This is a genomic window from bacterium (genome assembly GCA_035691305.1).
GTDB lineage: Bacteria > Sysuimicrobiota > Sysuimicrobiia > Sysuimicrobiales > Segetimicrobiaceae > DASSJF01.
In genome coordinates this window covers 1-57,405 of sequence record DASSJF010000027.1, presented here as the reverse complement: position 1 = coordinate 57,405, position 57,405 = coordinate 1, and the positions used below count along the sequence as shown (strand labels likewise).

Genomic DNA, 57,405 nt, shown 5'->3' with positions numbered 1-57,405 from the left:
GGGATGCCGCGCCGCTGGCGGACGGCGCCGTTGGCGTGCCGGTCGCAGGCGGGCATCCGGTGCAGCAGCCGCCGTCCGCCGCGGCGTGACGGAGTGGAGGATCAGATCTCGGCCTTGTTGCCGAAATACTCGTGGTCTTCGTTGTAGCCGCCTTCGCCCGCCCCGATCGTACGGTAGTCGGCGACGAACTCGATCGCCTGGACCCACTTCACCATTTTGAACCCCAGCTGCCGCTCGTTGCGAAGGCGCAGCGGCGCCCCGTGGACGACGGGCAGCGGCGCCCCATTCATTTCGTACGCCAGGATGGCATTCGGATGGTGGAGTTCGTGGATCTCGTGCACGTCGTAGTACGGACCCCCGCCACCGCCTTCCCCGAAGGAGTAGAAGACCGCATATCGCGCGGCGGATCGAGGTTTGACGATATCCATCAACGCCGACAGCTGGAGCCCGCCCCAGGCGGCGATCCCCGACCATCCCTGAACGCAGTGCAGCAGCGTGATCTGTTCGTGCTTCGGCAGCGCCCGGATCTCCGCGAGGGACAGTTCGACCGGCCGCTCGACCTCGCCGGACACTCGCAGCCGATAGTCCCGGAAGCCGCCGTCGCGCAGCCGCGCGTACTCCGCCGACGCGGGCAGCCGGCCGTTCGGCCACAGGTACGGCGAAATGTCGCCCGGCCCGTACTCGGCGCCGGGGTTGAAGCGGTCGAGCGCGGCGCCCATCACGGGTAGAACCGTGCGCTGGTAGAGGTGCTGGAGGGCGCGGGGCGCGCGCCACGAGACGCGGTTCGCGAAGACGTTGAACGCGATCACGGCCAGAATGCCGAGGGTTCCGATGGCCACGCCCGTCCAGGCGGCACCGCTGTCGATCCCGGCGAACATCCGGTTCATGTTCCCGCGGAGGTTGGTGATCGCCACCATCGTGATGTGCACGACGAAGAACATCAGATAGTAGGTGCCGAGGAGGAAATGGATCGACCGCGCCGCCTGCCGGTTGCCGAAGATCCGCTGGAAGAACGGATGGGTGTTGACCAGCGCCGGCGACATGGCGAGACCGGTGAGGATCGAGAGAGGGGCCGCGACGAAGACCGTGGCACTGTACGCGAGCTGCTGCAGAGCGTTGTCGAACACCCCGCCGTCGCCCGGCGGCACGTGCAGGCTCGCGTACGCGACGAGGGTCGTCAGGGCCCGGGGAAAGACGGTCCACGAATCCGGGACCAGCCGCCGCCACTGATCCGTCGTCAACAGCGCCGCGTAGAAGACGACTCCCACGAGAACCCAGGAGAGCACGCCGAAGAAGTGCCAGATACGGGCGAGTCCGATGACGTGGCGTCCGCCCGGTAGACCGATCGCTCCCGGCAGGTAGACGGAATCGTCCTTGGCGGTCCAAATTCGGTTCTGCGGCACCGGCCCCCGAAAGCGGATCCACTCACGATTCGGGGTCGAGTGAATCGTCCAGTAGAGCCTCGGATGATCGGCGAGAATCTGCACGCCGCTCCGCGCGAGGATCGTCATCACGAGAAAGCTAAGGTAGTGCAGCCACCTCACCCAGGCCGTATAGCCGGTGGGGATGCCCGGCTCGGGCGTTACGGCGGGATATGCCGCGGCAAACGCCGCCCACCACGGCGTGGTGACGGCCCACCGGGCGGTGAGGACGGCGGCCGCGCCCGCGAGCAGGAGGGGTACCGCGAAGACCCGGACGGGGTAGAAGCGGCTCCCGATCCGAAGAGATCCGAAGCCCATCCGTACGGTCGGGCTGGCGCCCTCCGCGAACCCACGTACGTGTCCGGCGACGGGGCGCTCCTCGACGGTTAGGGCCATGGCGGGTACCTCATGCGAGTGCTGTTGTTTTGCTCCTGTTCCATGGTGGTACGGCTCCCGCGGACAGTCAAATACGCCGCGGCGGCAAAATAGTGCAAAGACCCTATCCAAGATAGGGCACTGCTCCGATGCGCCCGCCCCCGGCGTCTGGTATTCAGATATCGGACTGTAAAGGTCCATTTGGCCCGCTAAACAGGAGCGCGCGATGAAGCTCAGTCGCGAGAGCGAGTACGGACTGGTCGGCCTAGTCTATCTCGCCCGGCAGCGCGCCGGCACCGTGATGGCCGTCAAGGCCATCGCCGCCGCGGAGGCGCTGCCCGCGATGTTTCTCGCGAAGACGTTCAGCAGGCTGGCGCGGCACGGTATCCTCCGCTCGTATCGGGGACGCCGACGGGGATACCAACTCGCCAGGAGCGCGCGGGAGATTAGCGTGCGAGAGATTTTGGAGGGCATCGAAGGGCCCGATCTGTTCACGCACTGCGTATTTTGGAGCAAATCGTGCTCCGAAGAGCGGCCCTGCGCGCTGCACGAAACGTGGAAGGCGATCCGGCCGCAGGCGAGGGATCTAGCGTCGAAGATGACCTTGGCCGACTGCGCAGAGGACCGGGCTTCGCACGCCGAGGTTTCGCCGGTCGCGGTCCCGTCAGCATGAACGACTTCGCAAAGGGAGGGAGATCGATGCAGAGTCCTGTGCTCAACCGGGTGATCCGTTCGGTTGCTCCGTTCGCGGCAGTGGTGGCGCTCGTCGCGCTGCTCGCGGCGCCGGGCGCCCAAACGGCCTCGGCGCAGAACGGCGAAAGCGGCTCCTACAATGCCGCGCTGCCGCCGGTCGGGGCCGCGCACGTCAAGGAGGTCAAGATCGTTGCGCAGGACAGCGTCCAGGAGATCGCCCCGGGCGTGAAGGTGCCGCTGTGGACCTTCAACGGGTCGGTGCCCGCGCCGCTGATCCACGTCCGGCAGGGCGACGAGGTGCACGTGGCGTTCGTGAACAAGACGCCGCTCGCGCACTCGATCGACTTCCACGCGGCGACGACTCCGTGGAACGTCTGGTATCAGCCGGTGGCCCCGGGCAAGACGCTCAACTTCACCTTCATGGCCAAGGACCCGGGCGTGTTCATGTTCCACTGCGGCACGCCCCCGGCGTTCATGCACATCAGCAGCGGCATGTACGGCGCCATCATCGTGGACCCGAAGACGCCGCTGCCCCCGGCCAAAGAATTCGGGCTCGTCGAAAGCGAGTTCTACGTCAGGCAGGGGCCCAATAACACGTATCTGCCGGACGCGCAGAAGGTCCTCGACGTCAAGCCCGACTACGTGGTGTGGAACGGTGTGGCGGACCAGTATCAGGCGCACCCGCTGACCGTGAAGGCGGGCCAGCGCATCCGCCTCTACGTCCTGAACGCGGGCCCGACCCTGTTCTCCGCGTTCCACGTGATCGGCTGGATCTTCGACAAGGTCTACGCCGACGGCAATCCGGAGAACGTCCTACACGGCGTGCAGACGTACGCGATTCCGCCGGGTGGCGGGGCGATGTTCGAGTTGACGATCGACCAGCCGGGGCTGTACCCGTTCGTCACACACTCGTTCGCGTACACGGGCAAGGGCGCGGTGGGAGTCATCAAGGTCGTGAAGTAGCGGGCACGACAACAACACGCACCGGGGGGACACGCTCATGAAACGCAGGGTGAGGCAGATGTTGACGGCAGCAATCGTTGTCGGGGCGCTCGCCGCCGTCGGAGCGGCCTCCGCCGCTCAAGTGACGACGATCAAGATCGCCCAGAAGGAGTTTGCGTTCACGCCGAAGACCGTCACCGTGGCGGCGGGTCCGGCGCGGTTCGTCCTGACGAACTCCGGCACGATCGAGCACGACTTCATGATCGACGCCCTCGGCGTGAACAGCGGGTTGATCAAGCCCGGCGCGACGGTCACGATCCCGCCGGCCGGTAAGTCCCCGCTCGTGCTGAAGAAAGGTACCTATCAGGGCTACTGCATGGTTCCCGGCCACAAAGAGCTGGGGATGGTCATCACGATCGATGTCAAGTGAATCCGAATGATGCGGCGACGCCGGATCCCGTGGTAGCGTAGGGCCGTGCACCCCACCGTCCGCCGTCCGGCGATCGACGTCGCGCAGCGTCCGTTCATGGTGATCTGGGAGACGACCCGGGCGTGCGACCTGGCCTGCCAGCACTGCCGTGCGGAGGCGGCGCCGCTGCCGCACCGGGACCAGCTCACCACCGTCGAAGCGAGGGCCCTCATCGACCAGGTGGCGGCCTTCGGCGCGCCGCCGCCGCTGTTCATCCTGACAGGCGGCGATCCGATCAAACGCCCGGATCTGCTGAGCCTCATCGAATACGCGACCGCGCGACGGCTGCCGGTCGGCTTCTCGCCCTCGGCGACGCCGCTGCTCACAAGCCAGGTGATCGCGGACGTGCGGGCGGCCGGGGCGGTGGCCATGTCGCTCAGCCTGGACGGCGACACGCGCGCGACCCACGACGCCTTTCGCGGCGTGTCGGGCGTCTTCGAGCGCACACTCGACGCCTGGGATGGCGCGCTTCGGTACGGACTCAAGGTGCAGATCAACACGACGGTGACCGGTACGAACGTCATGGCGCTGCCGGGCCTCGCGCGGCTCGTGCGCGAGCGCGGCGCGATGTCGTGGAGCGTTTTCTTCCTGGTGCAGGTCGGACGGGGGCAGTGGCACCCGCAGATTACGTCGGCGGAGTGCGAGGACGTGCTGGAGTTCCTCTACGACGTGGGCGAAGCGATGCCGGTGAAGACGACGGAAGGACACCATTTCAAGCGCGTCGTCGTCCAGCGGGCGATCCTCGAGCGGCGCGGCCTCCTCCCAGAGTCGGCGCTGACGTTTGGGCCGCTGTACCATGCGCTGCGGACCACCCTCGGGCCGTGGCCGGCCGGCTCCGGGCGGCGGCGCACGCCGATGGACGTGAACGCGGGCCGCGGCTTCGTCTTTGTGTCGCATACCGGCAGCGTGCACGCGAGCGGGTTTCTGCCGCTGCCCGCGGGCAACATTCGCCGGCGGCCGTTGGGAGAGATCTACCGCGAGAGTCCGCTGCTGCGGGCGCTCCGCGACCCCGCCTCGTGGCACGGCCGGTGCGCGCATTGCGAGTTCCGCGAGCTCTGCGGCGGATCGCGATCGCGCGCCTTCGCCGCGACCGGCGATCCGACCGGCGACGATCCCCTGTGCGCCTACGAGCCGGGCAGCTTTCCGTTCACGGACGACCTGGCGTCGCTCCAGTAGGCGCCCCGCGCCGGTAGGGTCCGCGCCTCAGTAGGTCGCCCGGCCCCCGGAGATATCGAAGACCGCGCCCGTCGAAAACGAGCAGTCCTCGGAGGCCAGCCACGCGACGAGCGCGGCCACCTCATCGACCGTGCCGAAACGGCCCATCGGAATCTTGGACCGCATGAACTCGATGTGCTCGCGCGTCATCTGCGCGAAGATGTCGGTCTCCACCGCGGCCGGCGTTACGCAGTTGACGAGGACGCCGGTGCCGGCGAGCTCCTTGCCGAGCGACTTGGTGAGCGCGATCACGCCGGCCTTCGCGCTGCTGTACGCGGACGCGTTCGGGTTGCCTTCCTTGCCGGCGATCGAGGCGATGTTGACGACGCGCCCGTACTTACGCTCCACCATCGAAGGGACGAGCGCCCGGCAGCACAGGAAGACGCCGGTGAGGTCGATGGCGAGAACGCGCTGCCACGCATCGGGCGGATACTCCCAGGTCTTCGCGTTCGGTCCCGCGATACCGGCGTTGTTGACGAGTACGTCTACCCCGCCGCGGCGGCGGAGCGTTGCGCGCGCCGCCGCCGCGACCGACGACGCGTCCGCGACGTCGACCGCCAGCGCATCGACGCGGTCGGCTTCCCGCAGCTGCGCGACGGCGCGCTCGGCCTGCGCTCCGTCGACGTCCCAGATCGAGACCGTCGCCCCCGCCCCGGCGAGGCGTTTCGCAATCGCCAATCCGATGCCGCGCGCCGCACCGGTGACGACGGCGTGCCGGCCGTTCAAGGTGCTCATGTCGGCCTCCCCGCAGCCGCGGTAAGCGCCACCGCCCCTTCGGCCTCGGGCGAGCGCGCCGCGGCCTCGATAAATTCCACCGCGTGGAGCAGCGTGTCGCGGTGCACACACTGAAGGAACCGTTGTTCGACACAGTCAATGAAACATCGGAGAGCTTCACGCTGTCAAATGCACCGTGTTGTCCTCGCCGTGCCTGAGCGTCGCGCCGTCGACGGCGGCGGACTGTAAGAGGGGAGGAGATGAGGGCCGGATGAGCCGCGGGCGCACGGGGTGGGAAGCGGTCGACGCCGCGATTTCGGCCGGCGAGATCGTCGAGCTGACGCGCCGTATGGTCGCGGTGCCGAGCTACCGCGGCGACGAGGGCTGGGAATCCGGCGTGGCGCGGGTGCTCGAGGACTTTCTACGCCTGGAAGGCATCTCCGCGACACGCCGGCCGGTGATGGACGGCCGCGAGAACCTGATCGCGACGCTTCCCGGCCGGGCCGCGGGCCGGCCGCTGCTCATGCTGAACGGCCACATGGACACGGTTCCGCCGTCGGGGTCGATGCGGTATCCGCCGTTTGCCGCGGAGATCCACGACGGGAAACTGTGGGGACGCGGCGCGGTCGATATGAAGGGCGCGGTTGCGGCGATGACGGTTGCGTTCGCGGCGCTGCGGCGGGCGGGCGTCCGGCCGCCGCGGGCGGTGACGCTCGCCGCGGTAGTCGCCGAAGAGAACGGCAACCTCGGCACGGCCGCGCTCGGACGCGACGGCCCGCCCGCGGACCTGGCGATCGTCGGCGAGCCGAGCGGTCTTGCCGTCATTCCCGCGCACCGCGGTGTGTACCGGTGCGACGTGGTGGTGCGCGGCCGCGCGGCGCACGGCAGCACTCCCGAACTCGGCCTCAACGCGATCGTGCGGGCGGCGCGGCTGATCACGGCCCTCGACGAACGGCTGCCGGAGTTGTGGAAAGGGCAGCGGCACGCCGTGCTCGGCGGGCCGAGCGTCAACATCGGCACGATCCGCGGCGGGATTGCGACGAACGTCGTGCCCGACGAGTGCCGGTTCAACTTTGCGAAGCGTTACGTGCCGGGAGATTCGCCGGAGCGAATTCGGGCCGATTTGGACGCCGTCATCGGCGCGAGCATCGGCGCAGGGCAGGCGGAGGTCGTGCCCGACCCGGCCTTCGACGCCGTACCGCGTCCGCCGCTCGATTTGCCCGCGGATCACCCGCTCAACCGCACGCTCCGCGAGTCAATCGAAGCGATCACGGGACGCTCCGCGGCGGTCGGGCGGTTCCAGGCGTTCACGGACGCGGCGGTGCTCCAGGCCGCGGGCACGCCGTCGGTGGTCTTCGGGCCCGGCGACCTCGCGCTCGCGCACGCCGACGAGGAGCACGTCCCGCTCGACGCGCTCCACGCCGCGGCGCGCATCTACGCGCACACGGCGCTTGGTCTCTGCGAGGCCGCGGAGGGAGGCTGAGGCCCGGCGCGGGCTAGCGTTTGATCCGGCTGATCTTGGCGCCCTGGAGCGAGACGTCGAACATCAGGCCCTTTTGACCGACGACGAATGCGACGATTGGCTGGTTGATCTGCATCGTGCTGAGGTCGGCGCCCACGCCGACGTTGATGAGCGTCACCGCGCCGTCCACGCCGACTTGCCAGCCCGAAGAGCTCTCGAAGTGCCGGAGGGCCGCACCGTCGCGGAACACGAGGATCAGGTCCTTCTTCTGAATGCCGATGGAGGCCCCCCACGAGCCGCCGGTGATGCTGTAGTAGCCGAACGTCCGGGGTCCTTCGCGTAGCGCTCCCTCGCCGTACTGCCCGCCGATCACGAAGGCAACCTTGACCACGTTGGGAATCACCAGCACGGCCTTGGACCGCGCCACGAATTCGCGGCTGCCCTTCACCTCCGAATAGAACCGGCCGAGCGCCGAGTCGACGCTGGCGTTGATTTCGGCCGCCGTCCTTGCCGACGAGACCGGGGGCATGACGAGCGTGCCGAGCAGCAGCAGCGAAAGGACGACCAGGACGATCCCGCGTGAACGCATACTCTCAGCCTCCTCCAAGCCGGAGGGCGCTCCGGCCGCGGATCACGTACCTGCCGTTAGCTGACCCGCGCTGGTTATTTGTACCCGGAAAGGACGATTAGACTGCATTTCGCAGCCGGGCCACCCCGGCACCTGCCCCGTCTGTGCGGGACCTCCGCCGCATTCGCGGCTCCTGCCCCGTCTGTGCGGGACCTCCGCCGCATTCGCGGCTCCTGCAGGAATTGGCGGCGGCGGTGGCAACCTATCTTCACGACGTAGGCGCCTGCCGCGCCGGAGCACGCGAAGGGGGGCCTCAGATGAAACGCTGGCTGCTCGCGCTCTTCGTGACCGGAGTGACCGCCGCGCTCGCCGGCGGCGGTGTCACGCTCGCCGCGCCGGGACCGATCAAGGTCGGGCTCGTGACCGCCGAATCCGGCGTCTTCGCGCCCAACGGCCGCGACATGATCAACGGCTTCGAACTGGCCCTCAAGGAGGCGGGGAACAAGGCTGCCGGCCGGTCGATCGAGCTGATCGTCGAGGACGACCAGGGGCTGCCCGGTCCGTCACTCACGAAGGCGCGCAAACTCGTTGAGCTCGACAACGTGGATGTGATCACGGGACCGCTCGCCGCGAGCTCCGGCTACGTGCTGCGCGACTACGTCGACGAGCAGAAAATTCCGGCGTTGTTCCCGGTCGTGTCGTCCGACGACCTGACGCAGCGGAAGACTTCGCCTTGGGTCGTCCGCACCGGGTGGACGAGCAGCCAGCCGAACCACCCGTTCGGCGAGTACGCCGCCAAGACGCTGCACTACAAGCGCATCGCGACGATCGCCTACGATTTCGCGTTTGGCTGGGAGACGGTGGAAGGCTTCCAGGACACGTTCGAACAGAACGGCGGCCGCGTCGTCACGCACCTGTGGCCGCCCATCGGCGCGCCCGACTACAGCCCGTACCTCGGCCGGATCCAGAATGTGGACGCGGTGTACGCGACCTTCAGCGGTAACGACGCGCTGCGGTTCCTGCAGCAGTACCGCGCGTTCGGCCTGATGGGCCGCATCCCGCTGATCGGCAACGGCACGCTGACCGACGAGCACATTCTCTTCCAGGAGAACGATCTGGCGAAGGGGATCATCACGCCGCTGCACTACAGCGCGGCGCTCAACACGGAGCAGAACCGCGCGTTCGTGCGCGCCTACGTCCGCGCCTACAACCGCGTGCCGTCGTACTACTCGGAAGCCTGCTACACCGGGATGCAGGTGATTCTGAAGGCGCTCGCCGCGATCGGGGGCAGGATCGAAGATCGCGCGGCGTTCGTGGCCGCGATGCGGAAGGTGGCGCTGCCAGACGCGCCGCGCGGACCGCTGCGTTTCGACGCGTACGGCGCGCCGATCCAGAACGTGTATATCCGCCGGGTGGACATCAACAACGGCGAGCCGCAGAACACCGTGATCTTCACGTATCCCAACGTCTCGCAGTTCTGGACGTACAATCCGACGGAATACTTGAAGAAGCCGGTGTACACGCGGGACTTCCCGCCCGCCCATCCGTAGCGATGGCGTACCCGTAGGGCCGGCGCCGTCGATGGGCCGGGAGGAGGCCGCGCGGGACCCGGCGTTCATGTACTTCCCGGGCCACTACCGGTGGTCGCACGGGATGCTGCACGCACTCGGCTCGGCGCCGTGGGGCGGGGCCGAACTCGACGAGGTGCACCGGACCGGCCTGCGCCTCTGCGGCCGTGCCGGCGACGACGGCGCCTGGTTCGAGGAGTGGACCCGCACCGCGGAGGCGGTGGAACGGGCCGGTCGGGAACGCGTAAGGCGCGGTCACGAGGCCGGCGCCGCGGCCGATCTCTTTCGGGCCGCGCACTACTACCATATCGGCGAACGTTTTCTCCAGCCCAAGACCGCCGCGGGACTCGCAGTCTATCGCCGGGGCGTGGACTGCTTTCGCGATGCCGCCGCGATGGCGCGGCGGCCGCGGATCGAGCCGGTCGAGGTGCCGTACGAGGGGACGACGCTGCCCGCGCTTTTCGTCCACGCGGCCCCACGCGGTGCGGGTGTGATGCGGTCGCCCGCGATGGTGTTCTTCGACGGGTTCGACATCACCAAGGAAATTCAGTACTTCAAAGGCATCTCCGATCTCGCCGGGCGCGGCATCGCCTGCTTGATCGTCGACGGCCCCGGCAACGGCGAGACGATCCGGTTCCGCCATCTTCCGCTGCACCACGAAACCGAACGCTACGCGACTCCGGCCTACGAGTACCTCGCGGGCCGCGAGGAAATCGACCCGGCGCGCGTCGGGGTCATGGCGATCAGTCTCGGCGGCTACTATGCGCCGCGCGCGGCGGCCTTCGAGCCGCGCTTCGCGGCGTGTATCGCCTGGGGCGCGCAGTGGGACTACCACGCCGTGTGGAAGGAGCGCCTCGAGCGGCTGGAGCGGGGCGACGCCCCGCCGCTGTCCGTTCCGTGGGAGCATCTGTTGTGGATCTTCGGCGTGCGGACGCCGGAACAGGCGCTCGCGCGCCTCGAGCCGTTCCGCCTCGAGGGCGTGGCGCAGAAGATCGCGTGCCCTTTTCTACTGCTGCACGGCGAGGGCGATTCGCAGATCCCGCTCGCCACGGCCCGGCGGTGCTTCGACGCGATCGGCTCCCGGCGGAAAACGTTCAGGGTGTTCACGCGGGAGGAGGGCGGCTACCACCACTGCCAGGTCGACAACACGAGCATCGCCGTCGCCTGCATGTGGGACTGGCTCGAGGACGTGTTCGGCGTGCCGCCGAACCGTCGCGCAGAGACCGTTTTCCCGGCGGGAGGAGGCCGTTTCAATGAGTAAGCGGGGCTATGCGCGTCCCCTGGCGCGGCTGGAATATCCGCTCGTCCGCGGGTCCCGCGGGCTGGAGCGGGTGAGCTGGGACGAGGCGCTGGCGCTCATCGCGCGGCGCTTCGGGGAGATCCGCGGCGCCGCGGGACCCGACGCCTTCTGCTGCTTCAGCTGCTCCAAGGCGTCGAACGAACTGAACTTCGCCGCGCAGAAATTCATGCGCACGGTGATCGGCACCAACAACATCGACAGCTGCAACCGCACCTGACACGCTCCCAGCGTCTCCGGTCTGGAGACGGTCTACGGCGCGGGCGGCGGGACGACGTCCTACGAAGAGATGGAGCATACGGACCTTCTGTTCCTGTGGGGCGCCAATCCGCGGGAGACGCATCCCATCATGTTCCACCACATGCTGCGGGGCTTACGCAACGGGGCACGGCTCGTCGTCGTCGATCCGCGGCGCACACCGACGGCGCAGCTCGCGCACCTTCATCTGCAGCTGCGGGTGGGCGCCGACATCGCGCTCGCCAACGCCATGGGGCACGTGATCCTCGACGCGGGGCTGGAGCACCGGGAATTCACCGAACAGGCGACGAGCGGGCTCGACGCGTACCGCCGGCACGCGGCGGCCTATACGCCGGAGTTCGCCGAGCGGGTGAGCGGCGTACCGGCGACGGCGATCCGCGACGCGGCGCGGATGTACGCGGCGGCCCGGCGGGCGATCATCTGCTGGACGCTGGGGATCACCGAGCACCACAACGCGACGGACGGAGTCTATGCGCTCTGCAATCTGGCCAACCTCACCGGCCACGTCGGCCGGTACGGTTCCGGCCTCGATCCCCTGCGCGGCCAGAACAACGTGCAGGGCGGGGGCGACATGGGCGCGATCCCCAACCGTCTGCCGGGCGGCGCGGACGTCGAGGATCCGGCGCAGCGAGCGCCCTACGAAACCGCCTGGGGTGTGGCGCTGCCGTCGAAGCGCGGACGGCATCAGAGCCTGATGTTCGAGGGCATGGAGCGGGGTGAGATCCGCGCGGCGTACATCATCGGCGAGAACCCGCTCATGTCCGAGGCGAACCAAGCCCGCTGCCGCGCACTGATGGAAGGGCTGGAGTTCGTCGTCTTACAAGATATCGCCCTCAACCAGACGGCCGAGATCGCCGACGTCGTCCTGCCGTCGGCCCTGTCGTGGTGCGAGTGCGACGGGACGGTGACGAGTTCCGAGCGGCGGGTGCAGCTCATGCGCAAGGCGCTAGACCCGCCCGGCGAGGCGCGTGACGACATCTTCATTCTTCAAGACTTGGCTCGCCGCATGGGCCACGAGTGGGGCTACACTTGCGCCGAGGACGTGTGGAACGAAGTGCGGCGTCTGTCCCCGCGGCACCGCGGGATGTCGTATCGGAGGCTCGCCGAGTGCGGGGGCCTGCAGTGGCCGTGTCCCGACGAGGCGCATCCCGGCAGCGCGTTCCTGCACGACCGCCTCTGGCGGCGGCCGGTCGAGGGCCCGCGGGCGCCGTTCATGCCGGTTGAGTGGGCGCCGCCGGTGGAGCCGCCCGACGAAACCTATCCGTTCACGCTGACGACGGGACGGCGGCTCGAGTTCTTCAACACGGGCACGCAGTCGCGCGGCTACGCGGCGCCCCGGCCGCAGATGGAATTTGTGCACATGTGGCCTGCGGACGCGCGGCGGCTCGCCATCGAAGAAGGCGACCTCGTCCGCGTGCGGTCCCGGCGCGCGGCGCTGTTGGCGCCGGCGACGCTCGACGCGACGCTGGCGCCGGGACTCTGCTTCATGACGCTGCACCACCCGGAGCTCGTGCCGACAAATCTGCTGACGATCGACGCCTGGGACCCGAAGTCGGGTACGGCCGAGTTCAAGGCGACGGCGGTCGCCGTTGAGCGCGTGGCGCCGCGCGGCACGTGGAGCCAGGAACAGGTGGGACAGGAGGCGGCCGCTCATGCCGATCGAGCCCAACCCGGCGTTCTCGGCCTCTGACCGCGAGGCGGCGGCGGTCGAGCGCGCGCTCGCCGCGCTCGGCGCAGAACCGCGGCGTTCGGATATGCTGCCGCTGCTCCAGGCGCTTCAGGAAGATCTGGGATGGCTCCCGACGGGCGCGCTCCGCCACCTCGCGGAGCGGATGCATCTTCCGTTCCCGGACGTGTGGGGGGTCGCCACGTTCTATGCCCTGTTCCGCTTCGAGCCGCCCCGCGGCGTTGTCGTCCACGTCTGCGACGACGTGCCGTGCCGCCTCCGCGGAGCGGGGTCGCTCGTTCAGGCTCTGGAGGCGCGCTACGGTGCGCCTCGGCGCTTCACCGGCGGGGCCCACGGGAGCGCGGGGCAGAACGCGGCGGCCGGCGGGCGGGCTACGCCGGTCGACTGGGAAACCGTGCCGTGCCTCGGTCAGTGCGATCACGCGCCGGTTGCCGCCGTCGCCGGCCGTCTGCAGAGAAAGGCCACCCCGGAGCGCGTCATCGCCTCCGCGGCGGAGTCCGCGGGCCGTGCCTGAGACCAGGCGGCTTCTCGCACGGGTCGGTCGCGCCGACCCGCTGAGCCTGGACGACTATCGTCGGGCCGACGGCTGCAGGGCTCTACGTCTGGCCGTCGAGCGCGGCGCGGAGTGGGTGCTCTCCGAATTGGACGCCTCGCGTCTTGTGGGCCGCGGCGGCGCCGCCTTCCCGGCCGGGCGGAAGTGGCGCGCCGTGGCGGGCGCGTCCGGACGGCGGCGCGTCGTGTGCAACGCGGACGAGAGCGAGCCCGGTACGTTCAAGGACCGGGTGCTGCTGGAGGAGGACCCCTTCGCGGTCATCGAGGCGATGGCGATTGCCGGGCTGACCGTCGGGTCGGAGGACGGCCTGGTCTACGTTCGCGGAGAGTACCGCCTGGCGGCGGACCGGCTGGGGCAGGCGATCAAGACCGCCGAGGACGCGGGGCTGCTCGGCGAGGACGCGGCCGGCTCAGGCCGGGCCTTTCGCATTCGCGTCTTCCGCGGAGCCGGCGCCTACGTTTGCGGTGAGGAGACGGCGCTTTTCAACTCGGTCGAAGGGCGGCGCGGCGAGCCCCGCAACAAGCCGCCCTTCCCTACGGAGGCCGGACTCTTCGGCGACCCGACACTGGTCAACAACGTGGAGACGCTCTGCAACGTGCCTCTGTTGCTGCGGGAGGGCGCGGCGGGCTTTCGTCGGTACGGGACCGACAGGTCGAGCGGGACGAAGCTTTTCTGCCTCAGCGGGCACGTCGAACGCCCCGGACTGTACGAAGTCCCGTTCGGCACGACGCTTCGCGAGCTGCTGGCCCTCGCCGGCGGCGTATGGCGCGGGCGGCGCCTCCAGGCCGTCCTGTGCGGCGGGGCGGCCGGCACGTTCTTCGGGCCGGACCGGCTCGACGTGCCGCTCACCTTCGAGGACCTGCGCGCGGCCGGCGGCACCGTCGGCTCCGGCGCCGTGATCGTGCTCGACGAAACGGCCTCGCTCTGGGACAGCGTGCTGCGCGTGGCGCGCTTTTTTCAGGAAGAGTCGTGCGGCCAGTGCGTTCCCTGCCGCGTGGGCACGCAGCGTCAGCTCGAGATCGTGCAGCGCCTGGCCTCCGGGCAGGGCAGACCGGGGGACGCCGCGCTGCTTCGCGACATCAGCGCGGCCATGACGGACGCTTCCATCTGCGGGCTGGGACAGACGGCGTCGGGCGCGGTGCTGAGCGCGCTCGCGCTTGTCCCGGGGCCCCCGGCATGAGCGTGCTCCTCGAGATCGACGGCCGTCCGGTCGAATCTGAGGAGGGGATGACCGTTCTCGACGCGCTGCGGCGGGCCGGCCTCGATGCCCCCACCCTGTGCCACCATCCGAACCTGACCCCGGTCAACGTCTGCCGGGTGTGCGTCGTGGAGCTCGAGGGCAGCCGCGTTCTCATCCCGTCCTGTTCCCGCCGCGTCGAGCCGGGCATGAAAGTGCGCACCGCAACCGAGCGGGTGCGGCGGGCGCGGCGTGTCGTGCTGGAACTGCTGGCCTCATCGGTGGACGTATCGACGGCGTCCGGCCTGCGGGCCTATCTCGCGGAGTACGGCGCAGACCCCGGACGGTTCGGAGAGGGTGTGCGCCGGGTCCGGGAGCCGCTGCGCGACGACAACGACCTGTACGTGCGGGAGTACGAGAAGTGCATCCTCTGCTACAAGTGCGTGGAAGCCTGCGGCGAGGACGCGCAGTTCACGTTCGCGCTCTCGGTCGCCGGTCGAGGGTTCGAGGCGCGCATCGATACCGGCGCGGACACCGCGCTCCTCGACTCCCGCTGCGTCTTCTGCGGCAACTGCGTCGCCGTCTGCCCGACCGGCGCATTGATGCCGCTCATCGAGCACCGCATGCGGCGAAGGGGCGAGTGGGACGAGTCGCGGCAGCACGCGGCGCAGACGATCTGCCCGTACTGCGGCGTTGGGTGCGCGGTCACGCTCCAAGTGCAGGACAATCGCATCGTCGGGGTCACTTCGCCGGCGGACCACGGCGTGACGCGGGGCAACCTCTGCGTCAAGGGTCGATTTGGCTTCACTTACGTCCGGCCGGACCTCCCGGAGCGACGCTGAGCGGTCCGGGCTACGGCAGCCCGCTATATCGAACACGCGATCGCGGCGGCGGCCGGACGGTCCGCTGGATGATACAGTGGTGGCGAATGTGTCGAGCACAAGGGGGATCCCGATGCCGGCCGTGCCCGAGCCGTTTCCCGCCACGCTGGACGTCGACTACCCGGACCGAGAACTGAACCGGCTCACCACCGCGTTCCGGCTGTTCACCGTCATCCCGATCGCCATTGTCTTGGCTCTCATCAGCGGGCCCGAGCAGGATAAATCACATCACATCGTACCGTTCGTCGCCGGCGGGATCGTGTTCGCCCCCACGGCGCTGCTGCTCGTGTTCGCCCGTCGGTATCCGCGGTGGTGGTTCGAGTGGAATATTGCGTTGACGAGATTCAGCGCCCGTGTCGGTGCCTACATGGCGCTTCTGCGGGACGAGTATCCGTCGGTCGAGGAGGAGCAGGCCGTCCACATCGCGATCCCGTACCCGGACGCGGCGGGCGGCCTCAACCGGTGGCTGCCGCTCGTGAAATGGTTCCTCGCCATCCCGCACTACATCGTGCTGGTCTTCGTCGGGATCGCGGCCGTGATTTGCGTCGTGATCGCCTGGTTTGCCGTCTTGTTCACGGGGCGATATCCGCGGTCGCTCTTCAACTTCGTCGTGGGCGTGTTCCGCTGGATCCTGCGGGTGGGGGCGTACGCGTTCTTGCTGACGACCGACCGCTATCCGCCGTTCGGCCTGTCGTGAGCGGTGGTCGGGACCGCCTTCGCCTGCACGGTGGACCGGCTCGAAGACGCAATCAAGGTCGCCACGGAAGCCCCCGATTGTGAAGGTACGACGCCAGGAACCGGTGGTGGACCAACCCACTACCCAGGAACCAGGTCGGGTCTTGACCCGATCCGCGACACATACTCCGCCCGATTGAGGTGACAGTCCGGGTACGAGATGTTTAAGGCGGAAAGACGTCATGCGCGGGAGGTTGGTCTGGGGAGTTAGACGGTCCCTCGCCGACAGAGCAAACTCAGGGCGACCTGGGGACGCAAAGTCAACGGCACCCATGTGGTGGGCCGGGCTGCCGAAACGAGGCAGGCTAAGGTGGAGGGGGACCCATGAGGTGGGTAATCACCGGTGCAGTCATTGTGGCGCTTGCGGCATGGGGCGGATTCGCAGGCGTTGCGCAGGCTGAGATCGCCGGGCCTGCCATTCAGACGCAAGGCTCGCTCACCGGAGTCAACGTCGACTCGAGCACCTTCGCAGTTCTCGGACCCGCTGGTACGCAAGAATTCCACGCGACCACTCAGACAGTTTTCTACGCCGGCACCGAGCGGATTGATTTCGGCCGTCTGCCGGAGTTCATCGGCGTCGGAGCGCTTGTGTGGTCTGCGCCGGTTGAATCCGAGCAGATTGCCGGCATCGTGACGCTGCTGGTGTATCCGGTAAGAGGAACCGTAGCTCCGGGCTTCAGCGTCGGGGGCGTTGACAAGGGCGACTACACCATTGGTGGCGGCGGCGGTGGTGGTGGGGCTGGCGGCGATGACGCCGGCGGCGGTGGTGGTGGCGGCGGTGGCGGTGGCGGTGGTGGCGGCGGTGGCGGTGGTGGCGGCGGTGGCGGTGGCGGTGGCTACGATCACGGCAACGGCCAGGGCGCCGGCAAGGGCCACGGTAGCGGTGAGCAGGGCGACAAGGGCTGGGGCCACGGCGAAGGCGGTAACGGTGGCAACGGCAACGGTGGCGACAACGGCAACGGTGGCGAGCACGGTCACGGTCGTTGAGGCCGCGGCGGCGTAACAGCGCCGCCGGTTGCGAACATGCGGGCACCCGGGATCACTCCGGGTGCCTTTATCATTCTCTCGAATCACGGCCCCGCGGATGTCGGTCCGGCCATGCTTCAATCCGTAAAATCTTCCGTAGCGATCAGCAACCGTCCGGCCGTCGCAACTCCGACGCCTACTCGTCGAAAGGCGGGATCCAGGATGTTCTTCAGGTGTCCTTCGCTGTGGATAAACGCGGCGTGAATGCGCACGGGGTCCACGGCCGTCGCGACATTTTCGCCTGTCAGGGTGCCGCGCGACACCACGCGGGACATCCGGGTGAAAAACGACTCCCCGTCCGTCGAGCCGTGGCCGATGTATCCCTTGAGGGCCATGTCGCGCGAATGCCCTCGCGCCACGCCGCGGAGAACCCCGTTCATGGAGAGCGGCGCGAGACCGTGCTCGCTTCGGACCGCGTTCAACATCGCGAGTAGATCCTCCTCGGCCGCGGGAACGAATGCGCTGTCCTGAGCTCCCGTGCCGAGCGGCGTCACAGCGGTTCCGTCCTGCGGGCGAGTTTGCGGGTATGCCGGCACCGGTCGTGCCGGCCCGAAGCCCACCGCCGCGAAAGCGGCCGCGACGATGACTACGCGCGAGACCGATACAGAGCCCCGAAACACGGCACGGCATATTCCGCACGAGCCGCGACTTCCCCTCGCGGCCCAGAGCGTAGCATTCCGTAACGTGATCCCATCGTCCGTCCTCTAACCGGCTCCCGTCGGCGAGGACTCGGGACTACGGACGGTCAGACGAGATCCACCGCTCACTCCGCCGGTCCTGGTTTGATTTGGCCTCGCTCGCGCGTGGGCAAGAGAACCGATTGGGACACAGGGTACTCCTTGCCGATCGTAACTCGCGATGTGTGCGCAGTTGGTTTCGCGCGCCCGCGGCGCGACCCCGGAGGTCCCTTCGCTGCGCGCGGCGTAGTCGGATGGTGTACCGCACGTGCGCGCCGGGAGAAGCGGATGCCGTTTGATGTGATCGTCGGAAACGGAACGATCGTCAGCCCCCGGGAGGAGTTCCCCGCGGATATCGGGATCACGGCTGGCCGGATCTCGGCCGTCGCCGCCCCGGGAGTGCTTGCCCGGCAGGACGCCGCGGAATGGGTCGACGCGGCCGGCCTTAAGGTGCTGCCGGGGCTCATCGACGCGCATGTCCATTTCTACGATCCCGGGTGGCCGGAGTGGGAGGACTTCACCAGCGGCACGCGCGGCGCGGCGGCCAGCGGCCTCACCACGATCGTCGAGATGCCGAACTCGTACCCGTCCGTGGATCGGGCCGAAATCATGCGCTCGAGGCTTCAGATCGTCGAGCCTAAGGCGGTGATCGACTTCGCGATGTACGGCGGGCTCGGGGAGACGAACGGCGGAGCGGCGGCCGGACTCGCCGAGGCCGGTGTCATCGGATTCAAGAGCTTCCGCTCCAAGCTGCCCGAGACCAACGAGCGCGCCAAACTCGAAGGCGGCATCCGCGTTGCGGATCCGGGCCTGATGCTCGAGCGCCTGCGCGAGTCGGCGGCCACGGGCCTCGTCCACTCGGTGCACGTCGAGCACGACGCGCTCGCGAAGTACTTTGAGGCCAAGGCGCGCGCCGCCGGGCAGGTCAAGCCTCAGGACCACAGCCGCGGGCGTCCCGAGCTGTGCGAGGTCGTGGCGACAGGGGAGACGCTCGCGCTCGCCCGCGCCGCCGGCGCCAGGCTGCATCTCGTCCACGTCGCCTCACCCGACGCGATCATGCTCGCCCGGCGCGCGCGCGAAGATGGCCAGGCCGTCACGATCGAGTCGCGGCCGGAGTATCTACACTTCACGGACACGGATATGACCTCGTTCGGGGCATACGGGAAGGTGCACCCGCCGCTCCGCTCGGCGGAGAGCCAGGCGCGGCTGTGGGAATTCGTGCGTAACGGTACTGTGGATATTCTCGCAAGCGACCACACGCCGAGCCCGTCCCGCGAGGCGGACCGCCGTTCGGACAACATCTTCGATGCGGCCGGCGGGCAGCCGGGCATGGAACCCATGGTGCCGATGATGCTGACCCACGTGAACGCCGGACGTTTGACGCTCGGCCGCCTCGTCGCGCTGCTGAGCGAGAATCCCGCACGGATCTTTGGGCTCTACCCGCGCAAGGGCCGCGTTGCCATCGGCTCGGACGCCGATCTCACGATCGTTGACATGGCGCGGACGCACGTCCTGCGGTCCAACGACTTCTACACTAAGTCGCGCGTCTTGACCCGTCCCTACGACGGCCGCACGGTTACCGGGATAGCGGTCGTGACGATGGTGCGCGGCCGCGTCGTCGCCTCAGGGGGCGAGGTGACGACGCGGCCGGGGTACGGACGGTTCCTGCGGCCGTAGACTAAATCCGCAGCCGGGGATCGAGCGCGTCGCGCAGGCCGTCCCCGAACAGATTGAATCCGAGGATCACGGCCATCAGCGCGAGCCCCGGCGCGATCATGACGTGCGGCGCCATCCCGGCCCATTCCAGGCTGTTCTGCAGCATGGACCCCCACTCGGCCGTGGGGGGCGAGATGCCGAGCCCGAGGAAGCTAAGGCTCGCGCCGATCGTGATCGCGCTCGGGACGAAGAGACTGATCTGCACGATGACAGGGGGGAGCATATTGGGGACGATGTAGCGGCCGATGATCCGGCCGTCCCGCGCGCCGGCCGCGCGCGCCGATTCCACGTAGGCCTGCTCCCGCAGGCTGAGCACGACGCCGTTCACCAGTCGCGTGAACTGCGGGACCTGGTAGATCGCCAGCGCGATGATGACGTTTCGGAGGCTCGAGCCCACGACGGCGATGATGCCGAGTGCCACGACGAGGCTCGGGAATGCCAACAGCACGTCCATGAAGCGCATGATCGGGGTGCGCACCCGAGGATAGTAGCCGGCGACCAGCCCGCACGCGATGCCGGTGACTCCGCCGAGCGCGACGGCACTGACCGACATCACGAGGTCCGTGCGGGCGCCGACCACAACCCGGCTCAGCAGGTCGCGGCCTTCGGTGTCCGTGCCAAACGGGTGCCGTCCGGTGGGGGGCGCGAGGTTCTGCGTCAGGTCGATGGCGTTGGGGTTGTCCCGCAGCAGGTGGGGGCCGACGGTCCCGGTCGCGAGGAACAGGGCGATCAGGATCCCGCCGTAGTGGAGCCGGAGGTTGCGGCGCGCGGCGGAGGGCCGTCGTCTCATTCGAGGCGGATGCGCGGATCGATCCACGCGTACAGCAGGTCTACTGCCAGGTTCACCAGCATGAAGAGCGCCGCGAACAGCAGCAGGTCGCCCTGAATCAACGGAAAGTCACGCTGTGCCACCGCGGTCACGAGGAGGCGCCCCAGGCCGGGCCACGCGAAGATCGTCTCGGTTACGATCGCGCCGCCGAGCATGTAGCCGAAGAGCAGCCCGATCACGGTGACGACCGGCAGCAGCGCGTTGCGCACGGCGTGCCAGCCGATGACCACGACCTCGCGCAGACCTTTCGCCCGGGCCGTCCGTACGTAGTCTTCCTTGATCACGTCCAGCAGCGACGAGCGGGTCATGCGCACGATAAAGGTCAGGGGAAACATCGCAAGCGAGACCGCGGGCAGGATGTAACTGCGCCACGTCTCGTTCCCGCCGCTCGGGACGACGTGGAGGCGCACGCTGAACGTGTAGATGAGGAGAAGGCCGAGCCAGAAGAGCGGGATCGAGATGCCGGCGAGCGCCACGCCGCTCGCCGCCGCATCCCACATCGTGTCGCGCTTCCAGCCGGCGAGGATCCCGAGCGGAATGCCGACGGCGGCGGCGACCGCCATCGCGGCGCACGAGAGCGCGAGCGTCGATGGGAAATGGCCGCCCAGTTCGTGCAGGACCGTCTGCCCGCTCTGAATCGAGACGCCGAGGTCGCCGCGCAGCAGGCGCGAGAGGTAGCGGGCGTATTGCACGGCGACCGGTTGATCGAGCCCCCACGCCCGCCGGTACTGCTCCACCGTTTCCTGGGAGGCATCGGTGCCGACGTAGAGCCGAGCGGGATCGCCCGGGATCGCCCGGAAGGCGAAGAACACTACCGTCACGATCAGGAGGAGCAGCGGGATGCTGACGAGCGCGCGCCTGGCGATGTAGCCGCCCATCGTCGCGTCCTCGACCAGCGGTCCCCGATCAGGCGGGCGCTAGCGCTTTTCCTTCCACGCGTACTTGGCCGGCCAATTGTTCGCGGGGCCGTTGAAGAACACGCCCTGCACGGTGTCCTGCACGGCCGCGATCGTCGGCACGTCGCACAGCAGTATGGTCGGCGTGTCGGCGTACACTTGCTTGATGATCCGCGCAAAGATCTGGTCACGCTGCGCCTTCGTCGGCGCGCGCAGTGCGGCGTCGACGTCCTTGTCCACCGTTGGGTTGGAGTAGTGCGCATAGTTGTAGTACGCGGGCGGCCAAGCGCTCGTGAGGTAAAAGGTTCGCATCACGTACTCCGCATCGCCCGAAAAGACGTTGACGGCGAGGTTCAGCAGATCGTAGGGGAGCTGCTGGGGAATCGGCAGATTGACGCGTGCCAGAAAGGTCGCCGAATCCACGACGTTGACGTTGGCGCCGACGCCGACGTTCTTGAGCATGCCCTGCACCAGCTCGGCGATCTGCACGTCGCCGGAGCGGGCGCCGCTGGTCGTCGCGATGTCGAGCGAGAGCGACTTGCCGTCCTTCGCGCGCATCCCGCCCGGGCCCGGCTTCCACCCCGCTTCGTCCAGGAGCCGCGCCGCTGCCGCCCGGTCGTACGGGTAGACGCCAGCCCGTGCGTAGCCGTCCACCTTGCGCGTCAGGAAGTTAGCGGTCGAGAACTCCGCGCTGCCGAGCAGCACGGTCCGCATGATGCCGTCCTTGTCGACCGCGTGGTTGAGCGCACGCCGCACGCGACCGTCCTTGAGCGGATCGTGTGCTGCGTTGATCGCCAGGTAGTACTGCTGGGAGCCCAGCTGTTGCAGAACCCGGAAGCCCTTGAGGTGCCGCAGCCGCGCGATGTCTGGGATCGAGAGCGCGAGCGCCATGTCCACGTCGCCGGCCTGCAGCATCGCGGCGCGCGCACTGATCGACGGCACCATGCGGAACACAATTTCGTCGAGGTACGGCAGCCCTTTGCGCCAGTACTGCGGCGCGCGCCGGAGCCGGAGGATCTCGTTGGCGCGGAACTCCTGGACGGTGAACGGGCCCGTGCCTGAGGCCTGTCGCTTGAGGCCGTCGTCACCGACTTTTTGGACGAACGACGGGCTGTACATCGAAAACGTGGGCAGGCTGAGCCACGCCGCGAGGCCCGGCTGGGGCTGGGTCATCGTTACCCGCACCGTGAGGTCGTCGACCGCGTCGATGCGCCTGACGAAGAGCGCGTCGTAGAGCGGCTGTTTCTTCTCGCCTTTGCGCTCCAGGTTCCACTTCACGGCCGCGGCATTGAAGGACGTCCCGTCGTGGAACTTCACGCCGGGCTGCAGCTTCCAGGTGACCGTCAGGCCGTCCCGGGATATCTGCTCGCTCTGGACCAGGGAGGGGACCAGCTTGCCGTCCGCGTCCCAGTCGAATAGCGTCTCATAGAAGTACTTCGCGACCTCGTTCAACGTGCTGATGTTGGCGGAGTTCGCGTCGATGTGCGTCGCGAACGGGACGAATGCGATCGTGAGCGTGCCGCCGTATATCGGTTCCGCAGCCTGCGCCGGGACGGCGCCGAGCAACGGCCGCAACGCGGACAGAGCGGCGCCCCCGGTCAGCGTGGCGCCTGCGGCGGACAACAGGTCGCGGCGGCTGATCCCCTTGCCCATGCGGCTGCCGTGCTTCATCCCGTGCACCCCCGTTGTCATGAGTCGCCACAGTGTTTGGCCCGTGGCGTGGGCGTTCCCTTGTCTATCCGACATCGGAGCAGTTCCGCGGTTTCAGGCGAGCGGCCCGCGATACATGAAGGGTGTACTGCGTCTCGCAGCCGATCTCGTGCCGGGCCGGCTGATTGTCGTGCTGGACGGTACACGCTTACTGCGGCGCACCTGCCCTTCTGTGGAATGATCGTGCGATCCTAGGGTGTTGATCGGTAACTCTCGGAACGCCGTTTCGAATGCGGCAGGACTTCAACAGCCACCACATGAACCCTTTTGACACCGACTCCAACACCGGCGCAACACCTCACATCTAACTCACACCTAAGGAGAAGGAGGTCCTGACAATGCGCAGTGAGCCCAAGTTGTTGGCCGGTGCTCTTGCCGCCGTCCTGGCCGTGGTGTCTCTTCCGGCTGTTGGATTGCCGCAGTCTGGCCCGGCGCGCGAGCAGGTGATAGTGGCCGCGTACCCGAGGGATTTCCGCAACCTGGACCCCGCCCGCATTCCGGGCTCGCCGGACTACCAGATCGCGATGAACGTGTTCAATGGCCTCGTGCGCTACAAAAGCAGCTCGCTCGACGTCGAGCCCGATCTCGCCGAGCGCTGGACCGTCTCGCCGGACGGCAAGACGTATACGTTCGTTCTGCGCAGAGGGGTGCAGTTCCACCACGACTACGGCGAGATGACGTCCGCCGACGTGAAGTTCAGCTTCGACCGGATTCTCAATCCCGAGACGAAGTCGCCCTACCGGGACTCGATGCAGATCATCCAGTCGGTTGATACCCCTGACAAGTACACCGTTCGCGTCGTCCTCAACGCGCCGTCGTCGAGCTTCCTCGCAGCCGTGCTGGCGTTCCGGCCCGGGTACATCGTCAGCCAGCGGGCCGTCGAACAGTTGGGGTCCAAGTTTTCGCTCAATCCGATTGGGACCGGGGCGTTCCAGTTTGCGAGCTACGCGCCCCGCCAGGAGATCGTGCTTGACGCCAATGCGCATTACTTCCGGGGGGCGCCGGCGGCCAAGCGTATCGTCTGGAAGATCGTCCCCGACGACAACACGGCAGCGCTAGCGCTGCGGCGTGGTGAGATCAACTTCATGATCGTCCGGGACGTGCAGGTGTACAAGGACCTCCAGAAGGACCCCAGCCTTGCGTTTACGGCGACCCCGGCCGCCGGTTGGTGGGGATTCTACATGAACACCCGGCGCAAGCCGCTAAGCGACGTCAAGGTTCGGCGCGCGCTCGCCTACGCGACCGACCGCGAGACATTCGTCAAGGCATTGCTCGAAGGCGTGGGGCAGCCGATCTATAGCATCCTCAGTCCCGGTATGGTGGGTTACACTGCAAACATCGAGCGCTATCCGTTCAACCCGGCCAGGGCAAAGGCGCTCGTCGCCGAGGCGGGTTATCCGAACGGGTTCAAGATCAACGTTATCCACGAGGAGTCTGCGTACTCGTCCGTCATCGCGACGGCGATGCAGGAGTGGTTCAAGAACATCGGCGTGACGCTCGACGATCAGCGGCTCGAGGCCGGCGCCTGGACCGCCCGGCATCAGGCGGGCGACTACGACATCAACATCGACGGCATCACGAGGTTCGACCCCGACCAGATCCTGACCGAGGAATTCCACTCGGTCAGTTTCCCGCCCGGCAGCAACTACGCGTACTATGGGGCGATCGATGCGCTGATCGAGGCGCAGCGGCGGGCGCTGACAACCCGCGAGCGCGTCCAGATCCTGGCCGCGATTCAGAGGAAGGTGGCCGAGGACGTGCCGGTGGTGCCGATCGTCGACCCGATCTACGTGACAGCCTACAACAGGGGCCAGCACGGCTACGGTGCGAATACCGGCCACTGGATGACCCGGTTTGAGTTCGTAAAGTTCGCGGTGCGGTAAGCCCAGCCCCGAGGCGCCCCCGCGGCCGTGCGGGGGCCCGGTCGATGAGCTACGTGCTGCGCCGGCTCGAGCGTATGGTGCTCACCATCGCCGGTGTGATTACGTTTGCGTTTCTGCTGATCCACCTGACACCGGGCGACCCCGCGGCGCTGGTGTTGGGAGACTACGTGACCCCGGACGCGCTGCGGCAGGTGCGGGCCCAGCTGGAGCTCGACAAGCCGCTCGCGGTGCAGTACGCCCGGTATGCGAGCCGCGTCCTCCACGGCGACCTAGGCCACTCGTTCCGCACCGACCAACCGGTGCTCGACGAGATCCGCAGCCAGGCGCCGTTCACCGCGATGCTGACCGCGGCGGGAATCGTGCTCGCGCTCGCGATCGGCGTTCCGATCGGGACGCTGGCGGCGATCCGGCGCAACTCGCTCGCGGACTACGCGGCCACGACCGTGGCGATGCTGTCGCTCTCAACCCCGGGATTCTGGTTTGCGATCCTGCTGATCTATGTGTTCGCGTACCGGCTGGGACTGTTTCCCGTGATCGGCGCGGGCCGGTGGGGAGACTGGCACGCGATCCTCACCCACTTGGCGTTGCCCGCGGTCGCGATCGGAGCGCGCTCCGCCGCGCTCGTCGCCCGTATGACCCGCTCCTCGATGCTCGACGTCCTCCATCAGGACTACATCCGGACCGGCCGCGCCAAAGGCCTGAGCGGCCGGGCGGTCGTGCTGAAGCACGCCCTGCGCAACGCCGCGATTCCCATCGTGACGATCGTCGGCCTGGATGTTGCATACCTACTCGGCGGTGCCGTCGTCACCGAAACGGTCTTCGCGCGCCCGGGGCTCGGCAAGCTGCTCGTGGACGCAATCTACGCCCGTGACTATCCGACGATCCAGGGCGCGATCATGATCTTTGCCTTCAGCCTCGTGGTGATCAACCTGCTGGTGGACCTCAGCTATGCGTGCCTCGACCCGCGCATCCGGTATCAATGATGCCGCGCGAACGATCGCGCCGGCCGCCGGCCGTGCCACGCCGGCCGCGGACGCGCTACGCGCGGTATGGCGACGCCGCAGCGCCGCAGCCGGGCTAGTGGTCGTCGGCACGGTAACCCTTGTGGCATTGCTCGCGCCGCTGCTTGCGCCTCACGATCCCATCCGGCAGGCCGTTTTCGAGCGCCTCCGGCCGCCTGGGTCCGCGGCCCACGTGCTCGGGACGGACCACTTCGGCCGCGATCTGCTGTCGCGGCTCATGTACGGGGCACGCGTGTCGCTGCTGGTCGGCGTCCTCTCGGTGGCCGTCGCCTCAGGCGCCGGGACGGCCGCCGGCGTTCTGGCCGGCTACTTCGGTGGCATTTTGGACCAAACGCTCATGGCCGTGGTCGAGGTGTTGATGGCGTTTCCACTCATCCTGCTGGCGATCGCGATCGTCGCCGTGCTGGGTGGCGGCGTCATGAATGTCATGCTGGCCGTCGGCATTGCCAACGTGCCGGCTTTCGCACGGCTGGCGCGGGCCGAGATTGTACGGCACCGCGGCCGGGAGTACGTCGAGGCGGCCCGGGCACTCGGCGCAGGACATCGCCGCCTCATCACCCGGCACCTGCTGCCCAACTCCTGGTCGCCGATCATCGTGCTCATGACGCTCAAGGTGTCGACGGCCATCCTGACCGAAGCCACGCTGAGCTATCTCGGCCTGGGCATCTCGCCGCCAACGCCGACGTGGGGCACGATCATCGCTGACGGCACCCGGTTCCTGCCGCGTGCGCCGTGGATCTCGCTGGCGCCCGGCCTCGCGATCGTCGCCACTGTGCTGGGTTTCAACCTGCTCGGCGACGGAATTCGCGACGCGCTCGACCCGCGACTCCGCGGCGAATACGCGTCTGCGGCGGGCGACTGAAGCGCCGGTGTACGACGCACGAACGGAGGAGCAACATGACGATGAGCACGACGCCGATCCTGGTCACCGGCGCCGCGGGCGTGGTCGGCTCGCATACCGTACGCCAGCTGCGCGAGCGTGGAGCCGCTGTGGTGGCGGCCGACATCCTGCCCGGCCCCGGGCCGTTGCTCGACGGTCTCGACGGCCTCGAATATCGGCGGATCGACATTCAGGACCTCGCCCAGGTCCTCGACGTGCTGCGCGACGTCCGGTCGGAGCGCGTCGTGCACCTCGCGGCGCTCGTCGGTGACTGGTACAACCGCCACCCGCTTGCCAACCACACCGTGAACGTCGGCGGTTTCTTGAACGTGCTCGAGGCCTGCCGGCTCAGCGGCGTGCGACGCCTCGTCTTTGCTTCGACGTGGTCACTCTACCCGGAATTTCACGGTACGCAGCACGGGCATCCCGACTACGTGCCGGTGCCCGAAGACACACCTCCGCTGCCGGTCCGACCGTACGAGATCGGCAAGTACTCGTGCGAGCGCATGGCCGCCTGGTTCAACCACGTCTACGGGCTAGAGTTTGCGGCGCTCCGCTTCGGAGGATACTACGCGGCTGAACGCCGCTTCCATAAGGAGCCGCGCGGAGCGGGTCCGCTCACCGACATGCTGATGGCGGCGGCCTTCAGGCGTCCGTTCCATCTGGAGACGGGTGGGGATCAGGGGTTCGACGCAGTCCACGTCAAGGATTGCGCGCACGGATGCGTGTGCGCTGCGCTGGCGACGGCCACGCCCGGCGGCATCTACAACGTCGGCACCGGGCAGGCAGCGACGCTGCGCCGGGCTGCGGAGATCCTGCGCGAGCTCGCACCGGAGAGCAAGATCGAAGTCGGGCCGGGACTACTGTCCGTCAAGCACTACTGCAGGCTCGATGTCGGGCGGGCCCGGCGCGAGCTTGCCTATTCGCCTCGCTTCCCGCTGCGCGAGGGGCTCGCGGACTGTCTCGCGGAAATCCGGAGAGTCGCCGTCGCGTGACAATCCGTGTCGGTCGACGCTGGCGGTCGGCACAAGAAGGAGGAGCGCATGAACCCGCGTTGGATTGAGGCCATTGCCGCGACGCTCTCGGGCGAGGCGGCGAAGCAGGACACGGAAGCGATCACCTGTTACGTCCGCTCGCCGGGCTCGTCCGGCTATCACGAGGCCACGAACTTTGTCCGGCGACGGCTTGGCGAGGTCGGGGCCGAAGACGTGGCGAGCGAGCGGTACCCGCTCGACGGCGAGACGGTGGTCGTCGGCCACACCTTGCCGCCGGCGTGGGAGCCGCTCGAAGCGGAACTGCGCCTGCTACCCGAGCGCGATCTGCTGGTGGCCTATCCGGCGGTACCATCGTGCGTGCCCTGGTGGTGTCCCTCGACGCCCGACGAGGGCGTAGGCGTCGAGGTCGTCGACGTCGGCGCCGGGCTGACCGACGCCGACTACGCTCGTCGGGAGGTGGCGGGCAAGGCGGTACTGCTGAGGCACGGCACCGACGATGCCGAGAAGGTGGCGTGGTCTCGCGCCGTCGCGCAGGCGGAACAGTACGGCGCCGTGGGTATCATCACCGACTACTTGCTTGTCACCACGCCGTGGAGGACGCGCACCGGTCTGGCGGATGCGGTGCAACTGATGCGGCTGCCGGCGCGGTGGAAGAACCCGTGGGCGCTCACGGTAGACTACACGGCCGCCGAGCGCCTGGCCGCCCGGTGCCGGGAGGGCCGGGCGCGGGTGTTCGTCAGGATCAAGACTCGTTTGTTCAAAGGCGAGGGTCAGAACCTCACCGGCGCGATTCGCGGCCGCGAGCACCCCGAGGAGTCGGTGGTGTTTATCTCCCACACGTCCGCGGCCACGCGGCCGTGCGCGAACTGCGCCGCCGGCCCGGCCCTGATGATCGAAATTGCCCGCACGCTCCGCACGCTCGTGGAACGCGGCACAATCCCGCGCCCGCGGCGTACGATCAGGTTCATGTTTGTCGCCGAAGGGCTCGGCAGCATGGCGCACTTCGCGCGGCACCCCGACGATCTGCCGAACATGTTGTGCGGGATCAATTTCGACAGCGTGGGCCACCACCAGGACAAGCTCAAGAGCAGCCTCGTCTTTTACCGTGTCCCGGATTCGCTGCCCACGTTCATTAACGACCTCGGCCAGTGGCTGCTGGAGTCGACGCCGAAGGAAGCGGCGTGGCCGTTCAAGCACGAACCCGTGATCCCGCTCGTCTCGTTTATCAGTCTGCCGTACGGGCCGTGGAGCGACAACCAGCGATGGAACGGCATGGGGATTCCGTGTCCGCTTATCATGTCGTGGCCTGACCGCTATTTCCACACGCAGCTGTTGACCGCCGACAACACGGATCCGATGGTGTTCCACCGGGCCGGGGTCGTCAGCGCGGCCCTCGCGCTCGCGATCGCGGACGCGGGGCCGGATGAGGCGGCACAGTACGCCCGCCTGACGGAAAACTACGGCAGCCTGCGGATCGGGCTTGCGGTCACCCGCGCAATCGAAGCGCAGACTCGGGAAGGAGGCGCGCAGGGCGCTGTCCTCGCGCAGCGGGCGACCCGCGCGATCCGGCATCTCGCCGCTCGCGACGCTCGGGCGATCGAGACGACGGACCGTCTCGTCCGCCACGAGCCGGCCGATGTGCGCGACGCGCACGCGCGGATCGTGAAAGCGTCGACCGCACGACTCCGCCGACAACTGCGCGAGGCGTTGGCGCTGCTCGAGACGCCGGCCTTGTCGACCACGTCAGCGCCCCCCAACGACGATGCCGGCGCGGTGATCCCCGTGCCCGCGTACGAGGGGCCGCCTCCGCGCGACTTCGGCCTGCAGTACCCTGAGATGGCGGATCTCGTCGCCCGGATGCGTACCGTCGATCCTCGGACGTACTGGGATACCTTACTCGTGCTGACCGACGAACTGTGGAATCTCTCTGACGGCCGGCGCACGCTGGACGACATCGCCGCCATTGTGAGCGAGCAGTTCGGGCTCAATATCGAGGCGGGACACCTGGAGAGGCTCGTCCTGGGTATCGAGCGCGCCGGGCATATGCGCCGGCGGCGGCGGGCGGCGAGGCGCGTCCCGGCCGCCGCCCCGGCAGGCTCCGCGGACGGAGACGGTCGGTGACCTTCGATCTTGTCGCCCTCAACGGAACCATCGTCACGCCCCGCGAGCGCCGGCGTGCCGATCTCGGGATCAGCGGCGGGCGGATCGCCGTCGTAGCGTCACCGGGACAGCTCACAGGTGCGCTATCGCGTGACAGCCTCGATGCGGCCGGCCTTGTTATTCTGCCTGGGCTCATCGACGAACACGTTCACCTCTACGATCCCGGGTGGCCAGAATGGGAAGATTTTCCGAGCGGCACCCGCGCGGCCGCGGCAGGCGGCGTGACGACCATCCTCGAGATGCCTAACTCCGTCCCGGCCACCGATTCGGGGGAGCGGCTGGCCGCCCGGCGGCGGGCGGTGGAGCGGCGCGCCATTGTCGACTTTGGACTCTACGGCGGGCTTGGCGCCTCGAACCCCAATGCAGCCTTGGGTCTGGCGGCGGCCGGCGCCATCGCGTTCAAGACTTTTCGCGTACAGGCGCTGCCTGGCTCCGAGAAGGCCCGCCTGGAAGGCGGTGTCCGCGCCGCCGAGCCTGCCGATATGCTTGAACGCTTCCGGGAATCCGCGCCGACCGGCCTGCCGCACGCGGTGCACGTCGAAGACGACCGCTTGGGCCGGTACTTTACCGCGAAGGCTCAGGCGGAAGGGAAGAACCGGCCCGAGCACCACAATCTCGGCCGGCCCGAGCTCTGCGAGATCGTCTCGGCCGCCGAGACACTTTCGCTGGCGCGTGAGGCGCGTGCGCGCGTGCATCTCGTCCACATGAGCTCGCCGGATGCCGTCGTGCTTTCGGCGCGGCGTCGGGCGGAAGGCCAGCCGATCACGGTCGAGACATGCCCGCAGTATCTGCTGTTTTCTTCGGAGGACATGGCCCGCTTCGGCCCGTGGGGCAAGGTGCACCCGCCGCTGCGTAGTCCCGAAAGCCGCGACCGCCTGTGGGAGTTTGTCAACGACGGCAGCATCGACGCGATCGCCACCGATCACGCGCCCTATGCAGCGGACGAGAAAGCACGCCACCCCGACGACATCTGGAAGACGCCGGCCGGGCACCCCGGACTCGAGACGATGCTGCCGGGCCTGCTGACCCAAGTGAACGCCGGCCGCCTGTCGCTCGAGCGGCTCGTCGCACTGACGAGCGAGAACCCGGCGCGCATTTTCGGGCTCTATCCGCGAAAGGGCGCGATCCGACCGGGCGCCGACGCGGACCTCGCCGTCGTGGATCTGGCGCAGGAACGCGTTCTGCACGCGGGCGACGGGTTCTCCCAAGCGCGTGCGACGGCCCGCTGGTTCGACGGTGTGACGGTGCGCGGCGTGCCGGTGATGACCCTTGTCCGCGGGACGGTCGTCTACCGCCAGGGTGAGGTTCTGGTCGAGCCGGGCCACGGCCGATTTCTACGTGGCGTGGGGGTGGTGTCATGACGCCCCGTGAGGCGGAGATGCAGCCCCAACTCGACCGTGTGCGCGAGTACCTCGAGCGTCATCACGACCGCCATCTCGCGCGGCTGCAGACGTTGCTGCGCCAGCCGAGCATCTCAGTCGACGGCGTCGGCGTCGAGGAATGCGCCAAACTGTATGCGGAGCTCGCCCGAGACGGGGGCTTCACCGAAAGCGAAGTCGTATCCACGGGTGGCGCTCCGGGCGTCTGGGCGGCGTGCGAAGCAAGTGCGCCGGTAACGCTCGCCACGTACGGCATGCTCGATTCCGTACGCGCCGACCCCAAGGGATGGTCGTCTCCGCCGTTTGACGCCGCAGTCGTCCCGCTGCCGCCGTTCCCGCGGGTCGTCATCGCGCGCGGCGCCCGGGCGGTCAAAGGTCCGCTCGGCGTCTTCCTCAACGCCGTGGAGGCGTGCCGGGCGGTGCTCGGCCGCACGCCGGTGAACGTACTCGTGGTCGCGGAGTGCGACGAGATCATGGGCAGCCCCGGGTACCGCGGGATGATCGACCGCTATCGCGCTCGGCTTGCCGCCGCGTCCGCGGCGTGGAATCCCGGCGCGTCGCAGGACGCGAATGGCGCGGGGCACTTCACGCTCGGGTACAAAGGCATGATCTACATGGCGTTGCGCGCGAGCGGGGCGCGCTGGGGTCGCGGCCCGCGCGAGACCGCGATCCACGGGATGGCGAAATCGGTCGTGGACAGCCCAGCGTGGCGGCTCGTGCACGCCCTTGCCACGCTGACGTCGCCCGACGGCAACGTCGTGCGGCTCGAGGGCTTCGACCGTGCGACCCCGCCGCCGTCGGCCGACGAAGCTCAGGAGATGGCGGCCGTCATGGCACGCTTTCAAGGCGTTCCCTGGCAGCGTGTGCTGACCGGGGTGCAGAGCGCAGACGTCCGCGCGATCGATGATCTGCCGGACGAAGAGATCTACCGGCGCTACTTCTTCGCGCCCAGCATGAACCTGAACGGCCTGCGCAGCGGGTACCTCGGTCCGGGAACGCGGGCGTTCAGCCTGCCGCACGCGGCCGAGGCGACGTTCGACATCCGCATCCCGCGGACGTGGGATGTTGCCGACGTGGTGCAAGCGCTCCGCCGGCGCCTCGATGAGGCGGGGTTCGGAGACGTGGAGAGCATGGTGTTCGGCGCCTTCAACGGCTCCCGAGTCAGCCGCGACGCGCCGGTGGTCCGCGCAGCAGAGGCGATGTTCACATCGCGCGACCTCGACGTGGTCTGGTGGCCGATGACCGGCGGCGGCGGTCCGTGGTCGCTGTTCACCGAGGAGTTTGGCATACCGCTGCTGCGCGACGTCGGGCTTGGCCACGGCCGCGCGTCGGCGCGCGACGAGTACCTCGTCATCGAAGGCGCCGGGAAGATCGGCGGGATGGTGGACCTGGCGCTGTCCTACGTCGAGTTCATGTTCCGGCTGGCGGCGTCCGGCACGGCGCACTAACGGTCTCGTGATGCGGGCGCGTCTGCCGTTCCGGGCTCTGATGGCGCCGGTGCCCCCGGTCGATCTCACAGCTACACGTGCCGCGCTGGCGGTGCTCGACTGCCATCGTTTCACGCTCGACCCGCAGAGCGGCTTCGCCCGTCTGGCACGCGAACGGGGGATAGCCAGGGAATTGGCAGAGTACTATGAACAGGTCGACCAGGTCGTGCCGAATCTTCGCACCCTCATCGAGGCGTGGCGGGGCAAGGGGCTGCCGGTGATCTTCACGCGCCTGGTGGCCGACGACCAGCACGCCGGCAGCCTCAGCCGGCAGGCGGGCGTGACGGGATTCTGGACATCGCCCGCGTCGCCGGAAGCCGAGTTTCTGCCCGGCGTGGCGCCCGAACACAGCGATACACTCATCGATCGTACTACCGTCAGCGCTTTCGCGGGGACACCGCTGGCGGACCGACTGCGTGCGTTGGAAACTCGAAGCGTGGTCGTGGCCGGTGTGCTGGCCGGCGGCGCGGTCGATCTCACCGCCCGCGAAGCGGCGGACCTTGGCTACAGTGTGGTCGTCGCGTCGGACGCCTGCGCGGCTGAGACGTGGACACTCCATACGCTGACGACCACGATGTTGGTCGGCGCCTTGATCCGCGTCAGGAGCGTCGCGGCCATTCTCGAGATGCTCGACGGGCGCCGGACCTGACATGCGCATCGAAACCGTGACGGGTTCCATCACGCCGGAGATGCTCGGCATCACGTACATGCACGAGCATATTCTGTGCGATCAGCGCCGTTGCCGGCCGGACGGCCTCAGGCCTCCGGGCGGCGGGACCTCGATGGTGCTGGATGACGTAGACGTCGCGGTGCGCGAACTGCGGGAGATCCGCGCACTCGGGGCTGCGGCAGTCGTTGAGGTCACGATGCAGGCCTGGGGAAGAGACGTACAGCGGCTCAGGGAGATCTCGCTGGCGACCGGCCTCGCCGTCATCGCCGCCTCGGGATTCTATGTCGAGCAGTGCCATCCCCGGTTTGTCGCCGAGCAGAGCATCGAGGAATTGACTGAGGGGTTGATCATCGAACTGCGCGAGGGCGTTGGCGACACGGGCATCAGGACCGGCCTTCTCAAATCGGCGATCAGCCGGCCGGTCGTCGAGGGGCCGGAAGAGAAATGTGCGCGCGCTGTGGCGCGAGCGCATCTCGCGACCGGCGCGGCGATCACGACGCACACGTCGGGCTCCGCCCGCTTCGAGATCCCCGGCGGTAACATCGGAATGCTGCTACTCGAGGTGCTGGAGTCGGAAGGCGCCGATCCCCGACGCGTCATCATCGGTCACAACGATGTGAACATCGACATCCGGAACATCGAACGGCTCTGCCGCCGGGGCGCGTACGTCCAATTCGACGTGATCGGCAAGCAGCATTGGATGCTGGATGAGACGCGTGCGGAGGTCATCGCCGAGCTGGTCAGGCGAGGTCTTCTCAAGCATCTCATGCTCTCCTTGGATCGTGCGCGCAAGTCGGAATTGAAGTCGTACGGTGGCCAGGGGTACGCCTATCTGCTGACGCACTTTGTGCCGATGCTGCGCGACGCGGGCGTCCCCGCGGACGCGATCCGCACGATGCTCGTCGACAATCCCCGCTCGGCGCTGGCGTTCTGATGCTCAACTATACCCGGCATCTGTCAGGAGGCGCCGCACCACCGGCGCGAGCCGGGACGCGGCCTCCCTGAGTCTGTCGAATGGCTGGATCAGGCTATACCGCAGCCAGCCCTCTGCCTGCGGACCAAACGCGCCGCCGGACGACATAGCGATGCGTGCTTCGCGAAGGATCGTCTCCCACATCTCCGCGGAGCTGCGACCGATCTTGCGAACGTCGAGCATGCCGACGAACGCGCCGGGTGTCGGTCTCTGCGCCAGGCCCATCTCGCCGAGGGCCTTGAGGAAGAACGCCCGCCGCTCGCCATACGTGCGGTGCACCTCGTCGTAGTACGGGCGCGCCGCATCCGAGAGCGCCGCGACCCCACCCCACTGGTTCGCGCTGGCGGCCGCCATCGACATCGCGTACCGCATCTGATCGAGGGGCGGCAGCAGCCACGGCGGGGCGATCACCCAGCCGAGCCGCCATCCCGTCATGCAGTAGGACTTCGAGAAGCCGTTGATGGTGACGACCCAATCGGCCGATTCCGGCAGCGAGGCCATGCTCACGTGCCTGTGTCCGTCATAGACATACCGTTCGAACAGTTCGTCGGCGATCATGAGGATACGCCTGCGCCGCGCGATGTCGAGGAGCGCCTCGAGGGTCTCCCGCCGGTAGACGGCAGCCGTCGGGTTGCCGGGGTTGGCGAAGATGAACGCCTTGGTCTTGGGCGTGATCCGTGCGTCGACGTCCCCGGGATCGGGCTCCCACAGCCGGTCGCCGTTCGTCGGAATCGTCACCGGGATGCCGCGCGCAGCCTTGATCGCGCCGACGTGCCCGCCGTAGTAGGGGATCGTGGTCAGCACTTCATCGCCGGGCTCGAGCAGCGTCTGGAACACCGCCGTTGCGGCCTCGGCGCTGCCATTGGTGACGATCACCTGATGCTCCGACGGCACGATCACGCCGTTCTCGAGCCTGAGCTTGCGCACGATGGCGGCGCGTAGTTCAGGCAGCCCACCGAAGACGTAGTGTGTCTTGCCTCGGCGCAGGGCGTCGATAGCGGCGTCGACCGCCGCCGGGGCGGCGGTCAGGTCCGGGTCGCCCGAGTTAAGGGCGATGACGTCGGATAGTCCGGCTGCGATTTCATGGTAGCGACGGCGGTCCGGCCCGCCGTCGTCCCGCGCGCGGAACGAGCGCCGGAATTCCGGGATAAAGTGCGTCGCGAAGTCGATGTTCATCTCGTCCTCTCCTACGGCAGCGGGCCCCGGCCAGAGCGTGAGGCGCTGGAACGCCTCTCGGCAAACTTGATCGACGGATCGCCCGCGACATACGCGACCTTCGTGCCGCGCAGCTGCGAGCCGGTGCGAAAAGGCTCGACGTGGTGGGGCTGGGCGCGGAACTCAACGATCGCGCGCATCATCCGTTGCGCCTTTTTCCACGTGGCTGCGGATGTGCCCGATTATGGAACTGGCGTGTGAATCTGAGGTGTTGAGTGGCTGCGCGCGGAATAGTGTTTCAAAGTACCAAGGACTTCGCTGAGCGGCACCTGAACCCTTTCATGTCACCGCACGGCCCCGCGCCGCGTTCTTCCGTGCGCGGAAATCCATCACGGCCTAACCTCGCGAAGGAGCGCTATTGTGAAGATCTTGGTGACCGGCGGTGCCGGAATCGTGGGCGGCTACGTGGTGCGCGACCTGCTCGCCAAAGGCGAGCGGCCGATCGTCGTCGACGTGGCGGACGGCGCGCGGTTGGTGGCGGAATACGGCGACCGGCTCGACTACTACCAGGCCGACGTGGCCGACCTTGACGCCCTCAAGACGATCTGTGCTCGGCACGCGGTCACCACCGTGCTGCACCTCGGCGGGCTGACCGGCGCGGCGTCAAACGATCAGCCGATGGTGATGTTCCGCTCGAACATGCTCGGCACGATGCACGTGCTCGAGGCGGCGCGGCTCACGGGCGCCAAGCGGGTCATCATGGCCAGCACGCGGACGGTCTATCCTGACTTCGACGGGACGCCGTACGGGCATCCGACATACACACCCGTGCCCGAGGACCACTGGCTGGATCCGGCGCGTCCGTACGAGGTGTGGAAGCACGCCGCGGAACGAATGGGGCGGTTCTATCGCCAGCAGTTTGGGATCGAATTCGCCGGCTTCCGGTTCGCGATCTACTTCGCGGCGGAACGCACGATGCGTGCGGGCGGTCGGGCGATGGGCATGCTGAACGGCATGATTGGCAACGCAGTAACCGGGCGGCCGACCGTTTTTCCCGGTGGGGCCGACCGCAAGATGGACGTTATCTACGTCCGGGACCTCGCGCACGCGTTCGTGCTGGCCGCCGCGGCGCCGTTGCTCGAGCACTCCGCTTACAACATCGGCCGGGGCGAGGCAGTGACGCCAGGACGCTTCGCCGCGGCCGTGCAGGCTGCCGTGCCCGGGGCCCGCATCGAAGTGGGACCGGGCATCGACTTTGCGCCGGGACATTACTGCGTGCTGGACATCAGCCGGGCCCGCCGCGATTTCGGCTACGCGCCGCAGTGGCCGCTCGAGAAGGCGGTCGCCGACTGCGCCGCCAGCGCCCGCACGCTGCTCCTGCCTTCGGCCTGACCGCCGGCCCGGCCTACTGCCACTCCTCGTGAAAAAGGTCGCGGACGCGCTCGCGCGAGAGCCCAGCGCTCAGCAGGACCGTCAGCTTGACGCGCGTCTTGAGCCCGGACGTGCCGGCAAAGATCATGCCAAGCGATAGCAGGTGCGCCTCCGCACCCTCGTGCCGGCACGTGTCTCGGTGGAGCCGTCCGGTCGAGTAGGGGTTCGCGACGACGACGGTGATCCCACGGGCGAGGGCGTCCTTGAGGATCTCGACGTGCGGCGGCATCATGCGCCCCGTTTCCACCACGAGCCCGTCGACGCCAGTGCCGATGACGGCGTCCAGCCGGCCGGAAAGTTCGTACGCCGCGCCCTGCAGGAGGCGCGCTACCTGTTCCGTGTTCTCTTCGCGGAGCTGGGAAACGGAGCTCGAGAGGCTGAGCGTGGCTTTGACCGCGCCCGACGGCCCATCGAACCCTTGACGGAATGCGAACAGTGGCATCGCGTCCTCCGGTTCACCTCGCGCGACGCCCGGTTCACTCTTCGAAATGAAGTTCCCTTCCGCATCAAGGACGAGGCCGCCGCTCAGGGCAGGAAGCCACCGGAGGCTTCCAAATAGAAAATGCTGTTTCTCCAACTCGCCTCACAGCATGTCAACGAGGCGGCACACCGAATCACCGCAGGGACCTCGCGGGACGTTCGGACGGTGATCATAGACGGCCGGTCCTTCGTAGACGGCGGCAGGGTGGCCGGTGTCGGCCAGGAGCACCTGCGAAGCGATGCCGAGCGGGTCGGCGCGCGGCTGCGTGCGACACTTGCGTCTCGCGACTGGGGCGGCCGAACCGAGGACGAAATTTTCGCGGCCGCGTTCACGAGCGGCTCGGTGACGCGGTGGCGTGGGAATGAGTAGCCTTCGGGAAGCTGATGTACGAATGAGTACGAACAGCGGGTGGTCGGGGAGGAGGGACTTGAACCCTCGGCCTCAGCGTCCCGAACGCTGCGCGCTACCAAGCTGCGCCACTCCCCGGCGGGCCCCATTGTAGCACCCTGCGCGCGGCGCGTACAATCCGCGGAGGGCCGCGAAAGGCGGCCGAGACAGGGCAGGAGGCGGCGCGCCGGCGCGCGGAAGCAACGTTTCTACGATGGAAGAACTACGCGTATCGCGCGACGGGCCGATCGCGGTTCTCACGCTGAACCGGCGGGATAAGCACAACGCGATCACGGCTGCGATGTGGGAGGCGCTGCCCGCCGTTCTCGCGCCGCTCGCCTCGGAGGCGGCCGTGCGAGTGGTCGTCGTGCGCGGCGCGGGCGAAGAGGCGTTCGCGTCGGGCGCGGACATCTCCGAATTCGAGCACGTCCGGAACAGCGCCGCGTCCGCGCGCGCGTACAGCGCGCTCGTCGCCGCGGCGGAGCGCGCGCTCGTGGACTTCCCCAAGCCGACGCTCGCGCTGATCCACGGCTTCTGCGTCGGCGGCGGCCTCGAGCTTGCGCTCGCCTGTGACTTCCGCTGGACGGACCCGGGGGGACGGTTCGGCATCACCGCGGCCCGGCTCGGGATCGTCTACGGCATGGACGCGACGCGGCGGCTCGCGCGCCTCGTGGGTCCGAGCCACGTGCGTGATCTCCTGTTCAGCGGCCGGCTCGTCGACGCCGAGGAGGCACGCGCGATGGGGCTCGTCAATCGCGTGTGTGCGCCCGCCGAGCTCGACCAGGCCGCGCACGTCTATGCCCGCACGCTCGCGCAGCAGGCGCCGCTCTCGCAGCGGGGCGCGAAAGCCATGCTGCAGCATCTCGCCGGGGAGGGGACGATGACCGACCGTGACATCGCCGTTCTGATCGAAGCCGCGTACGAGAGCGCGGACTATCGCGAGGGAGTGCGCGCGTTTCTGGCGCGCCAGCCCGCCCGGTTCGAGGGCCGCTAGCGATGAGACCGCTCGACGGCATCCGGGTGGTGGATCTCACGCGGTATCTCGCCGGTCCGTTCTGCACCCAGGAGCTCGGTGACTTCGGCGCCGACGTGGTAAAGATCGAGCCGCTCGATGGGGATCACTCACGCAACCAAACGCTCCGCCCCAACCTCGTCGGCAATAGCTACTTCTTCGCCGGCGCGAACCGCAACAAACGCAGCATCGCTCTCGACACGACGAAGCCCGAGGGCCGCGAGGTCGTCCTGCGTCTCGCGCGCAAGGCCGACGTGGTGATCGAGAACTTCCGGCCCGGGGTGATGGAGCGCCTCGGCTTCGGCTCGCGCGCGCTGCGGGAGGCGAATCCGCGTCTCATTTACTGCGGCGTCACGGGGTTCGGCCAGACCGGACCCTACAGCGGCCGTCCGGGGTTCGACCAGGTCGGGCAGGGCATGTCGGGGTTTATGAGCATCACCGGCCAGGAGCCGACCGGCCCGACGCGCGCGGGGATCGCGCTCGCGGATCTCTACTGCGCGATGACGGCCTGCCGCGGCATTCTCTACGCGCTGATTGCGCGCGAGCGGACCGGGGAAGGTCAGGAAGTATACGTCTCGATTCTCGACGCCATGGTGTCGCTGCTCACCTGGAGCGCCGGGATGTACTTCGAGACCGGCACGCCGCCGGGCGTGGCCGGCAACCACCACCCGCTCGCGTCGCCGTTCGGCGTGTACCAGACCAAACAGGGCGCTTTCAACCTCTGCGCGGGCAACGAAGTGATGTGGCGGCGCCTGTGCGACGCGATTGGCCGCCCGGAACTCGCCGAGGATCCGCGATTTGCGAACGTGAACGCGCGGGTCGCAAACCGCCCCGCCCTCAACGAGATTCTGACCGAGGCGTTCCAGAGCCGCACCAGCGCGGAATGGGTGCGGTATCTCAACGAGCGGGGAGTCGCCTGCGGCCCGATCTACACTCTCGCCGAGGTTTTCCAGGATCCCCAAGTGCTGCACAACGGGATGCTCGTGGAGAAGCCCCATCCTGTCCACGGCACCGTCAAGCTGATCGGCATCCCGATCAAGCTGTCCGAGACGCCGGGCGAGATCCGCCGCGTCCCGCCGATCCTCAATGAGCACGCCGACGAGGTGCTGACCGAGGCGGGTTATACCGGGCCGGAGATCGCCCGGCTTCGGAAATCCGGCGTGCTCGGTTCCCGCCCCGCGGTGCGGTGACCGACCCAGGCCCGCTCGCCGGGCTCCGCGTCCTGGACCTCGGGAACATGATCGCCGGGCCGTTCTGCGCCCGCGTGCTTGGGGACTTCGGCGCGGACGTGATCAAGGTGGAGCAGCCGGGCCGGGGCGACCCGGTCCGGGGGTGGCGCAGCCAGTACCGCGGCCACTCTCTTCTATGGAAGACGTTGAACCGGAACAAGCGCGCGGTGACCCTGGATCTGCACGCCGCGGAAGGGCAGGCGCTCGCCCGCCGACTCTACACCGCCTCCGACATCGTAGTGGAGAACTTCCGGCCGGGGGTCCTCGAACGGTGGGGACTCGGCTACGGGCAGGTCGAACCGGAGTGCCCCCGGCTCATCATGGTTCGCATCAGCGGTTACGGACAGACGGGCCCCTACAGGAACCGGGCGGGGTTCGGCGGTGTCGCCGAGGCGGTCTCCGGGGTGCGGTTTCTGACCGGCTATCCCGACCGGCCGCCGACGCGCGTCGGGTTCGCGCTGGCCGACACGGTCGCGGGGCTCTACGGGGCGTTTGCGGCGGCGGCCGCGGTGCACGAGCGCGGGACAAGCGGCCGCGGCCAGGAGATCGACGTCGCGCTGACGGAAGCGACGTTCAGTTTGCTCGACGACCTGCTCCCGGCGTATCAGAAGCTCGGGCATGTCGCGCAGCGCCACGGTACCGGCCTTCCCGGGGTCGCGCCGAGCAGCATCTATCCGACGCGTGACGGACAGTACATCGTGATCGGAGCGAACAACGACAACGTCTTCCGTCGGCTCGCGACGCTGATGGGGCGCGAAGACTGGCTAGCCGATGCCGGGCTCGCGAACGACCAGGGACGCGGTCGGCGCCAGGTCGAACTCGACGCCGCGGTCGGTGAGTGGACGGCGCGATACGACCTGCGCCGCCTCAACGACCTGCTTGCCGAGCACGGCGTGCCGGCGGGGCCGGTCTACGACATCGCCGGCCTGGTCGCCGACCCGCAGTTCCGCGCGCGCGGCGCGGTCGCGGAGATCGACGACCCGGACGTGGGACCGCTCGCGCTGTCCGGCGTCGTGCCCCTCATGAGCCGGACCCCCGGACGCATCGGGTGGGCCGGGGCGCGCCAGGGCCAGCACAACACCGAGGTTTACGGCGAGCTGCTCGGCCTGAACACCCGGGACGTCGAGGCGCTCCGGGATCGCGGCGTGATCTGAGGCGGGAGCCGTGAACGTCCCCCCGTCCGTGACGCTCGTCGAGGTGGGACCGCGCGACGGGTTCCAACTCGTCGGCCGCCTAATCCCGACCGAGATCAAGCTCCGCGTGGTTCGCGCGCTCTACGACGCCGGGGTGCGCGACATGGAAGTGACGTCCTTCGTTTCTCCGAAAGCGGTGCCGCAGTTTGCCGATGCCGAGGACGTCGCGCGCGAGGCGCTGCGCCTGCCGGGGTTGCGGGCATCGGCGCTCGTTCCGAATCTGCGCGGCCTCGAGCGGGCGCTCGCGGCCGGGATCCGGTCGGTGACGGTCGTCATCGGCGCCACGGACGCGTTCAACTCTGCGAACGTGCGCATGACGGTGGGTCAGTCGCTCGAGCAGCTCGCCGCGATCGCGGCCGCCGCCCGCGATGTCCCGGGGGCGGAGGTGGAGGCCGGCATAGCGGTCGCGTTCGGCTGTCCCTACAGCGGGCCCGTTCCGCTCCGGGCGGTGGAGGCGATCGTCGACCGCGCGACGGCGCTCGGGATCACGTCCGTCAGCCTCGGCGACACGATCGGGGTCGGCACGCCGGCCCAGGTCGCGGGCGCCGCGGCGCGCGTGGTGCGGGCCTATCCTGGCGTCCACCTCGCACTGCACCTGCACGACACGCGCGGCATGGGGCTCGCGAACGTGCTGGCCGGCATGGACGCCGGCGTGACGACCTTCGACGCCGCGATCGGAGGCTTGGGGGGGTGTCCGTTCGCCCCGGGCGCGACCGGCAACATCGCGACGGACGACACCAACTTCATGCTGCGCGGCATGGGGGTCGCGACCGGCATCGACCAGGAAGGCCTGCTGGCCTGCGGCCGCCTCATCGCGGAGACCGTCACCCGGGACCTGCCGAGCCACGCCTTTCGCGTGGCCCTCGGACGGGGCGGCTAACGGACGACAAACCCGCGTGCGCCCGCAGGATTTTTCGTTCGTCCCTCGAACCTACCCCTCGACATTTACGCAGAATAACCTACGCAGCATACATCGGAGCATACAATGGCGCAGACGTTGCGGGACTGGTACCGCTACCTCGAACGTCAGATGCATGTTTCCCTACCTGAACCGACCGTATCCGCCGGCCCCTTGCCCAACGGCACCGTCGTGTCCTCGAACGCGGTCGTGCCGCTGACACGGGCCCGGCCGAACGGCGGCGGCCGCGCCGTCGTCGCGGCGCCGGCGAACGGTGTACCGGCAAACTCGCCGGCGACGGTGAAATCACCGCCGGTGCCCGGGGCCGCCCTCGAAGCCAAGGCGCGCGCGGAGGCGGTCCGCCGGACCCTCGGCGCCGGGCCGGACCAGCACGCCCTGCCGATGGAGCTCGGACCGCGGGCCAGGGGCCGCGGAGGCCGCCGGCCGATCACCGAGAGTCGTGAAGAGATCATCCGCCGGCTCCTCGATCCCGAGCTGAGTCTGCACGAGGCGGCCGCGGTGCTGAACCTCAGTAAGGCGACGGTCCGCCGGTACACGGATCAGGGCAAGCTGATGTGCCTGCGCACCGGGGGCGGCCAGCGGCGGTTCCGGCTGTCGGCACTGCTCGGGTTCCTCGACATCCAGTCGCAGGCGCGCGGCGAACCGGCCGGCTAAGTGCACGTCGGGCTGTTCACCGATTCCTATCTTCCGCGGACGAGCGGCGTCGTCACGGCGGTGGAAACCTCGGCCCGCCAGCTGCGGCGCCGGGGACATCGGGTGTCCATCGTGGCGCCTTCGTATCCCGGCCACGCCGACGCGGATCCCGACGTGTTGCGGGTTCCGTCGGTCACGCCGCCGGGGCACCCCGATTTTCCGCTCGCGCTGCCGTATCCTGGCCGGACGATGCGCGCCGTGCGCGCGCTGGGCCTCGACCTTGTCCACACACACTCACCGTTTCTGCTCGGCGGTATGGGGTGGTGGGCGGCGCGCACGCTCCGCCGGCCGGTGCTCTTCACCTACCACACGCGGTATGACGAGTACGCGCACTACGCCCCGGTTGTGGGCGACCTCGCGCGGCCTCTCGTGAGTGCCTATGCCACCGCCTACTGCAACCAGTGCGACTGCGTGCTGGTGCCGCTGCCGTCGATCGCGTCGCTGCTGCGCGAAGCCGGCGTGCGCGTGCGGATCGCGGTGGTGCCGAGCACCGGCATCGACGTCGCCGCCTTCGCGGCCGCCGGGCCCGGGGCTGACGCGCGCGCCGCGGTCCGCAGCCGCTTTGGAATCCCGCCTCGGGCGCCGCTCCTAGTATTTGTCGGGCGGCTGGCGCGTGAGAAGAACGTCGGGCTGCTCCTCTCGTCGCTGGCGGCGCTGCCGTCCGACACCCGGTTGCTGCTCGTCGGCGACGGGCCCGAACGCGCCGCGCTCGAGGCGCAGGCCGGGCACGCGGGCCTCGCCCGGCGCACGGTCTTCGCGGGGACCCAGCCCCCGGCGGTCGTCGCGGAGGCGTTGGCCGCGGCCGACCTCTTCGTCTTTCCGTCGGCGACCGAGACGTTCGGCATCGCGATGATCGAGGCGATGGCCGCGGGCTGCGCCGTGGTCGCGGTCCGCGCGCCCGCATCGTCCGACCTGGTGCGGGACGGCGAGACGGGCCGCCTCGTCGCCGCCGACCCCACGACGTTCGCCGAGGCCGTACGCGATCTGCTCGCGCAGCCCGGGCGGCGCAGCGCGATGGGCGGGGCCGCCCGCGCGGCCGCGGCCGACTACGATGAGACGCGGGTCACCGACCGGCTGCTGATCGTCTACCAGGACCTGCTGACGCACCACAGCGTCGCCGGGGGAGGCCTTACGTGCGCCTGAAGCGCCTCGAACTCACGGGGTTCAAGACCTTCGCGGATCGCACGGCGCTCGAGTTCTCGACGCGCCTGACCGCGATCGTCGGGCCGAACGGCAGCGGGAAGAGCAACATCTTCGACAGCATCCGCTGGGCTCTCGGCGAGGGCAGCCTGCGCGCGCTGCGGGGGGTCCGCAACGAAGACGTGATCTTCGCCGGAAGCGAACGCCGCCGGCCGCTGGCGATGGCCGACGTGACGCTCGTGCTCGACAACACGGACAGCACGCTCATGATGCCGCTCGACGGGGACGGCGACGATGCGCACGCCGCGCCGACGCCGCTCGCGTTCGCCGAGGTGACGGTGACCCGGCGCGCGATGCGCGCCGCGGACAGTCGGTACTTCATCAACACGCTCCCGTGCCGGCTGCGCGACATCCAGACGATGTTCCTCGGCACCGGGCTCGGCGGGCACACGTACGCGCTCGTGACGCAGGGCGAGGTAGACCGGATGCTCGACGCCACGCCGGAAGAGCGCCGGATGATTCTTGAGGAAGCCGCGGGCCTGGCCAAGTTCAAACGCCGCCGGCACGAGGCGGAGCGCCGGATGGCCGCGGCGGACCAGCTGCTGCTGCGCGTCGCGGACATTCTCGCCGAGCAGGACGCGCGGGTCGCCACCCTCGCCGAACAGGCGGAGGCCGCGCGGCAGTACCAAGCCTACACGCAGGAGCTGCGCGGGCTCGAGCTGGCCGTCCAGGTCGAGGAAGTCCGGCGCCTCGCCCGCGCGCAGAAACGTATTCAAGAGTCGCTGGCACAGATCGCGGCGAAGCGGCGGGACGTCGAGCAATCCCTCGCCGCGCTCGCCCGGGAGCGGGCGGCGCTCGACGGCCGGGCCGCCGATGCCGGGCGCGGGTGGGACGAGGCGCAGCGGTCGCTCGTGCGGCTCACCGAACGGCGGGCGACCGAAGAGTCCGCCGTGCAGCTGCTTGCCGAGCGGGGCCGCGGCGCCGCCGCGCAGCGGGCGCGTCTCAATACGGAGATCGCGCGCGAGGGCGCCGAGGCCGCGCGGTTGGCCGGCGAGCGCGACGGCCTCGCCGCGGAGGACGGGGTGCTTGCCGCCGACGCGGAGCGCCGCCGCGGCGATGTGGCCGCGGCCGAGGTCGCGCTCCGCCGTCTCGAGGAGACGGCGGCCCGCGACGAAGCCCGCGCCGCGCAGGCCCGTGACGAAGCCCGCGCCGTTATCGACGAGCGGACCCGCGCGCAGACCGACCTGGCGACCGCGGAGGCGCGCGTCGCCGCCTTTCTCGACCGTGCCGCGGCGATCGCCGGCCGGCTGCAATACCTGAACGCGCAGGCCGCCGAGCTCGCGGCGCGGCGGGAGGCGCACGCCGCGGATCTCGCCCGGATCACGGCCGCGCTCGAAGCGCGCCGGACCACGCTGCGGACGCTCCGCGACGAGCGTGCGGAGGGCGAAGCCCGGCGCGACGAGCTGCTCGCCGCCGGGCGTCGGATCGAGGTGGAGCGCGAGGCGCTGCGCTCGCGCCTGGCGTTTCTCGAGGAGGCGCATGCGCAGTTCCGCGGCTACGACGCGGGCGCGCGGGACCTGCTGCTCGCGCGCCGCCGGGAGCCCGAACGGTTCGCGGCGCTCCGCGCCGCGGTCGCCGAGGTGATTCGCGCACCGCGGGAGATCCGTTCGGCGGTCGAGGCGGCGCTCGGCGCGGCCGCGTCGGCTCTCATCGTGGACACGCTCGCCGACGCGCACGGGCTCCGCCGGGCGCTCGGCGAGGAGGCGGGGGAGATCGCGTTCCTGCCGCTCGCCCTCGTGCGGTCTGTCGCGGCGCCGCCGCTGCCGCAGGGCGCCGCCGCCGACCCCGGATTCGGCGGCCGCCTCTCCGATCTGGTTGAGATCGAGGGTGAGCACGCCGGCGCGGTGCGCGGGCTCCTCGGCGACGCGGTGCTGGCGCGCGACCTCGACGCCGCGATGCGCATCCGGGCCGCGGGCTTCGCCGGCCGCATCGTCACCGTCGAGGGCGCCGCGGTCTCGCCGCTCGGAGTCGTCACCACCGGCCGCCGCTCGTCCGGACAGTCGGGCACCGTCGGCCGGGCGGACGAGATCGCCGAAGCGCGCGCCGCGCTGGAGCGTTTGGACGCCGCCGTGCGGGACTTCGCCTCGCGGGTCGACGCGGCCACCGGGCGTCTGCGGCAGACGGAGGCGGCCGTGGCCGAGGCCGACGCCGGCATCACGTCGGAGGCCGACCGGCGCAGCGAGGCCGACCGGCGCCTCGTTCTGCTCGACGCCGAACGCGGGCGGATCGAGGACGAGTTGTCGGCGCTCGCCGCGGAGGCGCGGGCCGCCGAGGATGCGGTTCGCGCGCAGGAGCAGGTTCGCGATCGGGTCGCGGCGGAGACGGCCGTGCTCGAACAGCGGATCGCGGGACTGGAAGGCGAGGCCGCGACGCTGACCGCCAGACTGCGCGACCACGCCGCCGCCGCGCGGGCCGCGGGAGAATCCCTGACGGACGCCCGGCTGGCTATTACGGAGCTGGAAGGGCGCCGGGCGGGCCTCAGGGCGCGCGCCGCCGAGGCGGAGCGGAGCCTCGCCGCGGCCGAGGAGCGGCGACGCGCGCTGGAACTGGAAGGCACCGGCTTGGACGCCGAAGCCGCGGCCCTCGCCGCGGAGGAGGCCGCCGCCCGGGAACGCCGCGCCGCCCTGATCGAGGAGGGCCGGCGCCTCGACGCCTCGCTCGCGGCGCTCGACGAGGAACGCGCCGCGGTGGCCGCGCGCCGGGCCGAGGTGGAACAACAGCACGCCGAGGCGGCGGGGCGCGCCGACACGCTCGCCGAGGACGCGCACCGCGTGGAGCTCCGGCAGGCGCAGGTCGACGCGGAGATGAACGGCGTCCGGCGCCGGATCGAGGAAGAGTTCGGGCTGCCGTTCGACCGCGCGGAGGCCGAGGCGCCGGCGTCGATCGAGCGGGACGAGACGCTCGGGCGCATCGAGGCGCTGCGCGGCCTGATCGGCGCGCTCGGCCCGGTCAACCTGATCGCGATCGAGGAGCACCGCGCCGCGGCGGCGCGCGCCGACGCGCTGCGCGAGCAGTACGGCGACGTCGCCGGCGCGCTCGACGCGCTGCGCGGCCTGATCACGGATCTCGAAACGGTGATCCGCGAGCGGTTCGACGAGACTTACCGGGCCGTCAACGAGGAGTTCAGCGGCCTGTTCGTGCGCCTCTTCGGCGGCGGCAGCGCCGGCCTGGACCTCGTGGCGGTGGACGGCAGCGACGAGCCCGGCATCGACATCGTCGTACAGCCGCCGGGGAAGAACCTCCGCAGCCTGAGCGCGCTGAGCGGCGGCGAGCGCGTGATGGTGTCGCTCGCGCTGATCTTCGCCATGCTCCGCGTCCGGCCGAGTCCGTTCTGCGTCTTCGACGAGGTCGAGGCCGCCCTCGACGAGGCGAACACGCGCAAGGTGGCGCAGGTGCTGCGCGAGCTCTCGGAGCAGACCCAGATCATCATCATCACGCACAACAAGGCAACGATGGAGTCGTGCGACGTGCTGTTCGGCGTGACAATGGAGGAGCCGGGCGTGTCGCACATCGTCTCGGTCCGGTTGGAGGAGGCCGAGCGGCTGGAACAGCAGCAGCCGGTGGGTTGACCGGCGGGGACAATGTGATCATGGCGGGAAGCGGGTGGCTCGGCCGGTTCCGCGAGGGCCTGGCGAAGACACGCCGGGCCCTCGCCGTGCAACTCGACGGCCTGCTCGGCCGCGAGATCGACGAATCGTTCTACGAGGACCTGGAAGAGGCGCTGCTCACGGCGGATCTGGGCGTCCAGGCGACCGAGGCGGTGGTCGTGCGCCTGCGGGCCCGCGCGCGCTCGGGCGAACTGGGCGGGGCGGCCCGCACTCCCGAGGGACTGCGCCGGGCGCTCGCGGAGGTGCTGCTCGCCGCTCTGGGCGAACCCGCGCCGCTTCGGCTCGAGCCGCGGCCGGCGGCGGTCGTCGTCCTCGGCGTGAACGGTGCCGGCAAGACGACGACGATCGGCAAGATCGCGCACCGCCTCCGCGCCGACGGCCGCCGCGTCATCGTGGCCGCCGCGGACACCTTCCGCGCCGCCGCCATCGACCAGCTGGCGGTGTGGACGGACCGCGCGGGTGCGGAGCTCGTCCGGCACGCGGAGGGGTCCGACCCGGCGGCCGTGGTCTACGACGCGGCGCAGGCCGCGCGCGCCCGTCATGCCGACGTCCTCATCGTCGATACCGCGGGCCGCCTCCACACCAAAACGAACCTCATGGAAGAGCTCAAAAAGCTCGACCGCGTGCTGCGCCGCGAGCTGCCCGAGGCGCCGGTCGAATCACTCCTCGTGCTCGACGCGACGACGGGACAGAACGGCATCGCGCAGGCCCGGCGGTTCGCGGCGGCGCTGCCGCTGACCGGGGTCGTGCTGACGAAACTGGACGGCACCGCGCGCGGCGGGATCGCCGTCGCGATTGCGGACGAGCTCAAGATGCCGGTGCGGCTCGTCGGATTCGGCGAGGGAATGGACGATCTGCAGCCGTTCGATCCGAAAGCATTCGTGGAGGCGCTGCTGGCATCGTAGATCCGTGTACGCGCCGGACGCCGGACACTTCAAGCCGTCCGGTGCCCGGAGGGGGTGCGGCCGGCGGTAGTGTACTGTTTCGGTTGATGAGCTCGCGCCCCGCGCGATCGCCCCGGTCGAGGGATTCCGCGTCCGGCCGCCCCGACGGCTGGCTCCGTGATGCTGTGGCGATCATCGACGCATGGCTGGGGTATCAGCGCGTTCGACGCCGGATCCCGGGACTGAGCGTCGGTGTCGTCCACGGGGACGCGCCGGTTTTCGCGCGCGGCTACGGCTACGCGGACGAGGCGGCCCGCCGGCGCGCGAGCGAAACGACCGGCTACCGCATCGCCTCGATCTCGAAAACGTTCACCGCCACGGCGGTGATGCAGTTGGCGGAGCGCGGCGCCGTGCGGCTCGACGAGCGGGTGGAGCGCTACGTGCCCTGGATCCGCTCCGGAAACGGACCGGCGGCGCCCTTTACGGTCCGCCAGCTCATGTCCCACACGGCGGGCGTCGAGCGGGACGGCACACCGCACTGGGTGACCGATCGGTTCCCGACGCGGGACGAACTCCGGACCCGCGCGCGGAACGGACTCGCCGTCCTGGCCCCGCTCGAGCGCTGGAAGTATTCCAACGTGGGCTACGCGGTGCTCGGCGAGGTTGTCGCCGCGGCGAGCGGACAGGCCTTCGACGACTACGTCCGCGCGCACATCGTCGCGCCGCTTGGTCTGCGCCAAACGGGTTTCGCGATCACGCCCGGGGTGTTGAAGACGCTCGCCGCCGGCTATGGGAGAGAATATCCCGGCCGCCGCCGCGAGACGTTCGCCAACCCCGACGCCAACGCGTTTCGGCCGGCGGCCGGACTCGTGTCGACGGCCGCGGATCTGTGCGCCTACATGTCGGCACACTTTCCGGGCAGCGGCCGGCTGCTCGCGGATCTCAGCAAGCGGGAGATGCAGCAGCCGCAGGGCCTGCCCACGGACGACGGGCAGTACGGCCTGGGGTTTGCGATCTGGCCGCTCGACGGCGCCTCCATCGTCGGCCACGGCGGCGGGTTTCAGGGATTCTCCACGGCCATCGGCATGGACATGGACCGCCGCATCGGTGTGACGGTGCTGACCAACGTCATCGACATGCACGGGAAGCCGTTGCTGCTCGGCGCCTTTCACACGATCCACCAGTGTCTCAAGCGGATCGAACGACGGCCGGGCCGGCCGTCCCGCCGGACGGCGCTGCGGCGGTACGTGGGACGGTATACCGCGCGGTGGCTGGACCTCGACGTCGTCCTGATCGGCGACCGTCTCTTCGCCTACCGGCCCGACAACGAGCGTCCCCTTCAAGACGCGAGCGAGCTCGAGACGATCGGCCCCGACCGTTTCAAGATCGTCGACGGCCCGGGCGGCGGGAACGTCGGCGAGACGGTCGTGTTTGAAACAGACCGCGCGGGCGCCGTGCGCGGTCTGCGGTGGAGCGCGAGCCCGATGCGGCGCGAACGGAGCGTCCTGGCGTAGCAGCCCGCTCGTCCCGCCGCCGTCTGTGGTATACTTGCGTCAAGGATTATGCCTTTACAGAAGATGTTGTCCGCTCCGCGTGCCGCGGGACGCGCCCGCAGCCTCGCCGACCGCACCGCGGTGATCCGGCTGTTCGACGCCTACGCCGGTCTCCTGACGGTGCGACAGCAGAGGCTCGTCCGGATGTACTACCACGAGGATCTGTCGCTCGGCGAGATCGCGGGACGTCTCCGCGTCAGCCGGCAGGCGGTATTCGACGGCCTGCGCCGGGCGGTGCGCGAGATGCGGCATCTCGAAGAGCGGCTGCGGGTCCTCGCGCGCGACGGCCGCGCGCGCCACGACGGCGTCGCGGGCCGGCTCGAGGCGGTCGAGCGGGCCGCCGCGCGCCTCACCGCGGCGGGTGCGGAGACCGGGCCGCTCATGCGCGCGCTGCGGGCGCTGCGCGAGGTGATGTAATGGCGCCGCCCGGCGGGACCGGGACCGGCCGGCGGGAAGCGCCGGCGTCGCACTACTTCACGCCCTCGCCGCCGGCGCCGATACGCGAGCGTACGATCCGTTTCGGGGACGGGGACCGGGAGTTCCGGTTTCGGACCGCGGCCGGTGTCTTTTCGCGCGGGGGGGTCGACCGCGGCACGCGGCTCCTGCTGGACGCGGTGGATCCGCGCGGCGCCCGAACGATCCTCGATCTCGGGTGCGGCTACGGGGCGCTCGGGATCGTGATGGCGGCGCGTGCGCCGCGGGCACGGGTTCGGCTCGTCGACATCAATCCGCGCGCGACGGCGCTGGCGCAGGCGAACATCCGCGACAACCGTCTCGCCAACGCGGAGGCGCGTACGGGCGACGGCTGCGCGCCGGTCGACGACGACCGGTTCGACCTGATTCTCTTGAACCCGCCGATCCGGGCCGGCCGCGCGGCGGTGCGGCGACTCCTCGAAGAGGCCCACGCGCACCTCGCGCCGGGCGGCCGCTTCTACCTCGTCGCGCGCACCAGCCAGGGCGCGCGGACGCTCGCGCGCTGCATGGGCGAGGTGTTCGGGCGCGTGCACGAGGTGGAGCGCGGCGGAGGGTTTCGCGTCTACGAGGGCTCCGACTCCACCGGGGTCGATGTGACCTCCGGCGACGATCACGGCGCGGGTGGTGTCGCAGACGATGTTTGAGCAGTTGCAGACCAGACTCGGCGGGCTTCTGAACCGCCTCCGCGGCCGCGGTGCGCTCTCCGAAGGGGATGTCGACCAGGCGCTGCGCGAGATCCGGCTCGTGCTGCTCGAGGCGGACGTCAATGTGAAAGTCGCGCGGGACTTCGTCGCGCGCGTGCGCGAGGCGGCCGTCGGCGAGCAGGTCTGGAAGAGCCTGACGCCGGGCCAGCAGGTCGTGCAGATCGTGCACGCCGAACTCGCCCGGCTGCTCGGCGGCGCCCACCGTGGGCTGGTCCCGGCGCCGCAACCGCCGACCGTGATCCTGCTGGCGGGTCTGCACGGCACGGGCAAGACCACCACGGCCGGCAAGCTCGCCCTGCACCTCAAAAAGCGGGGACGCACGCCCGTGCTCGCGGCGGCCGACCTATCGCGCCCGGCGGCGGTGCGCCAGCTGGAGATCGTGGGCCAGCGCGCGGGCGTCGCCGTCGTCTCCCCGGCGGCGGGCGAGGACGCCGTCGCGGCGGCGAAGCGCGCGCTCGATGTGTGCCGCGACAGTCTCGCCGACACGCTCATCGTCGACAGCGCCGGCCGCCTGCACGTCGACGACGAGCTCGTCGCGGAGCTCGTACGGCTTCGGACGACGGTCGCGCCGCACTACACGCTGCTCGTGCTCGATGCGATGGCGGGACAGGACGCGGTGCGGATGGCGGAAGGCTTCCACCGGGCGGTGCCGCTCGACGGCGTGATTCTCACCAAGCTCGACGGCGACGCGCGCGGCGGCGCCGCGCTCTCGGTGGTGGCCGCTCTCGGGGTGCCGATCTTCTTCGTCGGCACGGGCGAGCGGCTCGAGGCGCTCGAACCGTTTCATCCGGACCGGATGGCCTCGCGCATCCTGGGCATGGGCGACGTGCTGACCCTAATCGAAAAGGCGCAGGAGCAGGTGACCGCGGACGAGGCGCGCGAGATGGAGCGCAAGCTGCGCCGCGCCGAATTCACGCTGGAAGACTTTACGAAGCAGCTGCGACAGGTCCGCGCAATGGGCCCGATCGACCAGATCATGGCGATGATCCCGGGCTTCAACGCGAAGCGCGCCGGGCTGTCGGGCGGCGCGGAGTTCGACGAGCGCGCCCTCGGGCGCATCGAGGCGATGATCAACTCGATGACGCCCGGGGAGCGTCGGCACCCCGAGGTGATCGACGGCAGCCGGCGGCGCCGCATCGCGCGGGGCAGCGGCGCGTCCGTGCAGGACGTCAACCGCCTGCTGCGCCAGTTCGCGGACGCGAAGAAGATGCTCAAGCAGATCGAGAGCATGGGGAAGCGCGCCGGCAGGCTCGGCAAGCTGCCGACGTCGCTGGAGCCGTGACAAATCACGTGACAAACAAGGATGAGGAGGGAGAGACAGTATGAGCGTCAAGATCCGGCTGACGCGGCGGGGGGCCAAGGGCCAGCCGTTCTACCGGTTGGTGGTCGCGGATTCCCACAGCCCGCGCAGCGGCAAGTATCTCGACAACGTGGGCTACTACAATCCGCGGACCGACCCGTCGACGATGCAGGTGAACACGGAAAAAGTGCTGGCGTGGCTGCGCAAGGGGGCCCGGCCGTCGGATGCCGCCCGCGTCATCCTCGAAAAGACCGGCGTTCTCCGCCAGTGGGAGGAGAGCCGGGCGAAGGCGCCGCGGTGAAGGCCCTCGTCGAGCTGGTGGCGCGGTCGCTCGTCGATCATCCCGACGCCGTCGTCGTAGACGTGGTCGACGGGCCCCAGACGGCCACGATCGAGGTCCGCGTCGCGGCGGACGACGTCGGCAAGCTGATCGGGCGCGGCGGCCGCATCATCAAGGCGATTCGCACGCTGGCGCGCGCCGCGGCGACGGGCAGCGGCAAGCGCGTGAACGTGGAGGTCCTGCGGCCCTAGGGCCGGCAAGAGGCGCGAAGCCGCCGGAGGCCCGGCGGTAAAGGCCGCGGAGGCGGCTGGAGGTCCCCGCGAAGACGGGTGGGGGACGGAGGAGGACGGGCATGCCAACGATTACCGTGCAGCGGCCGATCGTCATCAAGACGATCGTGACCGAGAGTTTCAAGCGGCTCTACATCGCCGACCTCGAGGACGCGATCAAGCGGACCGAGGCGGTGGTCCAGCAGATCGACGTGCAGGCGCGGCGGTTCGACCTCGAGCGGCAGGTCTCGCCGCAGTCCCGCGCCGTCCGGCAGCAGCTCGAGATCGAGCGCGCGCGCCAGGACGCGGCGCGCGCCGAGCTGACGGCGCGGCTGCGCGAGGCCCAGGAGCTCAAACTCAACGACGAGTTCACGCAGGGGACGATCGAGGGCATCGCGGAGCTGTCCGTCGGGGACAACCTCTTCGATAAGATCTCGCGGGCCGAGATCGTCGTGAAGGACGGGATCGTGATGGAAATCCGCGAAGGCGCGCCGGCCGGGACGGCGGCGGCCTCGCCGTCGGGCATCATCACGCCCGGCGGCTAGGAGCGCCGGCCTGCGCCAGACGGGGCGCGATGGGCTCATCGTGGTGGGCGAGGTCACGCGGCCGCACGGCGTGCGCGGCGAGGTGCGCGTGCTGCCGGTTACGGATTTCCCCGAGCGGCTGCTCCGCCTGCGCGAGGTCGTTCTCGTGCAGGGCAGCCGGGTCCGCACCGTCGCGGTCGAAGCCGCGGAGGCGTCCGGCCGGTTTGTCGTCATGAAACTCGCGGGGGTGGAGACCCCCGAGGCGGCAGCCTCGCTCCGCGGCGCGACGATCGAAGTGCCCGCCGCCGACGCGGTGCCGCTGCCGCCGGGACAGTTCTACGTGTTCCAGATCGTCGGCCTGCGCGCGCGCACGCCGTCCGGGGACGTCCTCGGCGAAGTCGTCGACGTGCTGCGGACCGGCAGCAACGACGTCTATGTCGTGCGCGGTCCCGGCGGGGCGGAGACGCTCTTTCCCGCGGTCGAAGGCGTGATCGAGTCCATCGATTTGGAGGCGGGCGAGATCGTGGTGCGGCCGCCGGAGTGGTCCTGATGCGCATCGACGTGGTGACGATCTTTCCGGAGGTGTTTCCGGGTCCGCTCGACGCCGGCGTGCTCGGCCGCGGCCGCGCGCGCGGGCTGCTCGACGTTGCCGTCTGGGACCTCCGGCGGTTTGCCGACGACCGGCATCGGACCGTGGACGAACCGCCCTACGGCGGCGGCGCGGGCATGGTGATGAAGGCGGAGCCGTTCCTGCGCGCCGTCGAGGTGATCCGGCAGGCCGCGGGCGCGCCGGGGCCGGTGCTGCTGACCAGCCCGCAGGGCCGGCCGTTCACGCAGGCCTGGGTCCGCTCACTCGCCGCCGCCCCGCAGCTCACGGTGCTGTGCGGCCGCTACGAGGGCGTCGACGAGCGTGTCGCCGAGATCCTCGGGGCGGAGGAGGTCAGCATCGGCGACTACGTGCTGAGCGGCGGCGAGCTGCCGGCGATGGTGATCGTCGAAGCGGTCGGCCGGCTCGTGCCGGGCGTGGTGGGCGAGGAGGCGTCGGTGCGCGAGGACTCGTTCTCCGACGGCCTGCTCGACTGCCCGCACTACACGCGCCCGGCGGACCTGGAAGGCCACGCGGTGCCGGAGGTGCTGTTGAGCGGGCACCACGAGGAGATTCGTCGCTGGCGGCGCCGGGAGGCGCTGCGGCGCACGCTCGCCCGCCGGCCCGACCTGCTCGAGCGGGCTGCGCTCGACGACGAGGCCCGCGCGCTACTGCGCGACCTGCGGGGGGAGCAGGAACGGGACGCGCGCCGGCGCGGCGGCAGGGGCTGACGTCCGTCGCGCGCGCGTGCTATAATGCGCTGTCACTTTCCTGGGCTCCGGTCCGACCGCCGGATTCGCTTACCTCGTCCGATCCACGGAGGGGCCCGCGCGCGGGGGGCGTTTACGTCATGGAGAGGCTCGTCGCAATCGAACGCCAGCAGATGAAGTCGGCGCTGCCGCCGTTCGCCGCCGGCGATACGGTGCGCGTCCACATGAAGGTCGCCGAAGGCGGGCGGGACCGCCTGCAGGCGTTCGAGGGAACGGTGATCGGCCGCCGGGGCGGCGGGTTGCGCGCCGCGTTCACGGTGCGCCGGATTTCGCACGGCGTCGGCGTCGAGCGGACGTTCCCGCTGCACTCCCCCCGCATCGAGAAGATCGAGATCCTCCGCAAGGGCCGCGTTCGCCGGGCGAAGCTGTTCTATCTCCGGGAAAAGATCGGACGGGAGAGCCGGATCAAGGAGAAGCGCTAGGCGTGGCATCGCTCAGCATCCCCACGATGATTCTGGGGGTGTCGGCTTTACTGGTCGCGTCACGGATCATCGTCAAGCGGGCCTACTCCATTCCGCCCGTCGTCCGGACGTCGATCGTCGAAACGCTGGACGCCTGCATCTTCGCGGCGGTTCTCAGCCTCGTCATCATCACGTTTGTCGTCCAGGCCTTCTACATTCCGTCCGGGTCGATGGAGCCGACGCTCATGATCAACGACCGCATCCTGGTGGCGAAGTTCTTGTACCGCTTCGAGCCGATCCAGCGCGGCGACGTAATCGTGTTCCGGTATCCGCTGAACCCGCAGCGGGACTTCGTCAAGCGCGTGATGGGACTGCCGGGTGATCGGGCGCAGCTCAAAGAAGGCGTTGTCTACATCAGCGGCCAACGTATTTCCGAGAAGGGGTACACGATCAAGCCGGATTTCGGAAACTACGGACCCGTGGCGGTGCCGCAGGGCGAGTACTTCGTCCTCGGCGACAATCGCAACAACAGCGAGGACAGCCGGTTCTTCGGATATGTACCCCGTGCCAACATCATCGGAAAGGCGATCTTCATCTACTGGCCGCCGCAGCGGATCGGATTCGTTCACTGACCGGCCGGCCCTGACCGCACCGCACGGAGACCGTTCGTGCGCGTAGATCTCCGCCGCCTCACGGCGGCCGAGATCCTCGAACTTGTCGATCGCTACCGCATCCCACCGGCGTCTCTGATTCGCGCGCTCGGGCGCGACCGGCGCGCCATGGTCCGCAAACTGGTCGGGCGCGCCCGTCGCGCCGCGGCGGAGGCGCGCGCCGAGGCGGCGCGGCTACGCGCGCTCTACCGCGAGGAGCGCCGGCGGCTGCGGATCGGTCAGGTCGTGGCCGGGATCGACGAGGTCGGCTGCGGCCCGCTTGCCGGCCCCGTCGTCGCGGCCGCGGTCGTGTTGCGGCCGTCGCCGCCGATCCGGGGCCTCAACGACAGCAAACAGCTCCGGCGGGAAGAGCGCGAGGCGCTGATCGCCGAGATTCAGGCATGCGCCGAGGGCATCGGAATCGGCGAGGCATCCGTCGCCGAAATCGACCGCTGGAACATCCTGGGCGCCACGCGCCTGGCGATGCAGCGGGCGGTCACCCAGCTCGCGCCGCCGCCGGGATTTCTGCTGATCGACGGGCGGCACGTGCTGCCGAACGGATTTGCGCAGACCGCGATCGTCAAGGGTGACGCGACCTGCGCGTGCATCGCCGCGGCGTCGGTCGTGGCGAAGGTCGCGCGGGACCGCCTCATGCTGGAGCTCGATCTGCAGTATCCCGAGTACGGGTTCGCGCGCCACAAGGGCTACGCGACCGCGGAGCACCTGGCCGCCCTCGACCGGTACGGCCCTTCGCCGATGCACCGCCGCGCGTTCCTGCCGGAGCGGCAGCTCGCGCTCTTCGAGCTGGAACCCGTTAGCGCGACGTAGCGGAGCGGCGGCGTGGCACCCGGCACCGATCGGCGGACACGAGGCCGCGCCGGCGAAGCCGCGGCGGCGCAGGCGCTTACCGCACGCGGGTACCGCGTCGTGGCCCGCAATCTTCGAGTGGGACGCGGCGAGATCGACCTCGTCTGCGAGCACGGCGGGGACATCGTGTTCGTGGAGGTCAAGGCCCGCCGCGGCGCGGAGTTCGGCACCCCTGCGGAGGCCGTGACGGCGCGGAAGCAGCGGGCGCTGCTCGCCCTGGCGGCGCGTTACCTCGCACGCACGGGCCGCGGCGACCGTACCTGCCGCTTCGACGTCGTGGAGGTGTGGCTGGATCCGGCCGGCCGGCCGGACCGCCTCGAAGTGCTGCGGGACGCGTTTCGAGGCTGAGCAGGACTTTCCGGACCCTCCCAAGAACCAGCACGCTCGAGCGGCACCCCTGAAATTGTAATCGGACCGGACGTCGTCGCAGCATCTCGCCGTCGCAACGAACGCACCACTGGAGGCAGCCGAATGAGCCGCGACCAGCTTGTCACCGCGCTTCAAGCCTGCGGAGCGT

Annotated in this window: 56 protein-coding genes, 1 tRNA gene and 1 riboswitch (1 of these 58 only partly in view); of the genes, 46 read left to right on the top strand and 11 right to left on the bottom strand. The window is 69.4% G+C overall.

Annotated features, from left to right (window positions below; all coding sequences use genetic code 11):
• Positions 1-89, top strand: the 3' end of a protein-coding gene (locus VFL28_04865; GenBank protein ID HET7263978.1) for an FAD-dependent oxidoreductase. 1,201 nt of this gene lie to the left of the window's left edge; the window shows 89 of its 1,290 coding nt (coding positions 1,202-1,290); the start codon falls outside the window, past its left edge; its stop codon occupies positions 87-89.
• Between the two features lie 12 nt (positions 90-101).
• Here VFL28_04865 and VFL28_04860 read toward each other — a convergent pair whose 3' ends face one another.
• The gene (locus tag VFL28_04860; protein HET7263977.1) at positions 102-1,817 is read right to left on the bottom strand and encodes a molybdopterin-dependent oxidoreductase; all 1,716 of its coding nucleotides are present in this window, start codon (positions 1,815-1,817) and stop codon (positions 102-104) included.
• A 205-nt stretch (positions 1,818-2,022) separates the two neighbouring features.
• Here VFL28_04860 and VFL28_04855 point away from each other — a divergent pair, with 205 nt between their 5' ends.
• The 4 genes from VFL28_04855 to VFL28_04840 are packed head-to-tail and all read left to right on the top strand — an operon-like array spanning position 2,023 to position 5,076.
• Positions 2,023-2,469: an Rrf2 family transcriptional regulator gene (locus VFL28_04855; GenBank protein HET7263976.1), complete on the top strand. Its 447-nt coding sequence runs from the start codon at positions 2,023-2,025 to the stop codon at positions 2,467-2,469.
• Between the two features lie 26 nt (positions 2,470-2,495).
• Positions 2,496-3,452 (top strand): multicopper oxidase domain-containing protein, encoded by a 957-nt coding sequence (locus VFL28_04850; protein HET7263975.1) that lies wholly within the window; start codon positions 2,496-2,498, stop codon positions 3,450-3,452.
• 58 nt (positions 3,453-3,510) lie between these two features.
• The gene (locus VFL28_04845; protein HET7263974.1) at positions 3,511-3,861 is read left to right on the top strand and encodes a cupredoxin domain-containing protein; all 351 of its coding nucleotides are present in this window, start codon (positions 3,511-3,513) and stop codon (positions 3,859-3,861) included.
• A gap of 45 nt (positions 3,862-3,906) precedes the next feature.
• Positions 3,907-5,076, top strand: coding sequence for a TIGR04053 family radical SAM/SPASM domain-containing protein (locus VFL28_04840; protein HET7263973.1), 1,170 nt, complete (start codon positions 3,907-3,909; stop codon positions 5,074-5,076).
• A gap of 27 nt (positions 5,077-5,103) precedes the next feature.
• On the opposite strand, the gene VFL28_04835 is transcribed toward VFL28_04840, so the two are convergent.
• Positions 5,104-5,850 (bottom strand): SDR family NAD(P)-dependent oxidoreductase, encoded by a 747-nt coding sequence (locus VFL28_04835; protein ID HET7263972.1) that lies wholly within the window; start codon positions 5,848-5,850, stop codon positions 5,104-5,106.
• Positions 5,851-6,100: 250 nt separating this feature from the next.
• On the opposite strand from VFL28_04835, the gene VFL28_04830 reads away from it, so the two are divergent.
• Positions 6,101-7,312, top strand: a complete 1,212-nt coding sequence (locus VFL28_04830) for a M20 family metallopeptidase (protein ID HET7263971.1) — start codon at positions 6,101-6,103, stop codon at positions 7,310-7,312.
• Between the two features lie 13 nt (positions 7,313-7,325).
• Here the strand turns inward: VFL28_04830 and VFL28_04825 are convergent, their stop codons facing one another.
• Positions 7,326-7,880 carry a YSC84-related protein gene (locus VFL28_04825; protein HET7263970.1) on the bottom strand — a complete coding sequence of 185 codons (555 nt, stop codon included), beginning with the start codon at positions 7,878-7,880 and terminating at the stop codon, positions 7,326-7,328.
• A 296-nt stretch (positions 7,881-8,176) separates the two neighbouring features.
• Between VFL28_04825 and VFL28_04820 the strand changes: the two genes are divergently transcribed.
• The 8 genes from VFL28_04820 (at position 8,177) to VFL28_04785 (ending at position 17,002) form a co-directional block, all read left to right on the top strand.
• The gene (locus VFL28_04820) at positions 8,177-9,409 is read left to right on the top strand and encodes an ABC transporter substrate-binding protein (protein ID HET7263969.1); all 1,233 of its coding nucleotides are present in this window, start codon (positions 8,177-8,179) and stop codon (positions 9,407-9,409) included.
• 31 nt (positions 9,410-9,440) lie between these two features.
• Positions 9,441-10,688: a prolyl oligopeptidase family serine peptidase gene (locus VFL28_04815; protein ID HET7263968.1), complete on the top strand. Its 1,248-nt coding sequence runs from the start codon at positions 9,441-9,443 to the stop codon at positions 10,686-10,688.
• On the top strand, positions 10,681-12,672 hold the full coding sequence (locus VFL28_04810) for a molybdopterin-dependent oxidoreductase (GenBank protein HET7263967.1): 1,992 nt from the start codon (positions 10,681-10,683) through the stop codon (positions 12,670-12,672). Before VFL28_04815 ends, VFL28_04810 begins: the two co-directional genes overlap by 8 nt.
• Positions 12,635-13,183 (top strand): NAD(P)H-dependent oxidoreductase subunit E, encoded by a 549-nt coding sequence (locus tag VFL28_04805; GenBank protein ID HET7263966.1) that lies wholly within the window; start codon positions 12,635-12,637, stop codon positions 13,181-13,183. The genes VFL28_04810 and VFL28_04805 overlap by 38 nt, the downstream gene beginning before the upstream one ends.
• Positions 13,176-14,402 carry an NADH-ubiquinone oxidoreductase-F iron-sulfur binding region domain-containing protein gene (locus VFL28_04800; GenBank protein ID HET7263965.1) on the top strand — a complete coding sequence of 409 codons (1,227 nt, stop codon included), beginning with the start codon at positions 13,176-13,178 and terminating at the stop codon, positions 14,400-14,402. Before VFL28_04805 ends, VFL28_04800 begins: the two co-directional genes overlap by 8 nt.
• Positions 14,399-15,241: a 2Fe-2S iron-sulfur cluster-binding protein gene (locus tag VFL28_04795; protein ID HET7263964.1), complete on the top strand. Its 843-nt coding sequence runs from the start codon at positions 14,399-14,401 to the stop codon at positions 15,239-15,241. The genes VFL28_04800 and VFL28_04795 overlap by 4 nt, the downstream gene beginning before the upstream one ends.
• Before the next feature lie 112 nt (positions 15,242-15,353).
• Complete coding sequence (locus tag VFL28_04790; GenBank protein HET7263963.1) at positions 15,354-15,977, top strand: DUF4389 domain-containing protein; 624 nt, start codon at positions 15,354-15,356, stop codon at positions 15,975-15,977.
• Positions 15,978-16,234: 257 nt separating this feature from the next.
• A riboswitch (cyclic di-GMP riboswitch) is annotated at positions 16,235-16,310 on the top strand.
• A 29-nt stretch (positions 16,311-16,339) separates the two neighbouring features.
• On the top strand, positions 16,340-17,002 hold the full coding sequence (locus tag VFL28_04785) for a hypothetical protein (protein ID HET7263962.1): 663 nt from the start codon (positions 16,340-16,342) through the stop codon (positions 17,000-17,002).
• Positions 17,003-17,118: 116 nt separating this feature from the next.
• Here the strand turns inward: VFL28_04785 and VFL28_04780 are convergent, their stop codons facing one another.
• Entirely contained in the window at positions 17,119-17,535 is a 417-nt protein-coding gene (locus VFL28_04780; protein ID HET7263961.1) for a CAP domain-containing protein, read from the bottom strand.
• Positions 17,536-18,006: 471 nt separating this feature from the next.
• On the opposite strand from VFL28_04780, the gene VFL28_04775 reads away from it, so the two are divergent.
• Positions 18,007-19,395: an amidohydrolase family protein gene (locus VFL28_04775; GenBank protein HET7263960.1), complete on the top strand. Its 1,389-nt coding sequence runs from the start codon at positions 18,007-18,009 to the stop codon at positions 19,393-19,395.
• Position 19,396: 1 nt separating this feature from the next.
• Here VFL28_04775 and VFL28_04770 read toward each other — a convergent pair whose 3' ends face one another.
• From VFL28_04770 to VFL28_04760, 3 genes are read right to left on the bottom strand one after another with little or no spacing between them, the layout of a single operon-like run.
• Complete coding sequence (locus tag VFL28_04770; GenBank protein HET7263959.1) at positions 19,397-20,224, bottom strand: ABC transporter permease; 828 nt, start codon at positions 20,222-20,224, stop codon at positions 19,397-19,399.
• On the bottom strand, positions 20,221-21,141 hold the full coding sequence (locus tag VFL28_04765) for an ABC transporter permease (GenBank protein ID HET7263958.1): 921 nt from the start codon (positions 21,139-21,141) through the stop codon (positions 20,221-20,223). Before VFL28_04765 ends, VFL28_04770 begins: the two co-directional genes overlap by 4 nt.
• 39 nt (positions 21,142-21,180) lie before the next feature.
• A complete protein-coding gene (locus VFL28_04760) occupies positions 21,181-22,830 on the bottom strand; it encodes an ABC transporter substrate-binding protein (GenBank protein HET7263957.1) in 1,650 nt (549 codons plus the stop codon).
• A gap of 377 nt (positions 22,831-23,207) precedes the next feature.
• Between VFL28_04760 and VFL28_04755 the strand changes: the two genes are divergently transcribed.
• From VFL28_04755 to VFL28_04715, 9 genes are read left to right on the top strand one after another with little or no spacing between them, the layout of a single operon-like run.
• Positions 23,208-24,752 (top strand): ABC transporter substrate-binding protein, encoded by a 1,545-nt coding sequence (locus VFL28_04755; GenBank protein ID HET7263956.1) that lies wholly within the window; start codon positions 23,208-23,210, stop codon positions 24,750-24,752.
• Between the two features lie 44 nt (positions 24,753-24,796).
• Entirely contained in the window at positions 24,797-25,735 is a 939-nt protein-coding gene (locus VFL28_04750; GenBank protein ID HET7263955.1) for an ABC transporter permease, read from the top strand.
• Positions 25,728-26,636, top strand: a complete 909-nt coding sequence (locus VFL28_04745) for an ABC transporter permease (GenBank protein ID HET7263954.1) — start codon at positions 25,728-25,730, stop codon at positions 26,634-26,636. Before VFL28_04750 ends, VFL28_04745 begins: the two co-directional genes overlap by 8 nt.
• 35 nt (positions 26,637-26,671) lie before the next feature.
• Positions 26,672-27,649 (top strand): NAD-dependent epimerase/dehydratase family protein, encoded by a 978-nt coding sequence (locus VFL28_04740; protein HET7263953.1) that lies wholly within the window; start codon positions 26,672-26,674, stop codon positions 27,647-27,649.
• 48 nt (positions 27,650-27,697) lie between these two features.
• Positions 27,698-29,770, top strand: coding sequence for a hypothetical protein (locus VFL28_04735; GenBank protein ID HET7263952.1), 2,073 nt, complete (start codon positions 27,698-27,700; stop codon positions 29,768-29,770).
• On the top strand, positions 29,767-31,170 hold the full coding sequence (locus tag VFL28_04730; protein ID HET7263951.1) for a dihydroorotase family protein: 1,404 nt from the start codon (positions 29,767-29,769) through the stop codon (positions 31,168-31,170). The genes VFL28_04735 and VFL28_04730 overlap by 4 nt, the downstream gene beginning before the upstream one ends.
• Entirely contained in the window at positions 31,167-32,636 is a 1,470-nt protein-coding gene (locus tag VFL28_04725; protein HET7263950.1) for a M20/M25/M40 family metallo-hydrolase, read from the top strand. Before VFL28_04730 ends, VFL28_04725 begins: the two co-directional genes overlap by 4 nt.
• A gap of 10 nt (positions 32,637-32,646) precedes the next feature.
• The gene (locus VFL28_04720; protein HET7263949.1) at positions 32,647-33,324 is read left to right on the top strand and encodes an isochorismatase family cysteine hydrolase; all 678 of its coding nucleotides are present in this window, start codon (positions 32,647-32,649) and stop codon (positions 33,322-33,324) included.
• Between the two features lies 1 nt (position 33,325).
• Entirely contained in the window at positions 33,326-34,279 is a 954-nt protein-coding gene (locus tag VFL28_04715) for a phosphotriesterase-related protein (GenBank protein ID HET7263948.1), read from the top strand.
• Positions 34,280-34,282: 3 nt separating this feature from the next.
• Here VFL28_04715 and VFL28_04710 read toward each other — a convergent pair whose 3' ends face one another.
• Positions 34,283-35,494 (bottom strand): pyridoxal phosphate-dependent aminotransferase, encoded by a 1,212-nt coding sequence (locus VFL28_04710; protein HET7263947.1) that lies wholly within the window; start codon positions 35,492-35,494, stop codon positions 34,283-34,285.
• 11 nt (positions 35,495-35,505) lie between these two features.
• Positions 35,506-35,676, bottom strand: coding sequence for a hypothetical protein (locus tag VFL28_04705; protein HET7263946.1), 171 nt, complete (start codon positions 35,674-35,676; stop codon positions 35,506-35,508).
• A gap of 217 nt (positions 35,677-35,893) precedes the next feature.
• Between VFL28_04705 and VFL28_04700 the strand changes: the two genes are divergently transcribed.
• Entirely contained in the window at positions 35,894-36,865 is a 972-nt protein-coding gene (locus tag VFL28_04700; GenBank protein ID HET7263945.1) for an NAD(P)-dependent oxidoreductase, read from the top strand.
• A 13-nt stretch (positions 36,866-36,878) separates the two neighbouring features.
• On the opposite strand, the gene VFL28_04695 is transcribed toward VFL28_04700, so the two are convergent.
• Positions 36,879-37,346, bottom strand: a complete 468-nt coding sequence (locus tag VFL28_04695) for a hypothetical protein (protein HET7263944.1) — start codon at positions 37,344-37,346, stop codon at positions 36,879-36,881.
• Positions 37,347-37,794: 448 nt separating this feature from the next.
• Positions 37,795-37,871 (bottom strand) — tRNA-Pro (locus VFL28_04690).
• A 115-nt stretch (positions 37,872-37,986) separates the two neighbouring features.
• Between VFL28_04690 and VFL28_04685 the strand changes: the two genes are divergently transcribed.
• The 21 genes from VFL28_04685 (at position 37,987) to VFL28_04585 (ending at position 57,236) form a co-directional block, all read left to right on the top strand.
• On the top strand, positions 37,987-38,766 hold the full coding sequence (locus VFL28_04685; protein ID HET7263943.1) for an enoyl-CoA hydratase-related protein: 780 nt from the start codon (positions 37,987-37,989) through the stop codon (positions 38,764-38,766).
• Between the two features lie 2 nt (positions 38,767-38,768).
• Positions 38,769-39,974, top strand: a complete 1,206-nt coding sequence (locus VFL28_04680; GenBank protein ID HET7263942.1) for a CoA transferase — start codon at positions 38,769-38,771, stop codon at positions 39,972-39,974.
• Complete coding sequence (locus VFL28_04675) at positions 39,971-41,167, top strand: CoA transferase (protein ID HET7263941.1); 1,197 nt, start codon at positions 39,971-39,973, stop codon at positions 41,165-41,167. Before VFL28_04680 ends, VFL28_04675 begins: the two co-directional genes overlap by 4 nt.
• A 10-nt stretch (positions 41,168-41,177) precedes the next feature.
• Positions 41,178-42,086 carry a hydroxymethylglutaryl-CoA lyase gene (locus VFL28_04670; protein ID HET7263940.1) on the top strand — a complete coding sequence of 303 codons (909 nt, stop codon included), beginning with the start codon at positions 41,178-41,180 and terminating at the stop codon, positions 42,084-42,086.
• Between the two features lie 105 nt (positions 42,087-42,191).
• Positions 42,192-42,779, top strand: coding sequence for a helix-turn-helix domain-containing protein (locus VFL28_04665; protein HET7263939.1), 588 nt, complete (start codon positions 42,192-42,194; stop codon positions 42,777-42,779).
• Complete coding sequence (locus VFL28_04660) at positions 42,780-43,961, top strand: glycosyltransferase (GenBank protein ID HET7263938.1); 1,182 nt, start codon at positions 42,780-42,782, stop codon at positions 43,959-43,961.
• Entirely contained in the window at positions 43,952-47,587 is a 3,636-nt protein-coding gene (gene smc, locus VFL28_04655) for a chromosome segregation protein SMC (protein ID HET7263937.1), read from the top strand. The genes VFL28_04660 and smc overlap by 10 nt, the downstream gene beginning before the upstream one ends.
• A 20-nt stretch (positions 47,588-47,607) precedes the next feature.
• The gene (gene ftsY / locus VFL28_04650; protein ID HET7263936.1) at positions 47,608-48,531 is read left to right on the top strand and encodes a signal recognition particle-docking protein FtsY; all 924 of its coding nucleotides are present in this window, start codon (positions 47,608-47,610) and stop codon (positions 48,529-48,531) included.
• 164 nt (positions 48,532-48,695) lie between these two features.
• Positions 48,696-50,024: a serine hydrolase gene (locus VFL28_04645; GenBank protein HET7263935.1), complete on the top strand. Its 1,329-nt coding sequence runs from the start codon at positions 48,696-48,698 to the stop codon at positions 50,022-50,024.
• A 48-nt stretch (positions 50,025-50,072) separates the two neighbouring features.
• Positions 50,073-50,480 carry a sigma factor-like helix-turn-helix DNA-binding protein gene (locus tag VFL28_04640; protein HET7263934.1) on the top strand — a complete coding sequence of 136 codons (408 nt, stop codon included), beginning with the start codon at positions 50,073-50,075 and terminating at the stop codon, positions 50,478-50,480.
• Positions 50,480-51,181: a class I SAM-dependent methyltransferase gene (locus VFL28_04635; GenBank protein ID HET7263933.1), complete on the top strand. Its 702-nt coding sequence runs from the start codon at positions 50,480-50,482 to the stop codon at positions 51,179-51,181. Before VFL28_04640 ends, VFL28_04635 begins: the two co-directional genes overlap by 1 nt.
• Positions 51,162-52,523 (top strand): signal recognition particle protein, encoded by a 1,362-nt coding sequence (gene ffh, locus VFL28_04630; GenBank protein ID HET7263932.1) that lies wholly within the window; start codon positions 51,162-51,164, stop codon positions 52,521-52,523. The genes VFL28_04635 and ffh overlap by 20 nt, the downstream gene beginning before the upstream one ends.
• Positions 52,524-52,563: 40 nt before the next feature.
• Positions 52,564-52,842 (top strand): 30S ribosomal protein S16, encoded by a 279-nt coding sequence (rpsP, locus tag VFL28_04625; GenBank protein HET7263931.1) that lies wholly within the window; start codon positions 52,564-52,566, stop codon positions 52,840-52,842.
• Complete coding sequence (locus VFL28_04620; GenBank protein ID HET7263930.1) at positions 52,839-53,072, top strand: KH domain-containing protein; 234 nt, start codon at positions 52,839-52,841, stop codon at positions 53,070-53,072. The genes rpsP and VFL28_04620 overlap by 4 nt, the downstream gene beginning before the upstream one ends.
• Positions 53,073-53,173: 101 nt before the next feature.
• Complete coding sequence (locus VFL28_04615; GenBank protein ID HET7263929.1) at positions 53,174-53,635, top strand: YlqD family protein; 462 nt, start codon at positions 53,174-53,176, stop codon at positions 53,633-53,635.
• 40 nt (positions 53,636-53,675) lie between these two features.
• Positions 53,676-54,164 (top strand): ribosome maturation factor RimM, encoded by a 489-nt coding sequence (rimM, locus tag VFL28_04610; protein HET7263928.1) that lies wholly within the window; start codon positions 53,676-53,678, stop codon positions 54,162-54,164.
• Complete coding sequence (gene trmD, locus VFL28_04605) at positions 54,164-54,931, top strand: tRNA (guanosine(37)-N1)-methyltransferase TrmD (protein ID HET7263927.1); 768 nt, start codon at positions 54,164-54,166, stop codon at positions 54,929-54,931. Before rimM ends, trmD begins: the two co-directional genes overlap by 1 nt.
• A 119-nt stretch (positions 54,932-55,050) precedes the next feature.
• A complete protein-coding gene (gene rplS / locus VFL28_04600) occupies positions 55,051-55,392 on the top strand; it encodes a 50S ribosomal protein L19 (protein ID HET7263926.1) in 342 nt (113 codons plus the stop codon).
• 2 nt (positions 55,393-55,394) lie between these two features.
• Positions 55,395-56,003, top strand: coding sequence for a signal peptidase I (gene lepB, locus VFL28_04595; protein ID HET7263925.1), 609 nt, complete (start codon positions 55,395-55,397; stop codon positions 56,001-56,003).
• A 36-nt stretch (positions 56,004-56,039) separates the two neighbouring features.
• Positions 56,040-56,849, top strand: coding sequence for a ribonuclease HII (locus VFL28_04590; protein HET7263924.1), 810 nt, complete (start codon positions 56,040-56,042; stop codon positions 56,847-56,849).
• Between the two features lie 12 nt (positions 56,850-56,861).
• Positions 56,862-57,236 carry a YraN family protein gene (locus VFL28_04585; protein ID HET7263923.1) on the top strand — a complete coding sequence of 125 codons (375 nt, stop codon included), beginning with the start codon at positions 56,862-56,864 and terminating at the stop codon, positions 57,234-57,236.
• The last annotated feature ends 169 nt before the right edge of the window (positions 57,237-57,405 follow it).

Coding starts and splice junctions, on each gene's coding strand:
- VFL28_04665 (HET7263939.1), top strand. CDS start 42,192: ATGGCGCAGACGTTGCGGGACTGGTACCGCTACCTCGAACGTCAGATG.
- VFL28_04640 (HET7263934.1), top strand. CDS start 50,073: ATGCCTTTACAGAAGATGTTGTCCGCTCCGCGTGCCGCGGGACGCGCC.
- VFL28_04740 (HET7263953.1), top strand. CDS start 26,672: ATGACGATGAGCACGACGCCGATCCTGGTCACCGGCGCCGCGGGCGTG.
- VFL28_04705 (HET7263946.1), bottom strand. CDS start 35,676: ATGATGCGCGCGATCGTTGAGTTCCGCGCCCAGCCCCACCACGTCGAG.
- VFL28_04850 (HET7263975.1), top strand. CDS start 2,496: ATGCAGAGTCCTGTGCTCAACCGGGTGATCCGTTCGGTTGCTCCGTTC.
- VFL28_04735 (HET7263952.1), top strand. CDS start 27,698: ATGAACCCGCGTTGGATTGAGGCCATTGCCGCGACGCTCTCGGGCGAG.
- VFL28_04825 (HET7263970.1), bottom strand. CDS start 7,880: ATGCGTTCACGCGGGATCGTCCTGGTCGTCCTTTCGCTGCTGCTGCTC.
- VFL28_04685 (HET7263943.1), top strand. CDS start 37,987: ATGGAAGAACTACGCGTATCGCGCGACGGGCCGATCGCGGTTCTCACG.
- VFL28_04785 (HET7263962.1), top strand. CDS start 16,340: ATGAGGTGGGTAATCACCGGTGCAGTCATTGTGGCGCTTGCGGCATGG.
- VFL28_04695 (HET7263944.1), bottom strand. CDS start 37,346: ATGCCACTGTTCGCATTCCGTCAAGGGTTCGATGGGCCGTCGGGCGCG.
- VFL28_04830 (HET7263971.1), top strand. CDS start 6,101: ATGAGCCGCGGGCGCACGGGGTGGGAAGCGGTCGACGCCGCGATTTCG.
- trmD (HET7263927.1), top strand. CDS start 54,164: ATGCGCATCGACGTGGTGACGATCTTTCCGGAGGTGTTTCCGGGTCCG.
- VFL28_04860 (HET7263977.1), bottom strand. CDS start 1,817: ATGGCCCTAACCGTCGAGGAGCGCCCCGTCGCCGGACACGTACGTGGG.
- rplS (HET7263926.1), top strand. CDS start 55,051: ATGGAGAGGCTCGTCGCAATCGAACGCCAGCAGATGAAGTCGGCGCTG.
- VFL28_04820 (HET7263969.1), top strand. CDS start 8,177: ATGAAACGCTGGCTGCTCGCGCTCTTCGTGACCGGAGTGACCGCCGCG.
- VFL28_04725 (HET7263950.1), top strand. CDS start 31,167: ATGACGCCCCGTGAGGCGGAGATGCAGCCCCAACTCGACCGTGTGCGC.
- VFL28_04790 (HET7263963.1), top strand. CDS start 15,354: ATGCCGGCCGTGCCCGAGCCGTTTCCCGCCACGCTGGACGTCGACTAC.
- VFL28_04680 (HET7263942.1), top strand. CDS start 38,769: ATGAGACCGCTCGACGGCATCCGGGTGGTGGATCTCACGCGGTATCTC.
- VFL28_04710 (HET7263947.1), bottom strand. CDS start 35,494: ATGAACATCGACTTCGCGACGCACTTTATCCCGGAATTCCGGCGCTCG.
- VFL28_04845 (HET7263974.1), top strand. CDS start 3,511: ATGTTGACGGCAGCAATCGTTGTCGGGGCGCTCGCCGCCGTCGGAGCG.
- VFL28_04760 (HET7263957.1), bottom strand. CDS start 22,830: ATGAAGCACGGCAGCCGCATGGGCAAGGGGATCAGCCGCCGCGACCTG.
- rpsP (HET7263931.1), top strand. CDS start 52,564: ATGAGCGTCAAGATCCGGCTGACGCGGCGGGGGGCCAAGGGCCAGCCG.
- VFL28_04770 (HET7263959.1), bottom strand. CDS start 20,224: ATGAGACGACGGCCCTCCGCCGCGCGCCGCAACCTCCGGCTCCACTAC.
- VFL28_04720 (HET7263949.1), top strand. CDS start 32,647: ATGCGGGCGCGTCTGCCGTTCCGGGCTCTGATGGCGCCGGTGCCCCCG.
- VFL28_04715 (HET7263948.1), top strand. CDS start 33,326: ATGCGCATCGAAACCGTGACGGGTTCCATCACGCCGGAGATGCTCGGC.
- VFL28_04750 (HET7263955.1), top strand. CDS start 24,797: ATGAGCTACGTGCTGCGCCGGCTCGAGCGTATGGTGCTCACCATCGCC.
- VFL28_04765 (HET7263958.1), bottom strand. CDS start 21,141: ATGGGCGGCTACATCGCCAGGCGCGCGCTCGTCAGCATCCCGCTGCTC.
- VFL28_04635 (HET7263933.1), top strand. CDS start 50,480: ATGGCGCCGCCCGGCGGGACCGGGACCGGCCGGCGGGAAGCGCCGGCG.
- VFL28_04815 (HET7263968.1), top strand. CDS start 9,441: ATGGGCCGGGAGGAGGCCGCGCGGGACCCGGCGTTCATGTACTTCCCG.
- VFL28_04805 (HET7263966.1), top strand. CDS start 12,635: ATGCCGATCGAGCCCAACCCGGCGTTCTCGGCCTCTGACCGCGAGGCG.
- VFL28_04855 (HET7263976.1), top strand. CDS start 2,023: ATGAAGCTCAGTCGCGAGAGCGAGTACGGACTGGTCGGCCTAGTCTAT.
- ftsY (HET7263936.1), top strand. CDS start 47,608: ATGGCGGGAAGCGGGTGGCTCGGCCGGTTCCGCGAGGGCCTGGCGAAG.
- VFL28_04835 (HET7263972.1), bottom strand. CDS start 5,850: ATGAGCACCTTGAACGGCCGGCACGCCGTCGTCACCGGTGCGGCGCGC.
- VFL28_04775 (HET7263960.1), top strand. CDS start 18,007: ATGCCGTTTGATGTGATCGTCGGAAACGGAACGATCGTCAGCCCCCGG.
- VFL28_04615 (HET7263929.1), top strand. CDS start 53,174: ATGCCAACGATTACCGTGCAGCGGCCGATCGTCATCAAGACGATCGTG.
- VFL28_04755 (HET7263956.1), top strand. CDS start 23,208: ATGCGCAGTGAGCCCAAGTTGTTGGCCGGTGCTCTTGCCGCCGTCCTG.
- VFL28_04795 (HET7263964.1), top strand. CDS start 14,399: ATGAGCGTGCTCCTCGAGATCGACGGCCGTCCGGTCGAATCTGAGGAG.